The sequence below is a fragment of the Cereibacter johrii genome (assembly GCF_001720585.1).
Classification (GTDB): Bacteria; Pseudomonadota; Alphaproteobacteria; order Rhodobacterales; family Rhodobacteraceae; genus Cereibacter_A; species Cereibacter_A johrii.
Map to the genome: position 1 here is coordinate 1 of NZ_MABH01000111.1, position 54,608 is coordinate 54,608.

Genomic DNA, 54,608 nt, shown 5'->3' on the forward strand with positions numbered 1-54,608 from the left:
GAGCCTCCGCCCCTGGAGCTCGCCGCAGCGCCAGAGGCCGAGCGCGCCGAGGACCAGCGCGAGCTGCAAGAGCGCCGCGGCTGCAGCGCGGGCGTGTTCGGCCAGCGCGGGATCCGCCATCCAGAGCGCGATCTGCACGGCGAGCGTCGGCGGCCGGGTCGGGCCGAGGATCATCGCCATCTCGACGGCCGTCATGGAATAGGCCAGCACCGCATAGCAGGGCAGCCGGATCTGGGCATAGAGCGCGGGCAGGACGCCGAAGACCCAGCCCGCGGCGCGCCCGTAGCCCAGGGACTCCGCCAGCATCGTGCGTCGCGCGGCATCGGTCTGGGGCAGGGCCGCGAGCGACATGAGGAGGAGAAAGGGCACCTCCTTGGCGACAAGGCCCGCGATGAGCGCAAGCCCGGCCGGATCGTTCAGCGTGAGCAGATCCGGCGGCGACTGCCAGCCCGTGGCCCAGGGCGAAAGAGCGCGGGCGATCCAGCCCGACGGCGCGATGAGGAAGGCGAGCCCCAGCGCCACGGCCGCATGGGGCACCGCGAGGAGCGGCGAGAGGAGGCGCAGGAGCGCCTCGAACAGCCGGCCGCCGGGCAGGAGCGCGAGGATCAGGAGCGTCAGCGCAAGGGCGAGCGCCGTCGCGAGGCAGCCCGTGACGAGCGAGAGCCGCACCGAGGCGCCGAGCCCGGGCCAGGCGGCAAGCGCGCGGAAGGCCTCGAGATCGGGACCGCCCTCAAGATTGAAGGCGGGCGCGATCGTGCCGGCAAGCCCCGCCGCCACCGGCGCCAGCATCAGCGCGAGCGTGATCCGCGGCGCCTGCCGGAGAAGCCCGCCCGCGCGCTGGCTCACTGCGCGGTCCCGTAACGGCGGACCCAATCCTCGGCGATGCGCTCCATCCAGCTCGCGTGCGGCTCGAGGAGGGCCGGACCCAGCGCGTCGGGGGCAAGCGTGGCGGGGCCGAGATCGAGGGCTGCAAAGCGCGCGCGGTCCGGCTCGGGCAGGGCTTCCACATCGAGCACGGTCTGAAAGCCCAGCACCGCGGGATCCTGCGCGCGCGCCTGCACCTGCGGATCGAGCAGCAGGTTCGCGATCACCTTCGCCCCCGCGGCATGGGCCGCGTTGAAGGGGATCGCCACGAAGCTCGCATTGCCGATGGTGCCGCCCTCGAGGGTGAAGGTGCGCACCGTTTGCGGCAGCTCGCCCGCCGCGATGGCGGCCGAGGCGCGGCCGGGGTTGAAGGCGAAGGAGATGGCGATCTCGCCGTCGGCGAAGAGCTGGCCGAGCGCGGGCTCATTGGCCGGATAGGCGCGTCCGTCGCGCCAGAGATAGGGCTCGGCCCGATCGAGCCAGGTCCAGAGGGGCGCGGTGACGGTCTCGTAGGTGGCGGGATCGACCGGCTTCTGGAGGAGCGCGGGATCCTCGATCACGCCATAGAGCACCTGCTTGAGGAAGGTGGTTCCCAGATAGTCCGGCGGCTGCGGGAAGGTGAAGCGGCCGGGATTGACCTCGATCCAGGCAAGGAGCTGGGCGAGCGTCCGGGGCGGCGCGGGCAGCGCCGCGCTGTCATGCTCGAACACGAGCTGCGCCATGGCCCAGGGGCTTTCGAGCCCGCCCGTGGGTTCGGTGAAGTCGGTGACGACGGCGGGCTTGCCTGCCACATCGACATGGGTCCAGTTCGGCAGGCTCTCGGCGAAGGGCTCGGACAGCAGGCCCTGCGCCTTCATCGCCGCGAAATTCTCGCCGTTGATCCAGATGAGATCGACCGCCCCGCCCTCGGTGCGGCCGGCCTGCTTCTCGGCCAGCACGCGCGCCACGGCCTCGGTCGTGTCGGCGAGCTTCACCTGCTCGAGCGTGACACCGTGGCGGGCGTGGGCCTGCTCGCCCACCCAGGCGATGAAGGCGTTGATCTTCGGATCGCCGCCCCAGGCGTGCCAGTAGACGGTCTGGCCGTCCGCCTCGGCCAGCACCGCCTCCCACCCCGTCTCGGCCTCTGCCGCGGGCGTCAGCGCCGCGAGGCAGGCGAGTGCCGCTCCCATGATCCGTCCGAACATCCCGCTCTCCCTCTTGTGGCTCGCCCCCGGCTTAGCGTGAGGCGCGGGGCCGCCGCAATCGCCCCCGTTGCACGGGCCTGCCGCTTCGGCCACAGAGGGCGGACAGGAGGTGCCATGCTCGACGGTCTGATGCGACGCCTGATCGCCCCGCCGCTCGACCGTGCGGGGCGCATCCTCGCCCGCCGGGGCTGGAGCGCGGATGCCGTGACGCTGGCGGGCCTTGCGCTCGGGCTTCTCGCGGCGGGGCTGGTGGCGGCCGGAGCGCCGACCCTCTGGGCGATCCTGCCGCTTCTCGCGGGCCGGATCGCCGACGGGCTCGACGGTGCCATCGCGCGGGCGGGGCGCAAGACCGACTTCGGCGGCTATCTCGACATCACATGCGATTTCCTGTTCTACGCGGCCTTCCCGCTCGCCTTCGTGCTGCGCGGGCCCGAGGCCGGGGCGGCCGGCGCCTTCCTGCTCGCCTCCTTCTATGTGAACGGGGCGAGCTTTCTGGGCTTTGCCGTGCTGGCCGCGAAGCGCGGGATGGAGACGAAGGCCCGCGGCGAGAAGTCGCTCTACTTCACGGCGGGGCTTCTGGAAGGCAGCGAGACGATCCTGTTCTTCCTCTTCCTCTGCCTCTTTCCGGGGCTTTTCGCGCCTGCCGCCTGGATTTTCGGCGCCCTCTGCTTCGTGACCGCTGCGAGCCGCGTCCTGCTCGCCCGCAGGCTCTTTCGCGACTGACCGCCTGTCCCGGCACATCATGGCCCGAGCTTCCTCCGCTTCAAGGGAGAGGAACGGCGGCCCGGCCATTTTTTCCGCCGCCCTTGCGGGGGCGGGGGCTCGCCACTAAGACTCGGGTAACAGCTGGACGATAATCCTTGCAAACGTCACGGGACAGCAGGCGCACATGAAAGACCCTATCGATCTCTACATGAACACGCTCGTGCCGATGGTGGTCGAACAGACCAGCCGGGGCGAACGGGCCTATGACATCTACAGCCGGATGCTGAAGGAGCGGATCATCTTCCTCTCTGGGCCGGTGCACGACGGCATGTCGTCGCTGATCTGCGCGCAGCTGCTGTTCCTCGAGGCCGAGAACCCCTCGAAGGAAATCGCGATGTACATCAACTCGCCCGGCGGCGTTGTGACCTCGGGCCTGTCGATCTACGACACGATGCAGTACATCCGGCCGAAGGTCTCGACGCTGGTTATCGGGCAGGCGGCCTCGATGGGCTCGCTCCTGCTGACCGCGGGCGAAAAGGGGATGCGCTTCTCGCTTCCGAACAGCCGCGTCATGGTCCACCAGCCCTCGGGCGGCTACCAGGGCCAGGCCACCGACATCATGATTCACGCGCGCGAGACGGAAAAGCTCAAGCGCCGGCTGAACGAGATCTACGTCCGGCACACCGGGCAGGACCTCGAAACCGTGGAAGCCGCTCTCGAGCGGGACAATTTCATGTCGGCCGAGGATGCCAAGGCCTGGGGCCTGATCGACGAAATCCTCGAGAGCCGCAACCGGCCGGACGACACGACGAAGTGACGAACGACCCTCCGCCGGGTGCACCGGCGGAGGGCGATTTGGCGTTGTGAAGGTCCGGGGCTTGTCCTAGACTTTCGCTTCAAGCCGGCAGGGCAGGCCCCAAGCCGCACGGCAGAGGACGACGATGGCGAACAATACTGGCAGCGACAGCAAGAACACTCTCTACTGCTCTTTCTGCGGCAAGAGCCAGCATGAGGTGCGCAAGCTGATCGCAGGGCCGACCGTGTTCATCTGCGATGAGTGCGTCGAGCTCTGCATGGACATCATCCGCGAAGAGACGAAATCGACCGGCCTCAAGTCGGCTGACGGCGTTCCGACCCCGCGCGAGATCTGCAAGGTGCTTGATGATTACGTCATCGGGCAGATGCATGCCAAGCGCGTGCTGTCGGTTGCGGTCCACAATCACTACAAGCGGCTCAATCACAGCTCCAAGACCGACATCGAGCTCTCGAAGTCGAACATCCTGCTGATCGGGCCCACGGGCTGCGGCAAGACGCTGCTCGCGCAGACGCTGGCCCGCATCCTCGACGTGCCGTTCACCATGGCGGATGCGACCACGCTGACCGAAGCCGGCTATGTCGGCGAGGATGTCGAGAACATCATCCTGAAGCTGCTGCAGGCCTCGGAATACAATGTCGAGCGGGCGCAGCGCGGCATCGTCTATATCGACGAGGTCGACAAGATCACCCGCAAGTCGGACAATCCCTCGATCACGCGCGACGTGTCGGGCGAGGGGGTGCAGCAGGCGCTCCTGAAGATCATGGAAGGCACCGTGGCGAGCGTTCCCCCGCAGGGCGGCCGCAAGCATCCGCAGCAGGAATTCCTGCAGGTGGACACGACGAACATCCTGTTCATCTGCGGCGGCGCCTCTGCGGGGCTCGAGAAGATCATCGCGCAGCGCGGCAAGGGCTCGGGCATCGGCTTCGGCGCCGAGGTCAAGGATCCGGATGCCCGCGGCGTGGGCGAACTCTTCAAGGAGCTCGAGCCCGAGGATCTGCTGAAGTTCGGCCTGATCCCCGAGTTCGTGGGCCGTCTGCCGGTCATCGCGACGCTGACCGACCTCGACGAGGCGGCGCTGGTCACCATCCTGACCGAGCCGAAGAATGCGCTCGTCAAGCAGTACCAGCGGCTGTTCGAGATCGAGGGCGTGAAGCTCACCTTCACCGCCGATGCGCTGACCGCGATCGCCAAGCGCGCGATCAAGCGCAAGACGGGGGCCCGCGGTCTTCGCTCGATCATGGAAGACATCCTGCTCGACACGATGTTCGAGCTTCCGGGCCTCGAGGGCGTGGAAGAGGTCGTGGTGAACGAGGAAGCGGTGAATTCCGGGGCCAAGCCGCTCCTGATCTACACCGAGGTGACGAAGAAGAAGGACGCGACCGCCAGCTGACGGCCGCCTCCGCGCGTGGATGTGAAGGCGGGCCGGGCGCCCGCCTTCTTCTTTTCTGCCGTTCCCGCTGGACCTCGGCGGCGGCATTTGCCATATCGGGGCAACAGCTTTCGGAGGCTCGCGGATGTCCATTCTCAAGCGTGCGATCACCTGGTGGACCGGCCAGTCGCTCGGCACCCAGCTCTTCACCTGGCGCAACGGCGTGAAGGTCGGCGAGGACGAGCAGGGCAATCTCTTCTACACCTCGAAGGATGGCAAGCGGCGCTGGGTGATCTACAACGGCGAGATCGAGGCGAGCCGGATCGGGGCCGACTGGCACGGCTGGCTCCACAACACCTGGGACGAGCCGCCGACCTCGAAGCCGCTCGCCCACAAGCCCTGGGAGAAGCCCCATGTGGAGAACCTCACGGGGACTTCGGCCGCCTATGCCCCTCCCGGATCGATCCGTCGCACCGAGCCCGTGGCCCGGCGTGACTACGAGGCGTGGCAGCCCGAATAATGGCTGAGAACCGGTCCGAACTCCTCGCCGGCGCCGCCGTGCTGGCGGCCGCCATCGGCTTCGTCGTCTATGCAGGGCAGGTGGCCGGCATCACGCGCGACAGCGGCTCCTATCCGCTGAAGGCCAGCTTCCGGTCGGTCGACGGCATCTCCGTGGGCACGGACGTGCGGCTCGCCGGCGTGAAGGTGGGCTCCGTCACGGGGCTGGCGCTCAATCCGCAGACCTACTTCGCCGACGCCACCATCTCGGTGAAGCAGGGCATCGAGCTGCCCACCGATTCCGCGATCCTCATCTCGTCCGAGGGGCTTCTGGGCGGCAACTATGTCGAGCTGGTGCCCGGCGGCGCGCTCGAGACCCTCGCCGCGGGTGAGGAGATCGAGGACACCCAGGGCTCCGTCAGCCTGATCTCGCTGCTGATGAAATTCGTGGGCTCGGGTGCCGAGGACACGATGAAAGGGTCCGGCGAATGAGGCTTCTGGCGGTGCTGCTGCTTCTGGCGGCGCCCGCCTGGGCGCAGGACCAGCGCACCGGGGAAGGAACCGGCGCCCTGCTGCGCTGGCTCGACAAGATGTCGGGCGAGACGGCCGACGTCGAACTGCAGCGCGGCCAGTCTGCCGTCAGCGGCCATCTGACCATCGAGCTCGACGAATGCCGCTTCCCGGCCGGAGATCCGGCCTCGGATGCCTATGCCCATCTGACGATCCGCGATTCGCGCGCGACCGAGCCCGTGTTCGACGGCTGGATGATCGCCTCGAGCCCCGCCCTCTCGGCGCTCGACCATCCGCGCTACGATGTCTGGCTCCTGCGCTGCGCCACCGAGGCGGGATCGGCCCAGTAGCCTTCGGGCGTGAAGCTCGCGTTGCCCTCGAGCGCCTCGGTGAGCCTCTGGTGATACTCCGAGCGCCGGATCTCGATGGCCCCCAGCGAGGCGAGGTGCGGCGTCAGGAACTGCGTGTCGAAGAGCGTGAAGCCGCCCGCCCGCAGCCGGTCGATCAGGAAGGCCAGCGCCACCTTCGAGGCATCCGTGCGGCGCGAGAACATGCTCTCGCCGAAGAAGGCCCGCCCGAGCGTCACCCCGTAGACGCCGCCCACCAGCGTCTCGCCCTCGCGCACCTCGAGCGAATGGGCGTGACCCAGCGCATGGAGCTCGACATAGAGGCGGAAGATGGTGGGGTTGATCCAGGTCTCCTCGCGGTCCGCGCAAGCCTCGACGGTGGCGGCGAAATCCTCGTTCACGCCCACGCGCCAGTCCATCCGGCGGATGCGGCGGGCGAGGCTGCGCGAGATGTGGAATTCGTCGAGCGGGAAGATGCCGCGGTGCCGAGGGTCGATCCAGTGAATCTCGGGATCGTCGCGGGATTCGGCCATCGGGAAGATGCCGAGCGCATAGGCCCGCAGGAGCAGGCGGGGCGTCAGCGCGGGCGGCTTCATGCGCCGCCCGCGGGATGTGTCAGCCGAACTGGGCGGCGAGCCATTTTTCCAGCCAGTGGATATTGTAGTCGCCGTTCTGGATGTCGGGCTCGGCCAGAAGCGCGTGGAAGAGCGGCACCGTCGTGTCGATCCCGTCCACGATCAGCTCGCCCAGGGCGCGGTGCAGCCGGGCCAGCGCCTCGGGCCGGTCGCGGCCGTGCACGATCAGCTTGCCGATCAGGCTGTCGTAGTAGGGCGGGATGGAATAGCCGCCATAGAGCGCCGAATCCATCCGCACCCCGAGGCCGCCCGGCGCGTGGAAGACCCGCACCTTGCCGGGGCAGGGCGAGAAGTTCGGCAGCTTCTCGGCGTTGATGCGCACCTCGATGGCGTGCCCGTTGATCTCCAGCGCTTCCTGGTTGAAGCTCATCGGCAGGCCCGCCGCGACCCGGATCTGCTCGCGCACGAGATCGACCCCGAAGATCGCCTCGGTCACCGGATGCTCGACCTGCAGGCGGGTGTTCATCTCGATGAAGTAGAACTGGCCGTCCTCATACAGGAATTCGATCGTGCCCGCGCCGATGTAGTTGATCCGCGCCACCGCATCGGCGCAGATCTTGCCGATCTCCGCGCGCATCTCGGGGGTGATGACCGGGCCCGGGGCTTCCTCGAACACCTTCTGGTGCCGCCGCTGCAGCGAGCAGTCGCGCTCGCCCAGATGGACCGCGCGGCCCTTGCCGTCACCGAAGACCTGGATCTCGATGTGCCGCGGCTTCTGGAGATATTTCTCCATATAGACTTCGTCGTTGCCGAAGGCGGCCTTGGCTTCCGAACGCGCGGTGCGGAAGGCGATCTCGAGCTCCTGCTCGTTCCGCGCGACCTTCATGCCGCGCCCGCCGCCGCCCGCCGTGGCCTTGATGATGACCGGGAAGCCGATGGCTCTGGCCGTGGCGATGGCCGCCTCGTAGTCCGGCACACCGCCGTCCGATCCCGGCACGCAGGGCACGCCCAGGGCCTTCATCGTGTCCTTGGCGGTGATCTTGTCGCCCATGATGCGGATATGGTCCGCGGTGGGGCCGATGAACTCGATCCCGTGGTCCTGCAGCGCCTGGGCGAAGGCCGCATTCTCGGAGAGGAAGCCGTAGCCCGGATGGACGGCCTCGGCCCCGGTGATCTCGCAGGCCGAGATGATAGAGGCCTTGTTGAGATAGCTGTCGGTCGAGGAGGCCGGGCCGATGCAGACGCTTTCATCGGCCATGCGCACATGCATGGCATCGGCGTCCGCGGTCGAATGGACGGCGACCGACTTGATCCCCATCTCCTGGCAGGCGCGGATCACGCGCAAGGCGATCTCGCCGCGGTTGGCGATCAGGATCTTCTCGAACATCGGCGCCTCACTCGATGATCATGAGGGGCGCGCCGTACTCGACCGCCGTGCCGTCCGAGACGAGGACCCGCTTCACCGTGCCCGCACGCGGGGCGGGGATGTGGTTCATGGTCTTCATCGCCTCGATGATGAGGAGCGTCTGCCCCTCGGTCACGGTGGCGCCCACGGTGACGAAGGGCGAGGCGCCCGGCTCGGGGGCGATGTAGGCGGTGCCCACCATCGGCGAGGTGACGGCGCCCGGATGCTGGGCGGGATCCTCGACCGCGGCCGGGGCGGCGGCAGGGGCGCCGCCGGCGGCCGGCATCGCCGCGGGGGCGGCGGCCATCATCGGCGCCGCAACCTGGGTCGTCACGATGTTGGCCTGCTTGACCACGCGGACCTCGAGGCTGTCGTCCTCGCCATATTCCCGTTTGACCGAGAGTTCCGTCAGCTCGTTGCTGTTCAGCAGCTCGGCAAGGGCCTGGATGAAGGCGACATCGGCCTCGGTGTTGTTCTTGCTCATGACGTCCTCGGGTTGGCTTTTCTGCCGGTTGGGGAGGGGCCGCGGGGCCCGGCCCGGCGCTCGGATTGGAGGGCTTATACGCAAAGGGCGCGGTGGAGAAAAGCGCCAGTTCGTCGCGAGAAGATCCGTCTCTGCCACTTTTTCAGGCGAAAGTGGCGCTTGTCCGCGCAGGGGGCGCCGCCCGCCTCCCGTCCGATTATTTATCGTTTGGTAAAAAAACGCACCCGTGTCAGCCTGACCTAATAAACAACAGCCCAGGGAGGGCCCGACCTTGTCCATGAGCCAGCTTGCGCCCGGCGTGGTGCCGGGGCGTCTGCCAGCGGATGCCTATGCGCGCAACTTCTCCGATGTGGAGCCGCCGCTCGACGGCCACGAGGCGAAGGTGGCGGCGGACCGCTGCTACTTCTGCCACGACGCGCCCTGCGTCACCGCCTGTCCGACGGCGATCGACATTCCGCTCTTCATCCGCCAGATCGCGACGGGCACGCCCGAAGCCGCCGCGCGCACCATCTTCAACCAGAACATCCTGGGCGGCATGTGCGCGCGGGTCTGCCCGACCGAGCAGCTCTGCGAGGAGGTCTGCGTGCGCGAGACGGCCGAGGGCAAGCCGGTCGAGATCGCGCGCCTGCAGCGCCATGCGACCGACACGCTCATGTCGCGCAACGTCCATCCGTTCGAGCGCGCCGAGCCCACGGGCAAGCGGGTGGCCGTGGTGGGGGCGGGGCCTGCGGGCCTGTCGGCCGCGCACCGTCTGGCCATGCTGGGCCACGAGGTCACGATCTTCGATGCCCGGCCGAAGCCCGGCGGCCTCAACGAATACGGCATCGCGAGCTACAAGACCCCCGGCAACTTCGCGCAGGCAGAGGTCGACTGGCTTCTGATGATCGGCGGGATCACGCTGAAGACCGGGCAGGCGCTCGGGCGCGACATCACCCTCGAGGGGCTTCGGGCCGAGTTCGACGCGGTCTTCCTCGGCATGGGGCTTTCGGGGGTGAACGCCTTGCGCGCCGAGGGCGAGGATCGCGAGCATGTCCATCCGGCGGTGGACTTCATCGCAGCACTCCGTCAGGCCGAGGATCTGGCCTCGCTGCCCATCGGGCGCGACGTGGTGGTGATCGGCGGCGGCATGACGGCCATCGATGCGGGCGTGCAGGCCAAGCTCCTCGGGGCCGAGAATGTGACCATCGTCTACCGCCGCGGGCAGGAGAAGATGAGCGCCTCGCGCCACGAGCAGGACCATGCCACGGCGAGCGGCGTGCGGCTGATCTGCAATGCGGCGCCGGTGAAGGTGCATGGCAACGGCGCGGTGCGCGAGGTCGAGTTCGCCTATACCGAGGATGGCCCGGGCGGGCTCAGGCTCCTGCCCGAGACCTTCCGGCTGAAGGCCGACCAGCTCTTCAAGGCCATCGGCCAGACGCTGGGCGAGGTGCCCGAAGGGATCGCGCTGGAGGGCGGCAAGATCGCGGTCGATGCGACGGGCCGCACGAGCCTTCCCGGCGTCTGGGCGGGCGGCGACTGCGCGGCGGGCGGCGAAGACCTGACCGTGACCGCGGTCGCGCAGGGGCGGGATGCCGCCTGCGACATCCATGCCGAGCTCTGCCCGTCATGAGCGCGCCTTGCACGCTTCCCTCCTTCGAGCTAGGCAGACGCCCGGTCAGTTGCGGAGAGGCGGATGGACGGCATCGTGGAAACGATCGTGGACTTCATCCGCGACAACAGCGCCTGGGCGCTCTGGATCGCGATGATCTTCGCGGCCGCCGAGACGACGGCCTTCCTGTCGATCCTCATTCCCTCGACGGCGATCCTCTTCGGCGTGGGCGCGCTGGTCTCGACCGGCGGGCTGAACTTCACGCCGATCTGGATCGGCGCGAGCATCGGCGCGATCATGGGATCGTTCTTCTCCTACTGGCTCGGCTGGCGCTTCGGAGCCCGCGCGCTCGAGATGCGGCCCCTGCGCGACCACCGGGCGCTGGTGGCGCGCGGCACCGATGCCTTCGCGCGCTGGGGCTCGCTGGCGGTGCTGATCGGGCATTTCTTCGGCCCGCTGCGCGCCGTGGTCTTCGTAATGGCGGGTGTCTCGCGGCTTCCCTTCTGGAAGTTTGCGGCCGTCAACATCGTGGGCTGCATCGCCTGGGCCTGGGCCACGCCGAAATCCGGCGAGATCGGCGGCGACGTCCTGGGCTACCTCTGGAACCTCGTCACGGGCGGCTGACCCTTTCCGCCCCTTCCATGGCACCCGTTCAGGCCGCACCGCGGCCCGTTCCCCATTTCTGAGGAGCATCCCATGGCAAACCTCCGTTCCGACTTTCTCGGCATCAAGTCGCCGAACCCGTTCTGGCTCGCCTCGGCGCCGCCGACCGACAAGGAATACAACGTCCGCCGCGCCTTCGAGGCCGGCTGGGGCGGCGTCGTCTGGAAGACGCTGGGCTCCGAGGGCCCGCCCGTCGTCAACGTCAACGGCCCCCGCTACGGCGCGATCTACGGCGCCGACCGCCGGCTCCTCGGGCTGAACAACATCGAGCTCATCACCGACCGGCCGCTCGAGGTGAACCTGCGCGAGATCAAGTCGGTCAAGCGCGACTATCCCGACCGCGCCCTGGTGGTCTCGCTGATGGTGCCCTGCGACGAGGAGAGCTGGAAGGCGATCCTCGCCCATGTCGAGGATACCGGCGCCGATGGCGTCGAGCTGAACTTCGGCTGCCCGCACGGCATGGCCGAGCGCGGCATGGGCTCGGCCGTGGGGCAGGTGCCCGAATATATCGAGATGGTCACGCGCTGGGTGAAGCAGCACAGCCGGATGCCCTGCATCGTGAAGCTCACGCCGAACGTGACCGACATCCGCAAGCCGGCCGAAGCGGCCAAGCGCGGCGGCGCCGATGCGGTGAGCCTCATCAACACGATCAATTCGATCACGGGCGTGGACATCGACAGCTTCGCGCCGATGCCCACCATCGACGGCAAGGGCACCCATGGCGGCTATTGCGGTCCGGCGGTCAAGCCCATCGCGCTGAACATGGTGGCCGAAATCGCGCGCAACCCCGAGACCCACGGGCTGCCGATCTCGGGCATCGGCGGCGTCACCACCTGGCGGGATGCAGTCGAGTTCATGCTGCTCGGGGCGGGCAACGTGCAGGTCTGCACCGCGGCCATGACCTACGGCTTCCGCGTCGTGCAGGAGATGATCTCGGGCCTCTCGGACTATATGGACGCCAAGGGCTTCGCCTCGACCGCCGATCTGGTGGGCCGGGCGGTTCCGAACGTGACGGACTGGCAGTATCTGAACCTCAACTATGTCACCAAGGCGCAGATCGACCAGGAGCTCTGCATCAAGTGCGGCCGCTGCTATGCCGCCTGCGAGGACACCAGCCATCAGGCCATCGCCATGTCGAGCGACCGCACCTTCACGGTGAAGGACGAGGAATGCGTGGCCTGCAACCTCTGCGTCGATGTCTGCCCGGTGGAGGACTGCATCACGATGCGCGAGCTGCCGAAAGGGGCCATGGATCCGCGCACGGGCCGGACGGTGGGAGACTACGCCAACTGGCTGGGTCACCCGAACAACCCCTCGGTGCGCGAAGCCGCCGAGTGACCGGAGGGCTCCCCGCAAGGGGAGCCCGTTCCGCCCCGCCTCAGACGGCCAGCAGGCGGCGGAACAGGGTGTCGAGATAGAGCCCGGCCTCCGGATAGGGGTCGGGCTCGTCCGGCCCCAGCACCGTGCCCACCTGCATCTCGAAATCGGCATAATGCTGGGTCATGGCCCAGATCGAGAAGATCAGATGCACCGGGTGGAGCCGCGCGATCCGGCCCTCCTCCATCCAGCGGGTGAGGATCCGGGCCTTCTCCGCCACCAGATCCTTGAGCTCCGTCTCGATCACCCTGCGCATCCGCGGCGCGCCCTGCAGGATCTCGTTGGCGAACAGGCGGCTTTCGCGCGGGAAGTCGCGCGACAGCTCCAGCTTGCGGCGCACATAGAGCAGGATCTCGGTCACGGGATCGCCGTCCGGGTTCATCGCCTTCAGCGGATCGAGCCAGGTCTCGAGCAGCCGCGACAGGAGCGCGAGATGAATGGCCTCCTTCGAGGGGAAGTAATAGAGCAGGTTCGGTTTCGACAGGCCCGCCACCTCGGCGATCTGGTCGAGCGTGGCGCCGCGGAAGCCCTGGGCCGAGAAGACCTCGAGCGCGGCGTCGAGGATGGTTTCGGAATTGCGCCTCTGGATGCGCGTCCGGCGCGGCGGGCTCATCGGCGGGGTCCGGGGCAATCTGTCGGCATGGGGCGCTCCTTCGGCCGGATGCTAGTCCGTTCCTGACCGGATGGTCAAACCTTTGGCGGCGGGAGGGCGCGCCGCACCGCCTGCTGTGGCCGGGACGTGACGCGAGGCGCGGTCTGCTTGGGTGTCGCGGGCAGGACACCGGCTGTGGCCGGGCGGGCCGCGGAGGCTCAGAGGGCGCCCACGCCGCGCAGGATGATCTCCTTGACGCTGCGGGTGGCCGCGGCCCAATCCTCGTCCGAGAGCGGGCGCCCGCCGTTCAACGTCTCGATCTGGTGGCCGAAGTCGGCATAATGCTGGGTTGTGGCCCAGAGCATGTAGAGCAGGTGATGCGGATCGACCGGCTGCATCTGCCCGTTGGCGATCCAGCGCCGGATCGCCGCCGCCCGGCCCTCGGTCCAGTCGCGCAGCGTGGTTTCCAGATAGTCCTGGATCACCGGAGCGCCGTGCATCACCTCCGAGGCCCAGACCTTCGAGCCGAACGGATGGCGGCGCGAGATTTCCATCTTGGCGTCGATATAGGCACCGATGCCCTCCACCGGGCACTGTGCCTGATCGAGCGCCTCGGCGGCCTGCAGCCAGATCTCGAAGATCTCGCCCACGACGCGACGGTAGAGCGCCTCCTTCGTCGGGAAATAATAGTGCAGATTGGCCTTGGGCAGCCCCGCCATGTCGGCGATGAGCTGCATGGTCGCCCCGCCAAAACCCGCTTCCGCAAAGACTTTTTCAGCGGCCGCGAGGATGGTGCGTTCCGTCTCGCGGCGGGGTTCCTCGCGCTTGGAAGGGCGGGCTGCGTCCGGCATGGCGTCTCGAGAAATTTATTGACCGCTTGGTCAGGTTATGGTGCGCTTCGATCTGACCGGATGGTCGCACAAAGAGCAACAGAAGAGTCGGGGCGCAGGCGGAGCAACCTGCCGCGACCCCGGACAGGGAGATCGGAATGGCCGGAACGGCGGCGGCAGGCGAGAACCTGCGCATCGATGGCGAACGCCTGTGGGACAGCCTGATGCAGATGGCGAAGGTGGGCCCGGGCGTCGCAGGCGGCAACAACCGTCAGACCCTGACCGATGCCGATGCCGAGGGCCGCGCGCTGTTCGCCCGCTGGTGCGAGGAGGCGGGCTGCACCATGGCCGTGGATGCGATGGGCACCATGTTCGCCACCCGCGCGGGCGAGGATCCCGAGGCGCTGCCGGTCTATGTCGGCAGTCACCTCGACACCCAGCCCACGGGCGGGAAATATGACGGGGTGCTGGGGGTGCTGGGCGCGCTCGAGGTGGTGCGCAGCCTGAACGATCTCGGCATCCGCACGAAACATCCGATCGTCGTGACGAACTGGGCCAACGAGGAGGGCGCGCGCTTTGCCCCCGCCATGCTGGCCTCGGGCGTGTTCGCGGGCGTCCATTCGCTCGATTACGCCTATGGGCGCCGCGATCTGGAAGGCAAGAGCTACGGCGAGGAACTGACCCGCATCGGCTGGAAGGGCGAGGAGGAGGTGGGCGCGCGCCGGATGCACGCCTATTACGAGCTCCATATCGAGCAGGGACCGATCCTCGAGGCCGAGGGCAAGACCATCGGCGTGGTGACCCATTGCCAGGGCCTCTGGTGGCTCGAATTCACCCTGACGGGCAGGGAGGCCCATACCGGCTCGACGCCGATGGCGATGCGCACCAATGCGGGCCTCGCCATGGCGCGGATCTTCGAGATGGTGCAGGAGGTGGCGATGGCCGCCCAGCCCGGCGCCGTGGGCGGCGTGGGGCAGGTGACCTTCTCTCCCAATTCGCGCAACGTGCTGCCGGGGACGGTGGTCTTCACCGTCGACATCCGCTCGCCCGATCAGGCCAAGCTCGACGGGATGCGTGCGGCCATCGAGAGCCGCGCCGCGGCGATCTGCGCCGAGCTGGGCGTGGGCTGCGCGGTCGAGCCGGTGGGCCATTTCGATCCGGTGACCTTCGCGCCGGAGCTCGTGGCCAATGTGCGGGCGGCGGCGGAGCGGCTGGGGTTCAGCCACATGGACCTGATCTCGGGGGCGGGCCACGATGCCTGCTGGGCGGCGCGCGTGGCGCCCGCGACCATGGTCATGTGCCCCTGCGTGGGCGGGCTGTCGCACAACGAGGCCGAGGAGATCTCGCCCGACTGGGCCGCGGCCGGGACGGATGTGCTGTTTCACGCGGTGCTCGAGACGGCGGGCGTCGTGGCCTGAGGACCGGCCGGGGGGCTGTCTGCCCCCCCGGACCCCCCGAGGATATTTGCGCAGAGTGAAGGGACGGGCGGCGGGGATGGCGCCGGTCCCGCAGGCCGGGTCCGCGGAGGCCGCGGCGGAAGGAGAGGATCATGAGCACAGTCATCAGGAACGGAACGATCGTCACGGCCGATCTCACCTACAGGGCCGATGTGCGGATCGAGGGCGGGATCATCACCGAGATCGGAGCCGATCTCGCGGGCGACGAGGTGCTGGACGCGACCGGCTGCTATGTCATGCCGGGCGGGATCGATCCGCATACCCATCTCGAGATGCCCTTCATGGGCACCTATTCCTCGGACGATTTCGAGAGCGGCACCCGCGCGGCGCTGGCGGGCGGGACGACGATGGTGGTCGATTTCGCGCTGCCCGCCCCCGGACAGGGGCTGATGGATGCGCTGGCCATGTGGCACAACAAGTCGGGGCGCGCCAACTGCGACTATTCCTACCATATGGCGATCACCTGGTGGGGCGAGCAGGTCTTCGACGAGATGCAGGCGGTGGTGGAGCAGGGCATCACCTCCTTCAAGCATTTCATGGCCTACAAGGGCGCGCTGATGGTGAATGACGACGAGCTCTTCGCGAGCTTCCGTCGCTGTGCCGATCTCGGCGCGCTGGCCATGGTCCATGCCGAGAACGGCGATGTTGTGGCCGAACTGTCGGCGCGGCTGCTGGCCGAGGGGAACCGCGGGCCTGAGGCGCACGCCTATTCGCGGCCGCCGCAGGTCGAGGGCGAGGCCACCAACCGCGCGATCATGATCGCGGACATGGCGGGGGTGCCGCTCTATGTCGTCCATACCTCCTGCGAAGAGGCGCACGAGGCGATCCGGCGCGCGCGGATGCAGGGCAAGCGGGTCTGGGGCGAGCCGCTGATCCAGCATCTGACGCTGGACGAGAGCGAATATTTCCATCCCGACTGGGACCATGCCGCGCGCCGGGTGATGAGCCCGCCGTTCCGCAACAAGCAGCATCAGGACAGTCTCTGGGCCGGGCTGCAGTCGGGCTCGCTCTCGGTCGTGGCGACCGACCATTGCGCCTTCACCACCGAGCAGAAGCGCTTCGGCGTGGGCGACTTCACCAGGATCCCGAACGGCACCGGCGGGCTCGAGGACCGGATGCCGATGCTCTGGACGCAAGGGGTGAATACCGGGCGCCTCACGCCGAACGAATTCGTGGCGGTGACCTCGACCAATATTGCCAAGATCCTGAACTGCTATCCGAAGAAGGGGGCGGTTCTGGTGGGGGCGGATGCCGATCTCGTGGTCTGGGACCCGGAGAAGACCAAGGTGATCTCGGCGGGCTCGCAGCAGTCGGCGATCGATTACAACGTGTTCGAGGGCAAGGAGGTGAAGGGCCTGCCGCGCTTCACGCTCAGCCGCGGCAAGGTCGCGGTGGCGGATGGCGAGATCCGCACCGAGGAAGGCCACGGGCAGTTCGTGGCGCGCGAGCCGCGTCCGGCTGTCAACCGGGCCCTCTCGGCCTGGAAGGAGCTGACGGCGCCGCGCGCGATCGAGCGGTCCGGCATTCCGGCCACGGGGGTGTGATGGCGGAAGGTCTTGCGACGGGCCGGCCGGTAATCGAGGCCCGCGGCGTGGGATTGACCTTCGCCACCGCCGATGGGCCGGTCCATGCGCTGAAGGACGTGACCCTCAGGGTGATGAAGGGGGATTTCGTCTCCTTCATCGGCCCCTCCGGCTGCGGCAAGACCACCTTCCTGCGCGCGGTGGCCGCGCTCGAACATCCGACCGAGGGCGAGCTGCGCGTGAACGGCATGACGCCCGAGGAGGCGCGCCGCCGCCGCGCCTACGGCTATGTGTTTCAGGCCGCAGGGCTTTATCCCTGGCGCACCATTGCGGGGAACATCCGCCTGCCGCTCGAGATCATGGGCTTTGCCCGCGACGAGCAGGAGCGGCGTGTCCGGGACGTGCTGCAGCTGGTCGAGCTGGACGGGTTCGGCAAGAAATACCCCTGGCAGCTCTCGGGGGGGATGCAGCAGCGCGCCTCGATCGCGCGGGCCTTGGCCTTCGACGCGGACATCCTGTTGATGGACGAGCCCTTCGGCGCGCTCGACGAGATCGTGCGCGACCGGCTGAACGAGGCGCTCCTGAAGCTCTGGGCGCGGACCGGCAAGACCATCGGCTTCGTCACCCATTCCATCCCCGAGGCGGTCTATCTCTCGACGAAGATCGTGGTGATGTCGCCCCGCCCGGGCCGGATCACCGATGTGATCGAGAGCCCTCTGCCGCGGGAGCGCCCGCTCGACATCCGCGACAGCCGCGACTTCATCGAGATCGCCCACCGCGTCCGCGAGGGCCTGAGGGCGGGGCATTCCTATGACGAGTGAGGGTCAGGCCTGCGATCCGGGCGATGCGGCGTTCGGACCTGCCTTCAGGTTCTCCGCGCATCGTCAGGGAAATGAACGAGTTTTCCAGATGGCAGCGCCCGGCGGGGGATGCCGCCGGGCCGCTGCCCCCATGGGTGCCGTGGGGCAGTCCCGGGTCCCGTTGACGGGTGGAGGCGGTGCATGAGGTCGATCCTTCCCGTCCTCACCGTCGTCGCCGTGATCGTGGCGCTCTGGTATGGGGCGGCGGCGGCGATGAATGCGCAATGGGTGCGCGATCAGGCGGCGCGGGCGGGCACCGAGGTCAGCCTCGCCCAAATCCTGCCCCGGACCATGAGCCAGGAGCGGCCCGTGCTGCCTGCGCCGCATCAGGTGGCCAAGGGCCTCTGGGAGGGCGTGGCCGGCCAGAAGATCACCTCGAAGCGCAGCCTCGTCTATCACGGCTGGATCACACTCTCGGCGACGCTTCTGGGCTTCGGCATCGGCACCGGGCTCGGGATCCTGCTCGCCATCGGCATCATCCACAACCGCGCGATGGACCAGAGCGTCATGCCCTGGGCCATCGCGAGCCAGACCATCCCGATCCTCGCCATCGCGCCGATGATCATCGTGGTGCTGAATTCGATCGGCGTCTCGGGGCTTCTGCCCAAGGCGGTGATCTCGGCCTATCTCAGCTTCTTCCCGGTGGTGGTGGGCATGGTGAAGGGGCTGCGCAGCCCCGATGCGATGCAGCTCGACCTCCTGTCCACCTATAATGCGAGCCGCGCGCAGGCCTTCTGGAAGCTGCGGCTGCCGGCTTCGATGCCCTATCTCTTCGCCTCGCTGAAGGTGGGGATCGCGGCGAGCCTTGTCGGCGCCATCGTGGGCGAGCTTCCCACCGGCGCGGTGGCGGGTCTCGGGGCGCGGCTTCTGTCGGGGAGCTATTACGGGCAGACGATCCAGATCTGGTCCGCGCTGTTTGCGGCCGCCATCGTGGCGGCGGCGCTGGTCGGGATCGTGGGCGCGATCCAGACGCGGGTGCTGCGGCGGATGGGGATGGCGCGATGACGCTCGTGTTCCTCGCCCTCGTCACCTGGGTCGTGACGCTCGTGCTGAATGTGCGGATCTCGCGGTCGGCCTTCTCCGAGACCCGGATCGGGCGCCTCGTGGTGCCGGCGATCTTCGGGCTCACCGTGCTTCTGGTCTGGGAGCTGCTGGTGCGCGGGCTTCAGGTGCCCACGGTGATCCTGCCGCCGCCCTCGGCCATCGGAGCGCGGATCGCGGGCAGCCTGCCCGTCCTCTGGGGCGATTTCGTGCAGACCTTCGTGAAGGGCGCGCTTTCGGGCTGGCTCATCGGCTGCGCGGCGGCGGTGGCCACGGCCATCGCCATCGACCGCTCTCCCTTCCTGCAGCGGGGGCTGCTGCCGGTGGGCAATTTCGTGGCGGCGCTGCCCATCGTGGGGATCGCGCCGATCCTCGTCATGTGGTTCGGCTTCGACTGGCAGTCGAAGGCTGCGGTCGTGGTGGTCATGGTCTTCTTCCCCGTGCTCGTGAACACGGTCGAGGGGCTCGCGGCCACCGACCGGATGCAGCGCGACCTGATGAAGACCTATTCGGCGAGCTACGCCCAGACGCTCCTCAAGCTGCGGCTGCCCGCGGCCATGCCCTTCATCTTCAACGGGCTGAAGATCGCCACCACGCTCGCCCTGATCGGGGCCATCGTCGCCGAATTCTTCGGCAGCCCGATCCGCGGCATGGGCTTTCGCATCTCGGCCGAGGTCGGCCGCCTCGGACTCGACATGGTCTGGGCCGAGATAGCGGTTGCAGCACTGGCGGGCTCGGCCTTCTATGGGGTGGTCGCTCTGGTCGAACGAGGGCTGACCTTCTGGCACCCGTCCCAACGACGTCAACGATAGCCCCGAAGGGGCACAACACGGAGGTTTCGATGAAAGGACTGCTGACCGGAGCCGCGCTTTTCGCGCTCGCCGCCGGCACGGCTTCGGCCGAGGAGGTGACGCTCCAGCTGAAATGGGTGACGCAGGCCCAGTTCGCGGGCTACTACGTCGCGCTCGATCAGGGCTTCTACGAGGAGGAGGGGCTCGAGGTCACGATCAAGCCGGGCGGCCCCGATGTGGCGCCGGTGCAGGTGCTGCTGGGCGGCGGCGCCGACGTGATGGTCGACTGGCTGCCCTCGGCGCTCGCCGCGCGCGAGCAGGGGGCCGACATCGTCAACATCGCCCAGCCGTTCAAGAGCTCGGGCATGATGCTGACCTGTCTGAAGGAGTCGGGCGTGTCGGGGCCCGAGGACTTCAAGGGCAAGACGCTCGGCGTCTGGTTCGGCGGCAACGAATATCCCTTCCTCAACTGGATGTCGAAGCTGGGCCTGCCCACCGACGGCTCGCCCGAAGGCGTGACGGTGCTCAAGCAGGGCTTCAACGTCGATCCGCTTCTGCAGAAGCAGGCGGCCTGCATCTCGACCATGACCTACAACGAATATTGGCAGGTTATCGACGCGGGCCTCTCGCCGGACGACCTCGTGACCTTCAAATACGAGGATCAGGGCGTGGCGACCCTCGAGGACGGTCTCTATGTGATGGCCGACAAGCTGAAGGATCCGGCCTTCGTCGAGACCATGGCCAAGTTCGTGCGGGCCTCGATGAAGGGCTGGAAATGGGCCGAGGAGAACCCCGACGACGCGGCCATGATCGTGCTCGACAATGACGACACGGGCGCGCAGACCGAGAGCCACCAGAAGCGGATGATGGGCGAGGTGGCGAAGCTGACCGCGGGCTCGGACGGCACGCTCGACGAGGCGGATTACAAGCGCACCGTGGCGACCCTGATGGGCGGCGGCTCGGACCCGGTGATCTCGAAGGAACCCGAGGGCGCCTGGACCCACGAGGTCACCGACAAGGCGCTGCAATAAGCTTCGGCAGGGGCGCGCTGCGGTGCGCCCCTCGCTTTGCCGCCTTACGGCAGGAGCTTGCCGGGATTGAGGATGCCCTTGGGATCGAGCGCCTCTTTCATCGCCCGCATGGTGGCCAGCGCCGGGCCGTGCTGGGCCTCCATCTTGCCGATCTTGCCCATGCCGATCCCGTGTTCGCCCGACACGACCCCGCCCAGCCGCAGGGCCAGATCCGACAGGAGGTCGGTGAACTCCTTCACCCGCTTCATCTCTCCCGCATCCTCGGGGTCGACGAGGATGCCGCAATGGAAGTTGCCGTCGCCCACATGGCCCACGATGGCCTGCACGAGGCCGCGGGCGCGGCCCTCTTCCTGCGCGACCGCGACCGCCTCGGCCAGCGCCGAGATCGGCACGCAGACATCGGTCGAGACCGTCCGCGCCCCCGGCCGCAGCCGCCGCGTCGCATGGTGGGCATTGTGGCGCATCGACCAGAGCGCGCGGCGCTCCTCGGGCTTCTGCGACCAGCGGAACGCCTGCCCGCCGTGATCGGCCGCGATCTCGCCGAAGAGGGCGGCCGTCTCGGTCACGCCGCTCTCGCTGCCGTGGAACTCGACGAAGAGATGCGGCTCCTCGGGCAGCCCCGCATCGGCATGGAGGTTGAAGCCGCGCACCATCATCGCATCGACCAGTTCGATCCGGGCTATGGGCAGGCCCATCTGGATCGTGGCGATGACGGTTGCGACCGCCTCGGCCACCGAGGGAAAGCGGCAGATCGCGGCCGACTGCGCCTCGGGCTGGCCGAACAGGCGCAGCGTGAGCTCGGTGATGATGCCGAGTGTGCCCTCCGAGCCCACAAAGAGGTGGGTGAGATCGTAGCCCGTGGCGGATTTGCGCGCCCGGCTGCCGGTGCGGAACACGGTGCCGTCGGCCTGCACCACCTCGAGCGCCAGCACCGCCTCGCGCATCGTGCCGTAGCGGACGGCGGTCGTGCCCGAAGCGCGGGTCGCGGCCATGCCGCCCAGCGTGGCATTGGCGCCCGGATCGATCGGGAAGAAGAGGCCCGTGTCGCGCAGATGGGCGTTCAGCGCCTCGCGCGTGACGCCGGGCTGCACCACCGCGTCGAGATCCTCGGCATGGACGGCCAGCACCCGGTCCATGCCCGTCAGGTCGAGCGCGATGCCGCCGCGGATCGCCAGATGGTGGCCCTCGAGCGAGGAGCGCGCGCCCTGCGCCACCACCGGCGTGCCCGCGGCATGGCAGAGCGCGAGGAGGCGAGAGACCTCTTGGGTCGAGGCGGGGCGCGCCACCGCATCGGGCAGGGCTGCCGGATACCAGGCCTCGTTCTCGGCATGTTGCGCGCGCGCGGCCTCGGAGGTCACGAGCCGCTCGCCCAGAAGATCGCGGAGCGCAGGGATCGGATCGCGCGGGGCGGGGCCGGGCAGGGTCATGGGCTTCTCCAAAGGGCGGTCTCGTCCCCGCACCAGACCCGAGCCCGCAGGCCGGGTCAACGGGGGCCGTCGCCCCGTGGAGGGTGTCTCCCGCGCGGGGGCCCTGCCAGACCGGCCTCATTTCACGCTTCGTGAAATGCAAGGCCTCGCGAGACAGATCCGTTGCGAAGGGACACCCACTCTCCCGATCCCGCTTCGTGATCCGCGACGAGCTCCGGCCGGGCCGGGCGGGCCCCGCGCCCTTGCCCTTGCCTGCGCGAGAGGGGATGCTGGAGGCCAGCGACAGGAGGCCGCAGAGATGAGCGACACCCCCACCGGCAGGCGCTTCCGCTCACAGGCGTGGTTCGACAATCCCGACAATCCCGGGATGACCGCGCTCTATGTCGAGCGCTACCAGAACCAGGGCTACACGCGGCGCGAGCTGCAGGGCGACCGGCCGATCATCGGCATCGCCCAGTCGGGCTCGGATCTCGCGCCCTGCAACAAGATCCATCTCTTCCTTGCCGAGCGGGTGAAGGCGGGCATCCGCGATGCGGGCGGAGTGCCGATGGAATTTCCCGTCCATCCGATCCAGGAGACAGGGCGCAGGCCCACCGCCGCGCTCGACCGCAACCTCGCCTATCTCGGCCTCGTCGAGGTGCTGCACGGCTATCCGATCGACGGGGTGGTGCTGACCACCGGCTGCGACAAGACCACGCCCGCGCAGCTGATGGCGGCCGCGACGGTGGACCTTCCGGCCATCGTGCTCTCGGGCGGGCCCATGCTCGACGGCTGGTGGGAGGGCAAGCTCGCAGGCTCGGGCACGATCATCTGGGAGAGCCGGCGGCTCCTGGCCGAAGGCGAGATCGACTATCCGGAATTCATGGAGCGCGCCTGCGCCTCGGCCCCCTCGCTCGGCCATTGCAACACGATGGGCACCGCCTCGACGCTCAACGCGCTGGCCGAGGCGCTCGGCATGTCGCTGCCCGGATGCTCGGCCATCCCCGCGCCGTTCCGCGAGCGGATGAACATGGCCTATGCCACGGGCCGGCGCATCGTCGAGATGGTGCTGGCCGACCTGAAGCCCTCGGACATCCTCACGCGGCAGGCCTTCGAGAATGCGATCCGGGTCAATTCGGCCATCGGCGGCTCGACCAATGCGCCGCCGCACCTGCAGGCCATCGCGCGCCATGCGGGTGTCGAGCTCGCGGTCGAGGACTGGCAGACGGTGGGGTTCGACCTGCCGCTGCTGGTGAACATGCAGCCCGCCGGAGAATATCTGGGCGAGAGTTTCTTCCGGGCGGGCGGCGTGCCTGCCGTCATGGGCGAGCTGCTCGCGGCGGGGCTTCTCCATGCGGAGGCGCTGACCGTCACGGGAGAGAGCATCGGCCACAATCTCGCGGGCGAGCGCAGCCGCGACCGGCGGGTGATCCGGTCGGTCGAGGATCCCTTGCGCGAGAAGGCGGGGTTCCTCGTGCTGCGGGGCAATCTCTTCGACTCGGCCCTGATGAAGACCTCGGTCATCTCGGCCGAGTTCCGGCACCGCTTCCTCGCCCGGCCGGGGCGGGAGGGCATCCACGAGGCCCGCGCCGTGGTCTTCGAGGGACCGGAAGATTATCACGCGCGCATCAACGACCCCGACCTCGGGATCGACGAGACGACGATCCTCTTCATCCGCGGCGTGGGCTGCGTGGGCTATCCGGGCTCGGCCGAGGTGGTGAACATGCAGCCGCCGGACGGGCTACTGCGCGAGGGGGTGACGCATCTGCCGACGGTGGGCGACGGGCGGCAATCGGGCACCTCCGAGAGCCCTTCGATCCTCAACGCCTCGCCCGAGGCGGCGGTGGGCGGCGGGCTTGCGCTCCTGCGGACCGGCGACCGGGTGCGGCTCGATCTGAACGCCTGCCGGCTCGACGCGCTGGTGGACGAGGCCGAATGGGAGGCGCGCCGCGCCGCCTGGACGCCGCCCGTCCTGCACCACCAGACCCCCTGGCAGGAGATCTACCGCCGGCTCGTGGGGCAGCTCGCCGATGGCGGCTGTCTGGAGCTCGCCACCACCTATCACCGGGTGGCACGCGAACTGCCGCGGGACAATCATTAGAAAGTTGGGGGCGGCGTTTCCGGACGCCGCCCCGGCATCGCCTCAGGCGACCGGCGTCAGCAGCGGCTCGCCCTTCAGGAAGGCCGTGATGTTGGCGCGCTGCAACTCGCCCATCGCGCGGCGGGTCTCGACCGTGCCCGACCCCTGATGCGGCTGCAGGATCACGTTCGTGAGCGCGTGGAAGCGCGGGTCGACCGCGGGCTCGTTGCGGAAGACGTCGAGCGCGGCCCCGATCCGCCCGGCTTCGAGGGCGGCCAGAAGCGCCGTCTCGTCCACGGTCGAGCCGCGCGAGATGTTCACCAGCACCGCATTCTGCGGCATGCAGGCGATGACCTCGGCCGAAACGTAATTCTCGGTGGCGGGCCCTCCGACCAGCGCCACCACCAGCCAGTCGACCTCGGCCGCGAGTCCTTCGGGGGTGGCGTGGAAGGTCCAGCCCGCGGGCACGTCCTTGGCGCTGCGCGAATGGTAGTGGATCTCCATGCCGAAGGCCACGAGCCGGTCGGCGATGGCGCGCCCGATCCGGCCGAGCCCCATGATGCCCGCGCGCCCGCCCGAGAACTTGCGGTTCAGCGGGAAATCTTCGGCCGACCAGCGGCCCTCGCGGACGAAGCGGTCGCCCTCGGGGATGCGGCGGCAGAGGGCCAGCATCATCGCGAGCGCCGTGTCGGCCACGTCGTCGGTCAGCACGTCGGGCGTGTTCGTCACCCTGATGCCGCGGGCGCGGGCGGCCTCGATGTCGATGGCATCGAAGCCCACGCCGAAGTTCGCGATGACGCCGAGCGCGGGCAGAAGATCCATCGCCTCGCCGCCGAAGGGCGCGCCGCCCTTGTAGGCCACCGCCACCGCCTCGGCGCGGAGCGCAGGGTCGAGGCCGGCCAGATCGGCGAGCTGCGGAACGGTCGTGACCGTGAAGCTGGCCTCCATCGCCTGCCTGTCCCAGTCGGGGTAGGAGCCCACCGCGATCACCCGTTGCCGTTCCATCCTGTCTCCTTTCATCCGCGGCGGCCTGCCCGAGGCCGCAGGGCCAAGGCTTGCATATCACAGCGCCTGCGGCCAGCCTTTGCGGCTGTTCCGCGTCCGCGGAACGTAGATTATTGATAATATCCGCGATCAGGGCTTGTTCTCTATCCGATATTGATCTTTGGTAGGCCCCAAGCTTGGGGAGGAGAGGACCATGGCTGGTCGGCTGGAGGGCAAGCGCGCGCTGGTGACGGCGGCGGGGCAGGGGATCGGGCGCGCCTCGGCGCTGGCCATGGCGCGCGAGGGCGCGCGGGTGCTGGCCACCGACGTGAATGCGGCGGCGCTCGAACAGCTTGCGGCCGAGGGGCTCGAGTTGCGGCCCCTCGACGTGCGCGATCCGGCCTCGATTGCGGCCGCGGTCGCGGCGGCAGGACCGCTCGACGTGCTTTTCAACTGCGCGGGCTTCGTGGCCTCGGGCACGATCCTCGACTGCGACGAGGAGGACTGGGCCTTCTCCGTCGGGCTCAACCTCACCGGCATGTACCGGATGTGCCGCGCCTTCCTGCCGGGCATGATCGCGGGCGGCGGCGGGTCGATCGTCAACATGGCCTCGGTCGTGTCGGGCGCCATCGCGGCGCCCAACCGCTTCGTCTACGGCACCACCAAGGCGGGCGTCGTGGGCCTCACCAAATCCATCGCCGCCGATTTCATCGGGCAGGGCATCCGCTGCAATGCGATCTGCCCCGGCACCGTCGAGAGCCCCTCGCTCGAGGGTCGGCTCCGCGCCACCGGCGACTACGAGGCCGCGCGCCGCGCCTTCGTCGCCCGCCAGCCCATCGGCCGCATCGGCCGCCCGGAGGAGATCGCGGCGCTCGTCGTCTATCTCGCTTCGGATGAATCCGCCTATACCACCGGGGTCGCCCATGTCATCGACGGGGGCTGGTCCAATATCTGAGGAGACACCATGAAACTGCTGCGCCATGGGCCCGCCGGGGCCGAACGACCCGGCCTCGTCTGGACCGACGGCACCCTCCGCGACCTGTCGGGCGTGGTGCCGGACATCGCCGGCGAGGTGCTGACGGACGAGGGGCTGGCCAGGCTCCGCGACCTGGACGGGACGAGCCTGCCGGTCGTGGCCGAGGGCACGCGGCTTGGGCCCTGTGTCGCGGGCACGACCAAATTCGTCTGCATCGGCCTGAACTATTCGGACCATGCCGCCGAGACCGGCGCGCAGGTCCCGCCCGAGCCGATCATCTTCATGAAGGCCAATTCGGCGATCTGCGGCCCGAACGATCCGATCATCATCCCCCGCGGCTCGGTCAAGACCGACTGGGAGGTGGAGCTGGCCATCATCATCGGCAAGAAGGCGAAATATGTCTCCGAGGCCGAGGCGTTCGACCATGTGGCGGGCTATGCGGTGGCCAACGACGTCTCCGAACGGTCCTTCCAGGCCGAGCGGTCGGGCCAGTGGACGAAGGGCAAGAGCTGCGACAACTTCGGCCAGCTCGGCCCCTGGCTTGTGACGCGCGACGAGGTGGCGGACCCGCAGAACCTGCCGCTGTGGCTGTCGGTCAACGGCGAGAAGATGCAGAACGGCACGACGGGCACCATGGTCTATGGCGTTGCCTATCTGGTCAGCTATCTCTCGCAGTTCATGACGCTCCATCCGGGCGACGTGATCTCGACCGGAACGCCTCCGGGCGTGGGGCTCGGCATGAAGCCGCCGCGCTTCCTGAAGCCGGGCGACGTGGTCGAGCTCGGCGTCGAGGGCCTGGGCCAGCAGCGCCAGGAGGTCGTGGCCGACGCCTGACGGGGCTCGGGGCCGGGCCCCTGCGGCCCGGTCCTCTCCGGGGCCGCTCGCTTGACCGGCGGGCGTGGCTCCGATGAAAACCTCTGTCCTTCCCCCGGATCTTGCAGGATGATCCTGTAAACTGCGGAGGGGCGGACCATGCCGATGACGGCGCTGACGGGCAGCCGGGTGCGCGAGCGGCGATTGCAACTCGGGCTGAGGCAGACCGATCTGGCGCGGTCGGCCGGGATATCGGCCTCCTATCTCAACCTGATCGAGCACAACCGCCGCCGGATCGGCGACGAGGTTCTGGCGCGGCTCGCGCGGGCGCTGAAGGTCGAGGCGCAGACGCTCTCGGCCGGGGCGGAGGGCGTGCTGGTCGAGGATCTGCGCGCGGCCGCCGCCTCGGCGGGCGACGAGCAGCCCGAGCTCGACCGGGTCGAGGATTTCGTGGGCCGCTTTCCGGGCTGGGCGCGGATGCTGGCCGCGCAGCACCGCCGGATGGGGCTGCTCGAGCGGACGGTGACGGCGCTCAACGACCGGCTGACCCATGACACGCACCTGAGCCAGGCGCTGCACGAGGTTCTCTCGGCGGTGAGCGCCGTGCGCTCGACCGCGGCGATCCTGGCCGAGACCGAGGATATCGAGCCCGACTGGCGCGCGCGCTTTCATGCCAACATCCATGCCGACAGCGAGCGGCTGGCCGTGGGGGCCGAGGCGCTGGTGGCCTATCTCGACGCCGCCTCCGAGGATGAGGAACAGGGGGTCGTGGCGCCGCAGGAGGAGGTGGAGGGCTGGCTTGCCGCGCGCGACTGGCATCTGGCCGAGCTGGAGGAGCCGGGCGGGCGGGCGCGGCTCGAGGCCGAGATCGAGGGGCTGGCCTCGGCCGCCGGACGGGCGATGGCGCGCGACTGGGTGCTGCGGGCCGAGGCGGATGCGCGGGCCATGCCGCTCGATCCGTTCCGCGCCGCGCTCCGCGCCGAGGGCGATCCGGTGCTGGTCGCGCGCCGCTTCGGGGTCGGGGTGCTCGCGGCCTTCCGGCGGATCGCCACGCTGCCCGGCGCCATTGCGGGCCTCGTGATCTGCGACGGCTCGGGCACGCTCGTGTTCCGCAAGCCGCCCGAGGGCTTCCTGCTGCCGCGCTTCGGGGCGGCCTGTCCGCTCTGGCCGCTCTTCGAGGCGCTGGCCCATCCGATGCGCCCCGTCGAGGCGGTGGTCGAGCCCGCCGCCCGCACCCGTCGCCGCTTTCGCGCCCGCGCCTTCTGCGAGCCGCACCATCCGCAGGGCTTCGCCGGACCGGAACTGCGCGAGGCGGGGATGCTGATCGAGCCCGCCGTGCCCGATCCCGCGCTCGTGCCGCGCGCGGTCGGCACCTCCTGCCGGATCTGCCCGCGCGCGGGCTGCCCCGCCCGGCGCGAGCCCTCGATCCTGCTCGAAGGCTCCTGAGGGGCCGCGCGCCCGGCGAAGGGCCGGCTTCCCCCTTCGGAGAGGCCGCCCGCCCCCCGGACGGGCGTCCCTTGCCCCTCCTCGCGCTTTGACAGCACCGGTTTTTCGGCTGATAGTTGCCGACGGGGCAGGGGAGGCCCCGGTGCAGGTTCCGGGGGGATGGTTCATGACGGCGCATGTGCTGCTGATCGAGGACGAGCCGAACATCGCCGAGGCGATCCGCTTCATCCTCATGCGCGACGGGCTGAAGGTCTCGACCCATGCGGGCGGAGCGGATGCGATCGAGGTGGTGCGCACGTCGCAGCCGGACCTGCTGATCCTCGATCTGATGCTGCCGGGCATGAGCGGCTTCGACATCCTCTCGGCGCTGCGCGCCGATCCCCAGACCGAGGATCTGCCGGTCCTGATGCTGAGCGCCAAGGGGCAGGTCCGAGACCGCGCGGCGGCCAAGAAGGCGGGAGTGGATGCCTTCATGTCGAAGCCCTTCTCGAATGCCGAGATGCTGGCTTCGGTCCGGGCGCTGGTGCCGCGATGAGCCGGCGTCGCTCGCCGCTCTTTCTCGCGCGGCGATCCTACCGGAGGCGGCGGCTCCGCGATGCCGCGCGGCTCCTGCCGATCTTCGGCGCGTTCCTCTTCCTCCTGCCGATCCTGTGGGAGCCGGCCGCGACCGACCGGCGCGACACCGCTCCCGACGGGGTCTATCTCTTCGCGGTCTGGGCGCTCCTGATCCTCGCGGCCGCCGGCATGTCCCGGGGCCTGAAGGCCGAGGCGCTCGAGGATGGGGCCGAGGCGGGCGATCCGCCGGAGGGCAGGGCGGGCTGATGCCGTTCGATCTCCTCGTCCTCTCGTGCCTCTGCTACGTCATCCTGCTCTTCCTCGTGGCCTTCCTTGTCGAGCGCCGGGCGGTGGGCGAGGCGCTGCCCTGGCTGCGGTCGCCGCTCGTCTATACGCTCTCGCTCTCGATCTACTGCACCGCCTGGACCTTCTACGGCGCGGTGGGATATGCGGCGCGCTCGGGCCTCGAATATCTCACGATCTATCTCGGCCCGACGCTCGTCTTCGTCGGCTGGTGGTGGGTGCTGCGCAAGCTGGTGCGGATCGGGCGGCAGCAGCGCGTGACCTCGATTGCGGACCTGATCTCCTCGCGCTATGGCAAGTCGAACCTGCTCGGCGTGCTCGTCACGCTGCTCTGCGTGGTGGCCGCCACGCCCTATATCGCGCTCCAGCTCCAGTCCGTCACGCTGAGCTTCAGCGTCTTCGCCAGCGGCCCGCACGAGGGCTGGCAGATGCCCGACCGTGACAGCACCGCGATCTGGGTCGCGGGGGGGCTTGCGCTCTTCACCATCCTCTTCGGCACGCGGAAGCTCGATGCCAACGAGCAGCATACGGGCATCGTCACCGCCATCGCCGTCGAGGGGATCGTGAAGCTCGTGGCGCTGGTGGCGGTGGGCAGCTATGTCGTCTGGGGGGTGGCCGACGGGCCCGCCGACGTGATCGCCCGCATCGACCGCTCGGCCATCGCCGACTGGGAGCTCGCCCCCTCGCGCTGGGCGGGCCTCACCTTCCTGTCGGCCGCAGCCGTGGTCTGCCTGCCGCGCATGTTCCAGGTGCTGGTGGTCGAGACCGGGGACGAGCGCCACCTCGCCACGGCGAGCTGGGCCTTCCCGCTCTACATGTTCCTGATGAGCCTCTTCGTGGTGCCGATCGCGGTCGTGGGGCTCGAGCTTCTGCCCGAGGGCGCCAATCCCGACCTCTTCGTGCTCACCGTGCCGCTCGACCGCGGGCAGGGCGGGCTGGCCATGCTGGCCTTCCTCGGCGGCTTCTCCTCGGCCACGGCGATGGTGATCGTGGCCGCGGTGGCGCTGGCCACGATGGTGTCGAACCATATCGTCATGCCGCTCTGGCTGTCGCTGCGCCCGACGCCGGCCGTCAGCGGCGACGTGCGCCGCCTCGTGCTGCTCGCCCGGCGGATCTCCATCGCGGGCGTTCTGGGGCTGGGCTACGGCTATTACCGCTTCTCGGGCGGCTCGGGCGCGCTGGCCGCCATCGGCCTCATCTCCTTCGTGGGCGTGGCCCAGATCCTGCCCGCGATGCTGGGCGGCATCTTCTGGCGCGGCGCCACCCGCACGGGCGCGCTCTGGGGCCTCGGCCTCGGCTTCGGGGGCTGGGTCTATACGCTGTTCCTCCCCTCCTTCGGCCCCGACGCGATCTTCTCGGCCCGCCTCCTCGCCGAGGGACCGTTCGGGATCGGCTGGCTCCGTCCGCAGGCGCTGTTCGGGGTCGAGGGGATGGATCCGCTGATCCATTCGATGTTCTGGTCGCTCATCCTGAACGGCACCGTCTTCTGCGGCGCCTCGCTCGTGACCTTTCCGGGCCCGCTCGAGCGGTTGCAGGGCGCGGCCTTCGTCAATGTGTTCGAGACCGGCAACCGCGGCCCGCAGGGATGGGCGCAGGGCAAGGCGGAATCCGAGGAGCTTCTGGTGATGGCGCAGCGCATCCTCGGCGAGGAGCCGGCGCTGGCGCTCTTCCAGTCCGAGGCGCGCGCGCAGGGAAAGGAGGGCTATCTGCCCGACCCGGTCCCCGGCTTCGTCGAGCGGCTCGAGCGGCGGCTTGCGGGCTCGGTCGGCGCGGCCACAGCCCATGCGATGCTGGCCCAGCTGGCCGGGCGCGCCGCCGTCTCGGTCGAGGATCTGATGGCGGTGGCGAACGAGACCGCGCAGATCATGGAATATTCCGCGCGCCTCGAGGCCCAGCAGGAGGAGCTGACCCGCACCGCGCGCCAGCTGCGCGAGGCCAACGAGAAGCTCACGCAGCTGTCGGTGCAGAAGGACGCCTTCCTCAGCCAGATCAGCCACGAGCTGCGCACCCCCATGACCTCGATCCGCGCCTTCTCCGAGATCCTGATGGAGGGCGACCTGCCGCCCGAGATGGCCGCGCGCCACGCCCGCATCATCCACGACGAGGCCATCCGGCTCACCCGGCTGCTCGACGATCTGCTCGACCTCTCGGTGCTCGAGAACGGATCGGTGCAGCTCAACCTCGGGCTCGCCAATCTCCAGCAGATGATCGATCGCGCCCTGCGGTCGGCCGCGCACACCCGCCCCGAGCGCGGCTTCACCATCCATCGCGATCCCACGGCCGAGAACATCTTCCTGTTCACCGACGGCGACCGGCTGGCGCAGGTCTTCATCAATCTGATCTCGAACGCGCGCAAATACTGCGATGCGGACTATCCCGAGCTGCGGATCTCGGTGCGCCAGAAGGGCGGCCGCGTGACGGTCGACTTCATCGACAACGGCTCGGGGATCTCGAAGGAGAGCCAGGAGCTGATCTTCGAGAAGTTCGCCCGGCTTTCGGACCAGACCCGGGCCGGAGGGGCGGGCCTCGGCCTCGCGATCTGCCGCGAGGTGATGGCCAACCTCGGCGGCACCATCACCTATCTGCCGGGGCAGGGGGGCGCGGCCTTCCGCGTGACCCTGCCCTTGCGGCTGCAGCGCGCCGCCTGAGCGCGGGCACCGGCGCCTCCCGGGCGCCTTGGGACCGGCGGCCTGAAGGCCGCTTCCGGCTCCTGCCCCCACCGGAGCCCTGTGCGCCTTTCCCGGCAAAGAGCGGCCCCTCTGCCGGAGCACCGTCAAGAGATCGCAGCCTGTCCGATGTCAGGCGGAGGACCGAGGACCCGGGTTCGGAAACCCAATCCGCAGGCACGCCATGGCGCAGGCACCGGCGGTCGCTGGCGGCGGATGGACCTCGCCGGGACCGCGGCCTCCAGTCCCGGCGACGCGGCCTTCCGCCATCAACTGTTTCTCAATCCTGCCATGTCAGAAGGGCAGGGCAGCGGCATGTGGGAAGCGACGGTGACGGAGAGCGTGCTCAGGCGCAAGATCGAGGCGAGGGCCCGGCCGGCGGTGCCCCAGGTCACCGGCGCCGAGCGGGGCCTGCGGCTGGCGCTGGCCCGCGCCGGGCGCGACGCCTTCGCCCTCGCCCTCGACGTGCCGCGGCTCGATTGCCTGCGCCGCTCTCTCACCGAACTCCTCGAGATGCCCGAGGATCTGTCGTTCTATGCGGTGCTCGAAGGGCCGGGCGAGGGGCTCGGGCTCATCGCCCTGTCCCCGCCGCTGCTCGCCGGGCTGGTCGAGGTCCAGACCGTGGGCCGGGTCAGGCCGCAGCCCGCCGCCACCCGCAAGCCCAGCCGCACCGACGCGGCCATGGTGCAGGATTTCATCGACCGCGCCCTGGCCGAACTCGACCTCCTCCTGATCGAGGACGAGGATCGGGTCTGGGCCAGCGGCTTCCGCTATGCCTCGTTCCTCGACGATCCCCGGCCGCTGGGCCTCCTGCTCGAGGATTGTCCCTACCGCGTGCTGGTGGCCGAGGTGGACCTGGCCCTCGGCGCCAAGAGCGGGCAGCTTCTCCTCGCCGTGCCGGCCGACGGCCGCGGAGAGCTGCCCCATCACGGCGGGCAGGACGAGGCTCCTCCGCCGCTCTCCGATTTCGGCGCGGCCATGGCCGAGCAGGTGATGGCGGTGGATTGCCGGCTCGAGGCGGTTCTCGGCCGCATCACCCTGCCGCTCGCCCATGTCCTCGACTGGCAGCCGGGCGATACGGTGCCGCTGCCGCAGGCCACGCTCGACCATATCCTCTTCGTGGGGCTCGACGGCCATCCGGTCGCCGAGGGCCGGCTCGGCCAGCATCGCGGGATGCGCGCCGTGCGCCTTGCGCCCCTGGCGGAGGCGGCCGAGCCGCCGCCCGCCCTGCCCGAGTTCGAGCCCGATGAGGATCTGTCCTTCGCCATGACGGGCACGGACGAGTGAAGCGCACGCCTTCTCCCTGCCTCCCGGGCCGCCGGGCGGATCAGAGCGGGAGCGAGGCCCTGGGGGGCTCTCTCCGGATCGCGGCCGGCAGGAGGCTGCGCGGCTTTCAGGCCGCGATGTCGGCCAGCGCCTCGCGGCACCGCACCCCGAGGGCGTCTGTCAGCCGCGCTCCCGCGCGAGACGGTCGATCTCGTGGCGCAGCCCTTCGAGCTGGTAGCCATGCCGGGCGGGCAGGCCGATCAGCTCGTCCGTCGGCATCCGACCGGCGTTGGCCAGCGCCCAGACCACCGAGGAGCGGTTGCCCGAGGCGCAGTAGGCCAGCACCGGGCCGCCGGCCTGATCGATCGCCTCGCGCTGGCGCTCGACATTCTCGAGCGTGACGGCGCCGCCGATCACCGGATTTGCGATGAAGGTGAAGCCCTCGGCCTCCGCCGCCCGGCGCATCTCCTCGGTCTGGAGATGGGGCGGGATCTCGCCATCCGGCCGGTTGTCGATGATCGTGGTGAAGCCTGCGGTGCGGAGCGCCGGAAGCTCCTCCTGCGAGATCTGAGGCGAGACGGCGTAGCGGTCGGTCAGGGGGCGAAAGCTCATGGGGTCCTCGTGCTGCAGCGCGGCTGAGGGCGACCTTATCGCCCCCCGCCGCAGGAGGAAAGGCCGCAGGCCTCCCCTTCACGGCGCGGCGAGCCCCTCCGGCAGCCGGCGCAATGCGGTGCGGCGCCAGCCCTGCGGAGGCCAAGCCCCCTCACCGCCATCCTGCGGTCCCGTCGCCCGTGCGGTCATCTGCGCCCCCGCTCGGAACCCCCCGGGACTGCCGGGGGCGGTGCCCTCGGCGAAGGGCTTAAATCATTGACCTGCATCAAGGAGGGGCTGCAGGCCTTCGCCTAACCTTCGGCAACCAGAGGAGGTGGCCCATGATCGACATTCCCCGTCGCAAGGCCCAGCTCGAGGCGCGGCTGGCCGACCTCGGGGCCCGTCTCGAAGGGATCGAGGCAGAGCTCGACTCGCACAATTCGCGCGACTGGGAAGAGCTTGCCACCGAACGCGAGACCGAGGAGGTGCTGGAAAGCATGGGAACCTCGGGTCAGCAGGAAATCCGCGCGATCACGGCGGCGCTCGCCCGGATCGCCGCGGACGAATATGGCTACTGCGTCAGATGCGGGGCCGAAATCGGCGAAGCGCGGCTCGATGTGCTGCCCTACACGCCCTTCTGCCGCAAGTGCGCCGGGTGACCGGCGGAGGAGGATCCATGTCGTTCGAACCTAAACCCGAGACTGCCCGCAGCCTCCCGCAAGAGGAAGAGGCCGCGCCGCTGGAGAGCCTCGCCCATCTTCTCGCCGAAATGCAGGGGCTTGCTTTGGTGATGCCCGCCGTCGACAGGACCGATGCCGAGATCGAGGCCGACTTCGACAACATGCCGGTGTGATCCGGCCGGGGCTCGCTGTCACACAGGCATCGGCCTGCGGTCATCGCCCGGAGAGGCCGCAACGTCAGGCACTCGCGGCTCCGGGCCGGGTTCGAGGACGGCACCCGTGAAGCGTCCTCGCTCGGGGAAGGTGCCCTGCGGCCTGCGCAAGAGGGCTCAGCCGAGCAGGATGCCCAGCACCACGCACATGAGCCCCAGCGCCGACACGCCGAGCGCCGCCACATTCAGCACGACCACGCGCTGCAGGCGCTCGCGCATCGCCGCGTCGTCGAGCCCGGACCGCCGCGCCTGAAGCGCGAGCCAGAAGCACCAGACAAGCCCGCCCACACCGGCGAGCGAGATCAGGGCTCCGATCCAGATCATCCATTCCATGCGCGTCTCCCGCTGACCTGCGCGCGGCCTAGCCCGCCTGCGCGGCCCTGGCAAGGGCGCTCTCCGCCTTCAGCCGCTTGATCCGGCCCCCCGGCCCGCGATAGGAGGGGCGCCAACGAGACCGAGAGGCAGAGACATGAGCGACCCGCTGGATTCCTACAACGTCACCGCCGACGAGCTGCGCCAGTTCATCGAGCGCTACGAGCAGCTCGAGGCCGAGAAGAAGGACGTGACCGAGCAGCAGAAAGAGCTGATGGCGGAAGCCAAGGGCCGCGGCTACGACACGAAGGTGATGAAGAAGGTCGTGGCCCTGCGCAAGCGCAAGCCCGACGACATCGCCGAGGAAGAGACGATCCTCGAACTCTACAAATCCGCCCTCGGGATGGGCTGAGGCCGCGGGACTTGGGCTGAGGCCCCGGACGGCCGCGGGACGCCGCCTCGGATCCGCCCCGCGCGGCGAGGCGGCCCCTCTCCGCCGCAGGCCCCTGTCCAAGGCCCGCACGGCGAGGCGGGCCATCTCCGCTGCGGGTCCCTGTCCGGGGCCTGCATGCCGATCCGGAGCGCCGGCTTTCTGGACAGCAAAACCGCATTCCGCTAAGGGGCAGGGATGCTGGACCCCCATCGGACCGATCTGCCTGCCGCACGGGCGGGGCTGCGTCTGCCGCGCCCCGACGGCTGGTCGCTGGGCGCGATCGCCATCGCGGCGCTCGTCCTCATGCCGATCGTCTCGGTGATCTGGATCGCCTTCCACCCGGTCGAGAACATCTGGCCGCATCTGCTCTCGTCGGTGCTGCCGCGTTACCTGACGAACACGCTCGTGCTGATGGGGGGCGTTGCGGCGCTGACCGCCATGGTGGGGACGGGGGCGGCCTGGCTCGTGACCATGTACCGCTTTCCGGGGGCGCGGATCCTCGATCATGCGCTGCTGTTTCCGCTCGCGATCCCGGCCTATATCGGCGCCTATGCGCTGGCGGATTTCCTCGATTATTCCGGCGCCCTGCAGACGGCTCTGCGCGGTTTCATGGGCTGGCAATCGGCGCGCGACTACTGGTTCCCCGAGGTCCGCTCGCGCGGGGCGGCGATCCTCGTGCTGTCCTCGGCGCTCTATCCTTATGTCTATCTGCTGGCGCGCGCGGCCTTTCGCGAGCAGTCGGGCGCTTCCTACGAGGTGGCGCGGGCGCTGGGCAAGGGGCCGTGGGGGCTCTTCCTGCGGGTGGGCCTGCCGCTCGCCCGTCCCGCCATCGCGGCGGGGGTGGCGCTTGCGATGATGGAGACGGTGGCCGACTTCGGCACGGTCGAGCATTTCGGGGTCCAGACGCTGACGACCGGCATCTTTTCGGTCTGGTTGACAGCCGGCAACGCCGGCGGTGCGGCGCAGATCTCGGGCGTGGTGCTGGTGCTGATCTTCCTTCTCGTCGCCCTCGAGCGGGTGGGGCGGCGGAACGCACGCTTCCACCGCATGTCGCGCGGCGCGCGCCCTATCCAGCCCCTGACGCTCACCCGGGGGCGCGGCTGGATCGCCTGCGGCTTCTGTCTCCTGCCGGTCGTCACGGGCTTCCTGCTGCCGGTCGCGGTGATGCTGAACCACGCGCTGCGCAAGCCCGACGCCTGGACCTCGCCGGGCCTTCTGAAGGCGCTCGGCAACACGCTGACCGTGGGCGGGAGTGCCGCGATCCTGACGGTGGGGGCCGCGCTCTTTCTCGTCTACGGGGTGCGGCTTGCCGGCCGGGGCCTGCCGCGGCTCGTGCTGCCGCTCACGCTTCTGGGCTATGCCGCGCCGGGGGCGGTGCTGGCCTTGGGGCTTCTGATCCCGCTGGCGGCCCTCGACCACCGGATCGCGGATGCGATGGCGGCGCTGACCGGGCACGATCCGGGGCTCCTGCTGACGGGCACGGCGGCGGCGCTGGTGCTGGCCTATATGGTGCGCTTCTTCGGCGTGGCGCAGGGCGCGGTGGATTCGGCCTTCGGGCGGATCTCGCCCAGCCTGCCGATGGCGGCGCGGTCGCTCGGGCGCAGGCCGGGCTCGGTGCTGGCCTCGGTCTATCTGCCGCTGATGCGCGGCTCGGTCGCGACCGCGTTGCTCGTGGTCTTCGTCGACTGCGTGAAGGAGCTGCCCGCGACGCTGCTCCTGCGGCCCTTCAACTACAACACGCTCGCCACCCGCGCCCACGAACAGGCGAGCCTCGAGCGGCTGGGCGAGGCGGCGCCGGCGGCGCTTCTCGTCATGCTGGTGGGGCTTGCGGCGGTGGCGCTGCTGGCACGGGCCAACCGGGCGCGGTGAGGCAGGTGCCGCCGTCCCGGCCGGCGGGAAGGACGGTTCGTCCTCATGCCCGATATGCAGAGTCCGCGTGGCTCAATCGCAGCGGTGGCGCGTGACCGATTTCAGCACGAGGCGCGTGGCCTCGGGCGGAATGGCGGCGAGGGCCGCCTCTTCGGTCGGGAATTCGAGCGGGCTGCCATCGGGATAATGCCGGTCGAATTCGAGCTTGTCCTGGGCGGTGACCCAGGCGAGGACGTAGGATGTCCTGAGGTCTTCCTGTTCCATGCTGCACTCCTCCGCACAGGCATTCGACCCCTCCCGCGATCGAGGGTCAAGGAGCCGGAGGTGCGACCTTTGCGCAAGGGGAAGGCCGCCCGGACCGAAGCCCGGGCGGGCGCGTGTCAGCCGGCGAGCCAGGCGTTGAAACGCTCGTTCAGCTCGGTGTCGTGATCGACCCAGAACTCGTAGTCCGAAGCGAGCGCATTCGTCATGTTCTCGGGGCTCGTGGGCAGGTGCGGCGCCATCTCGGTCTTGCCGTCCATGAAGGTGCCGACGAGCGGCGCCGAGGATTTGCGCGGCGGGCCGTAGCTGATCCATTCCGCGGCCTTGGCCAGCGGCTCGGCGCTGGTCGAGAAGGCCACGAAATCCTTGGCGAGCTCGAGGTTCGGCGCGCCCTTCGGGATCACCCAGCCTTCGACCTCGTAGACCTGCCCGTCCCAGACGATCTCGAACGGCTTGTTCTCGGTGATGGCGGCGTTGAAGATCCGGCCGTTGTAGGCGATGGTCATGGCCACCTCGCCATCCGCCAGCAGCTGCGGCGGCTGGGCGCCGGCTTCCCACCAGACGATCTGGCTCTTGATCGAATCGAGTTTCTTGAAGGCGCGCTCCACGCCTTCGTCGGTGCGCAGCATGTCATAGACCTCGGCCGCCGGCACGCCATCGGCGAGGAGCGCCATTTCGAGGTTCACCTTGGCCGACTTGCGCATCCCGCGCTTGCCCGGGAACTTCTCCAGATCGAAGAAATCGGCGAGCTTGGCGGGGGCCGCCCCATCGGCGAACTTCGAGGCGTCATAGGCCAGCACGGTCGAGAAGACGTCCGTCGCCACGAAGCAATCGGCGAGCGAGCCGGGCAGGAAATCCTCTTCGGCGGGGGTGCCGTCGGGCCCGGCCGGCAGGATGGCCGGATCGATCTCCTCGAGCAGTCCCTCATCGCAGAGCCGGACGGCATCGGCATATTCGACGCTGGCCACGTCGGTGGTGACATTGCCCGATTCGACCTGCGCCTTGATCGGCGTGGCCGGGTTGTCGGTGTCGACAGACACCACGCCCACGCCGGTCTTCGCCGTGAACGGCTTGTGGTAGGCCTCGATCTGGCTGGTCGTATAGGCCCCGCCCCAGCCGAGGACGGCAATCTGGTCCGCCGCAGCGGGCAGGGCGAAGCCTGCCAGGGCCGTGGACAGAAGGATGATGCGCCTCACTGAATTCTCCCCTGTTGATCTCATGCGGGTTCCGTCCCGCAGACATGGCCCCGTCCGGTCCGGACGGAGCAGGACGAGGCTACGGGGGCGACTTCCGGGAAGTCAATTGCTTCGGGCGCAGGCCCGCGCCATCGGTGCGTGACCATCGCGAGAAGTTCGGGCGAAGCGCGGCTGGGCGGCGCGGGCCGTGCCCCGGCAGGGCCGCCGCAAAAATCGGCGTGGGCTAGCCGGGTTTGCCCAAGGGCCGTGCGGTTTCTGGCTGGTCCGTGGAGGACCCCGACGCGAGGGAGCCGGTCGGTGCGCGGGGCCGCCGCGACCCCGGTCCGGCAAGCGCCTTGCGAGGCTACGGTATGGATCGATCTCGCAGCGGCTGCCCCTTGGCCTCGGATCCGCGAGACGTGGGCCTCGGGTCCGCTCGCGGGCTGCGACGAAGCACCGCGGTCCGGCGCCGGGCGGCCGTGGCCGCATCCCACGGGCAGCGGCGCGGGGACGGCCGGGGGCCCATCTTCTCGCGGCACTGTTTCAGGAATGGAAGATTCCCGTTTCCAATCCGGGGGCTAACGAGGCCGAGTCGACGGTCATTTTACCGCGCTGACATCGAATTTTCTATCGGCGGGATCAATTAGCAAAAACGGATCAACCTGAGATGTAAAAAGGGATAGGGAATAAATCTCGTTAGCAGGCGGACCTGTCTAATTGGGCTAGGGGCTGCTTGTTGACAGAAAATAAGCACATTCTTAAGAATGGGGTGAAATTCGAAAGTAAGTGGACGACGCCCCGAAAGACGCTGCACCTCGACACAAGAACAGCATCGAGAGGGCTTGAACAGTGAAGCAGATGCCGCGGTGGCATCACGACCGGTTATTGCGCCGGGCGTGCCCGATCGGAGTTTCGTAAATGGACGGAAGCCTTATTCCGGTCGATGTGACCGGTCGTGATTCTTTTGCGCCTCGTTTCCGCCGCCGGAAGGTCATTCTCGTTACGGGAGGAGCCGGATTTGTGGGCTCTCATCTCTGCGAGCGGCTGATTGCCGAGGGCCATTCGGTCGTCTGTCTCGACAATCTCCTGACCGGCCGCAAACAGAATGTGGCAGGGCTGCTCGACCATCCCCAGTTCCGCTTCCTCGAACAGGACATCCTGAGCCGGATCGACTGGCAGGGGCCGCTGGACGAGATCTACAACCTCGCCTGTGCGGCCTCTCCGCCGCTTTACCAGCGGGACCCGATCCATACGTTCCGCACCTGCACCGAGGGTGTGCTGAACCTGCTGGCGCTGGCGCGCGCCACGGGGGCGCGCATCCTGCAGGCCTCGACCTCCGAGGTCTATGGCGATCCCGAGATCTCGCCCCAGCACGAGGGCTACCGCGGCTGCGTCAATACGGTGGGTCCGCGGGCCTGCTACGACGAGGGCAAGCGCGCGGCCGAGACCTTGTTCTGGGAGTTCGGGGCCCATCAGGGCCTCGAGGTGCGGATCGCGCGGATCTTCAACACCTACGGGCCGCGGATGAGCCCCGAGGATGGCCGGGTCGTGTCGAACTTCATCGTTCAGGCGCTGACCCGCAGCGACATCACCCTCTATGGCGACGGGATGCAGACCCGCTCCTTCTGCTATGTGGACGATCTCGTGGCCGGGCTGATGGCGCTGATGGCGTCGGAGGTGAGCGAGCCGGTCAATCTCGGCAATCCGGGCGAGTTCACGATGCGCGAGCTGGCCGAGATGGTGCTGGCCCAGACCGGCTCTCCCTCGCGGCTGGTCCATCGGCCGCTGCCGGTCGACGATCCGCGCCAGCGCCGGCCCGACATCTCGCAGGCGGCGCGGCTTCTCGGCTGGGCGCCGACGGTGCCGCTGGCCGAAGGCATCGCCCGGACCATCCGGCATTTCGCGGGCGAGCCTCAGGTCGCCCGGGCGCGCGAGGCTCTGCTGGACCATGCCTGACACGATCCTGGTGACGGGTGGCGCGGGCTTCATCGGCTCGCACACCTGCAAGGCGCTGCGGCGCGCGGGCTATCGCCCGGTGAGCTTCGACAATCTCTCGACTGGCCATGCCGATGCCGTGCGCTTCGGCCCGCTGGTGCAGGGAGACGTGCGCGACCCGCGGGCCGTCGAGGCCGCGCTGCGCGCCCACGATGCCCGGGCGGTGATCCATTTCGCGGCTTCGGCCTATGTGGGCGAGTCCATGGCGGACCCGGCGAAATATTACGACAACAATGTGGGCGGCATGATCGGCCTCGTGCAGGGCTGCCGCGCCGCGGGCGTCTCGCGCATCGTCTTCTCCTCGAGCTGCGCGACCTACGGGACGCCCGACCGGCTGCCGATCCGCGAGACGACGCCGCAGCGGCCGATCAATCCCTATGGCCGCACCAAGCTGATCGGCGAGGAGATCCTGCGCGATCTCGCTGTCGAGGGGATGCGCCATGTGGCCTTGCGCTACTTCAACGCGGCCGGCGCCGACCCGGAGGGCGAGCTCGGCGAACGGCACGATCCCGAGACGCACCTTCTGCCGCTCGCGCTGCGCGCGGCCTCGGGGCAGGACGGGCCGCTCGCGATCTTCGGCACCGACTATCCGACGCCCGACGGCACCTGCATCCGCGACTATATCCATGTGGCGGATCTGGCCCGGGCCCATGTGCTGGCGCTGGGTCGGCTGATGGCGGGCGGCGAGAGCCTTGCCGTGAACCTCGGCACGGGCCGCGGCCAGTCGGTGCGCGAGATCGTGGCCGCGATCGAGCGGATCACGGGGCGCGCGGTGCCGGTCCGGCTCGAGGCGCGGCGCCCGGGCGATCCGGCAGAGCTGGTGGCCGACCCCGCGCTGGCGGCGGCCGAACTCGGCTTCCGCACCCGGATCTCCGACATCGCATCCATCGTGCGCCATGCCGCGCCCCGGTTCGGACTGGAGCCCGCCCGTGTCGAAGCGGCATGATGCGCGGCGCGCCCGCGCCCGGCTGAAACGGCAGGCCCGCCGGAGGGTCGCAGCGACCGCCGCCCCCTTCAGCGCGCCGCTGATGACCGGACGGCAACGGGCGCGCTATGCGGCGGTGACGGCTCTCTGGGCGGCGGGCCTCGTCTTCTTCTGGTCCTGGTGGCTCGATCCTGCCCATTTCATCGGCTGGGGCGGGTTCCTCCTCGTCACCATCCCGCTCCTGTGGCTGAGCGCGCTGCAGCTCTATTTCGTCGTGATCCTGTTCCAGTCGCAACGCTCCGCCGCGCCCGATCCGGTGCCCGGCCGCTGGCGCGTGGCCATGATCGTGACCAAGACCCCTTCCGAGCCGTTCGAGGTGGTCCGCCGCACGCTCGAGGCGATGCTGGCGCAGGATTATCCCCACGACACCTGGCTTGCCGACGAGGATCCCTCGCCCGAGACCGCCGCCTGGTGCGCGGCGCATGGGGTGAGGATCTCGTGCCGGAAGGGCCGCGCGGACTATCACCGGCCGGTCTGGCCGCGGCGCACGCGCTGCAAGGAGGGCAACCTCGCCTTCTTCTACGACCACTGGGGCTACCGGGACTATGATATCGTCTCGCAGCTCGACGCGGACCACATGCCCCAGCCGGGCTACCTGCGCGAGATCCTGCGCCCCTTCGCCGATCCGAAGGTGGGCTATGTCAGCGCCCCCAGCATCTGCGCGGCCAATGCCCCCGAAAGCTGGGCTGCCCGCACGCGGCTGCACACCGAGGCGGCCTTCCACGGCGCCTTCCAGACCGGCTATGCCGGGGCGCTGACGCCCATGTGCATCGGCTCGCATTATGCGGTGCGGACGCGGGCGCTCCGCGAGGTGGGCGGCCTCGGGCCGGAACTCGCCGAGGATCATTCGACCTCGATGCTGCTGGCCGCGGGCGGCTGGCGCGGCGTTCATGCCATCGACGCGATTGCCTATGGCGACGGGCCCGCCAATGTGGCCGACCTTGCCACGCAGGAATTCCAGTGGTCGCGCAGCCTGCTCACGCTGCTTTTGTCGCACACGCCGCGCTATCTGGGCCGGCTGCCGGGGCGGCTGAAGTTCCTCTTCATCGTCTGCCAGCTCTGGTACCCGCTCTTCGCGCTGGTCATGCTGATGATGTATGTGGCGCCGGCGCTGGCGCTCCTCTTCGACATGCGCTTCGCCGATGTCACCTATCCGGGCTTCATCTTCCATGCGCTGCCTGCGGTGACGGCCCTCACAGCCTTCGCCTGGCTCCTGCGGCACGACGGCTTCTGCCGGCCCATCGATGCGCCCGTCTTCTCGTGGGAGAAGGCGCTGTTTCTGGCGCTGCAATGGCCGTGGGTGCTCTGGGGCTGCGCCATGGCGGTGCGCGACCGCGTGACCGGACGTTTCGTCGATTTCCGCATCACGCCGAAGGGCTCGGCGGCAAGCCGCCGCATCCCGCCCAAGATCGTCGCGATCTATGTGGCGCTGGCCACGGGCTGCGTGCTGCCGGTGTTTCTGGCCGACGAGCTGGCCGAGGCGCGGGGCTTCCTCTTGCTCACGCTGCTGAACGCCGTTCTCTACGGCAGCCTCGTCCTTGTGATGGTCTGGCACCATCTGCGGCAGATCGGCGCCTTCTGGCGCGATCAGCTGGGGGATCTCGCGCTGCAGGGCACGGCGGTGGCGGCCCTCTTCGCGCTGGTGATCGCGGGCGGGCTCAGCCGGGGAACGGAGAGCCTTGCGGCGCTGGCCTTCGGGCTCGAGCCGCTGCGGATCACGCGGGCGGAATATGTCGTGTCGGGCGCGGGCAGCGGGACGGTGCCGCAGGTGCGGTTCCGCTTCGCGCCGGACTGGAACAGCGGCCCCCTCTTCGGGGGGCAGGGGTAGGAGGAAGACGAGCATGAAGCGGACGGGAAGGCAGATCCTGCGCAGTGCGGCCCTCGGGGCGGCGATCGGCCTCTGCGGCGCTGTCTCGGGGGCGCTGGCGGCGCCGCCCGGCGACCTGCCGTACGGCGCCTACGATCCGGGCGGCGACTATCGCGACGATGGCGATCTGGTGATCGAGCATCTCTTCCTTCCGTGGGAAGACGTCTATCTGCCCTCGCTGGTCGATGCCGACGGCTATGCGCGCGCCCGCAACCGCGCGCTGATCGTGACCCTCGAGCCCTGGACCTGGACGCGCTCGGAACGCAACACGGCCGAGGCCCTGCGCGAGGGCATCCGCCGCGGCGCCTATGACGCCAACATGAAGGCGGTGTGCGACGTGCTGGCGACGCTCCGGAGCCCGGTCACGCTGCGCTGGGCCCATGAGATGGAGAACAGCGACGGCCAGTTCATCTGGTCGGGCTGGGATCCCGAGGATTACATCTCGGCCTTCCGGCACATGACCGACATCTGCCGCGCCTCGGCGCCGAACGTGCGCGTCATGTGGTCGCCCGCCGGCGAGGAGGGGCTCGAGGCCTATTATCCGGGCGACGACTATGTGGATCTGGTGGGGATCTCGGTCTTCGGCCTGCAGGCGAACGACCGGTTCGAGGTGGGCCGCGACCGCAGCTACACCGAGGTGCTGGGCCCGCGGTATCAGCGCGCCGCGCAGTTCGGCAAGCCGGTCGTCGTGGCCGAGCTCGGCATGTCGGGCAGCGCCGATTATGTCGCGTCGTGGGACCAAGCCCTGCGCCAGCCCGAGGGCAGCTACCCGAACCTCGTGGGCGTCGTCTATTACGATCAGAAGGAGGTTTATGCCTGGCCGCACGGTTTCGGCCTGCCGGACTGGAGGCTCGAGTTCCGGGTCACGGACTAGCCGCAGCTGCGACATCCTGACCGTCCGATTGTATCCATTCGAGACGACCCGCCCGAAAGAGGCCATCTTCAGGCCCATCTGCGGGCGTGATCGGCGCCCAGAACTGCCGGTAGTGATAAGATACCGGCACGATGATCCTCGGTTGTGAAGGTTGAAATTTCCTCAACCTGACCGATTTCCTTCGTGTCAAGCGAAGGAGATCCGATCATGGTGCCTGCTCGCAGACTCTTCGCCGGACTGGGCGTGACGCTGCTCCTGTCCGTGCCGCAGATCACGGAAGCCTCGAACGACACCGCCCGCGCCTCGGCGAGCCGCGGCACGGTCCACACCCAGAGCGCCGGCACCTTCAACTGGCTGGCGCCGCCCGCGGTGACGCGGGCCTCCGTCCGAAGCGAGGGCGTCCGCACCCGGCGCCAGATCGGCAACGGCTCCTGGATCTGCTCTCCCGCAGGCTTCGGCCGCGGGTCCCGCTGCTACGCCAACTGAGGCGCGCGCCCCGGCACCGGCTCCGCCTTCCCTGATCCTTCCCTGACCGCCGCCGGATTACGTTGCGTCCTGCTCGCTTTACACGGGACCGGCGGCTGATAACCTCGCGTCCGGGGACAGGAGGGGAGGCAGGATGGATTTCGCGCTGAGCGAGGAGCAGCAGGCGATCTTCGACATGGCGCGCGCATTCGGGGCCGAGGAGATCGCCCCCCATGCGCGGGCATGGGAAGAGGCGGGGGCGATCCCCCGCACGCTCTGGCCCAAGGTGGCAGAGCTGGGCCTGGGCGGGGTCTATGTCTCGGAAGATCATGGAGGATCCGGGCTCGGGCGGCTCGATGCGACGCTCGTCTTCGAGGCGCTCGCCATGGCCTGCCCGTCGGTTGCGGCGTTCCTGTCGATCCACAATATGTGCGCGGGCATGATCGACCGCTACGGCTCGGAGGCGCTGAAGGCGCGCTGGCTGCCGGGCATCTGCTCGCTCACCACGCTCGTCTCCTACTGCCTGACCGAGCCCGGAGCCGGATCGGATGCGGCGGCGCTGCGCACCCGCGCCGAAGTCGCCCCCGAAGGCTACCGGCTGAGCGGGACCAAGGCCTTCATCTCCGGCGGCGGCTATTCGGACGCCTATCTCACCATGTGCCGCACCGGCGGCGCGGGGCCGAAGGGCATCTCGACGCTCCTCGTGCCGGCGGGAACCGCGGGTCTCAGCTTCGGCGGGCTCGAGGACAAGATGGGCTGGCGCGCGCAGGAGACGCGGCAGGTGCAGTTCGACGCATGCCTCGTGCCGGCGGATCTTCTGGTCGGCGAGGAGGGCCGGGGCTTTGCCTATGCGATGGCAGGGCTCGACGGCGGGCGGCTCAATATCGCGGCCACCGCATTGGGCGGCGCGCAGGCAGCCTTCGACGCGACCCGCGCCTATATGGCGGAACGACGCGCCTTCGGACAGCGGCTCGACGGGTTTCAGGCGCTCCAGTTCCGGCTGGCCGAGATGGAGGTGAAGCTCCAGCAGGCGCGGATCTTCCTGCGCCAGGCGGCCTGGAAGCTGGATCAGGGCGCCCCCGACGCCACCAAGTTCTGCGCCATGGCGAAACTCGCCGTGACGGATTCGGCCTTCGAGGTGGCCAACCAGTGCCTCCAGCTGCATGGGGGCTACGGCTACCTTGCCGATTACGGCATCGAGAAGATCGTGCGCGACCTGCGCGTGCACCAAATTCTCGAAGGCACCAACGAGATCATGCGGGTGATCGTGGCCCGCGCCCTGGGGGCCGCATGAGCGACGTGCTGATCCGCAAGGTGAACCGCGCAGGCCGCATCACGCTGAGCCGGCCTGCCGCGCTCAATGCGCTGACCTGTGCGATGGTGCAGGAGATCGATGCGGCCCTCCGGGGCTGGATCGGCGATCCCGGGGTCGAGCTGGTGGTCATCGATGCCGAGGGGCCGCGCGCCTTCTGCGCGGGCGGCGACATCGCCGAGCTTCATGGCCGCGGCGCGGCGGGCGATCATGCCTTCGGTCAGGATTTCTGGCGCGTCGAATATCGGATGAACGCCCGGATCGCCGCCTATCCGAAGCCGATCGTGAGCCTCATGCAGGGCTTCACCATGGGCGGCGGCGTGGGCCTCGGCTGTCACGCGCGCCACCGGATCGTGGGCGAGACGAGCCAGATCGCCATGCCGGAATGCGCCATCGGCCTCGTGCCGGACGTGGGGGGCACGCATCTTCTGGCGCGCGCGCCGGGCCGGATCGGGGTCTGGCTCGGCCTGACAGGCGCGCGGATGGGACCGGGCGACGCGATCCTCGCAGGCTTCGCCGACCGGTTCGTGCCCGAGGCGGACTGGCCCGGCCTGATCGCCGCGCTCGAGGGCGGAGATCTCACCCTTCCCGATCGTGCGGCGCCCGAGGGGCGCTTGCCCGCGCTTCAGGGCGAGATCGACCGGCTCTTTGCGGGCACGCTTCCGGAGATCCTCGCCCGGCTCGAGGCCACGGACACGCCGCTTGCCGCCGAGGCTCTGAAGGCCCTGCGCCGCAGCTCGCCCTTGGCGCTGGCCGCCACGCTGGAGATCCTGCGGCGGCTCGGACCCTCGGCCGGCATTCGCGAGGCGCTGGATCTGGAATATCGTTTCACCTACCGCGCGCAGGGGCAGGCCGACTTCCTCGAAGGGATCCGCGCGGCGATCATCGACAAGGACCGCAAGCCCCGCTGGCGGCACGCAGGCCCGGAGGCGGTGCGGCCGGAGGAGGTGGCGTCCGTGCTGGCGCCGCTCGGGCCGCAGGCGCTCACATTCGAGGAGGAGAGCAAATGAAAATCGCATTCATCGGGTTGGGCAACAGGGGCGGGCCGATGGCGCGCAACCTCGCCGCGGCCGGCCGCGAGGTGAAGGGCTTCGATCCGGCCGCCCCCGCGCCCGAGGGCGTGCAGGCGGCGACCTCCGCCACGGAGGCCGTGGCCGGCGCCGAGGTCGTGGTCACGATGCTGCCCAACGGCGCGATCCTGCGCCAGGTGGCGCAGGAGATCGTGCCCGCCATGGCGGCCGGGGCCGTGCTCTGCGACTGCTCGACCGTCGATGTGGAAAGCGCGCGGGCGGTGGCGGCGGAGGCCCAGGCGGCCGGCCTCGGCGCGCTCGATGCGCCGGTCTCGGGCGGGGTCGGCGGGGCGGCGGCGGGCACCCTGACCTTCATGGTCGGCGGCAGCGACGCGGCCTTCGCGACCGTCCGGCCGCTCTTCGAGATCATGGGGCAGAAGGCCGTCCATTGCGGCGGCCCGGGCGCAGGGCAGGCGGCCAAGATCTGCAACAACATGATCCTCGGCGTCACCATGATCGCCACCTGCGAGGCCTTCGCCCTGGCCGACAAGCTGGGCCTTGACCGGCAGAAGATGTTCGACGTGGTCTCGACCTCTTCGGGCTACAGCTGGTCGATGAACGCCTATTGCCCGGCGCCGGGGGTGGGGCCGACCAGCCCCGCCGACAATGGCTACAAGCCCGGTTTCGCCGCCGAGCTCATGCTCAAGGACCTGCGGCTGTCGCAGCAGGCGGCCGAGGATGCGGATGCCGACACGCCGATGGGACGGCTCGCAGCCCAGCTCTACGAGACCTTCGTGGAAGCGGAGGGCGGGCGCGGGCGCGACTTCTCGGCGATGCTGCCGCGGTTCGAGACCCGCGGCCGGAGCTAGCGGCGCCTCATGGGGCGCGCGCGCCGGGGGAACCGCCGCGCGCGCCTGCCTGCCTTTTCGTCCAATTGCAGCGAAATACTTTCGGATTTCGCTGACGATAGGGAACCCGGCCGCCATCCTGGCATTGTCGGCAAAAGGCAGGTGGTCCCATGATTCTCGTTCTTGCTCCGTCTACCATCTTCAATCGCAGAACCCTGAAGGCGCGCCGCTTCCCCGGCCGCTTCGCGGCCCCGCAGCGGCCTCTGCCGCGGCGGCTGCTGTTCTCCTCGGCCTTCTGGCGCATGGCGGCAGAGTCGGCGATGCTGCGCAACGGCACGGCGGTGGCGCCGATCCCGGCTGCGGTTCTGGTGGCGCCCGATCTGGTGACCGCATCGCTCGCCCTGTCGCCGATCCTCTTGTTCCTGATGCTGTTCGCGGAAGGCAATCTGGTGCCCGTGCGGGCGCGGAGCGGCGACGAGGACCAGGTGGCCCGGGTGCTCGATCTCCTGCGGCTGCGCGGCCGGACGGTGCTGACGAAGATCGCGGCCGGGCGGGGCATCCTCGCCGGGCGGCTCACGCTGGTGGTGGAGCAATCCTCGCTGGCGCGCCTGCCGCCGATCACGCTGATCTCGGTGCAGGGCGGGCCGGACGGGCGGGTTCTGGACCTGACGGCCGAGGAACAGCACATGATCCGCGAGACCCTCTTCGCCGAGGGCCTGGGGGAAGCGGCGCTTCTGCGCGTCAATCTCGTCGAGAAGAAGCCGATGCGGGAAGTGTCCCTCGAAGCCTCCAGCGTGTCGGCGCACGCGCGGCTCGCGGCCATGGCGAAGGCTGTGGCGCGGGCCTGACCCCTGCTCCTGCGGACCATCTCGGGCGCCCTCGACGGGCGCCTTTTTCGTCGAGCGGTCGTCGCATTGGGAGAAAAGGTTTTTCGCCGAAGCCCGTTCGAGCGATACCGGCTGCCTGCCGGTCATCGCCCAATGTCCCGCTTGTCCGCCCTTTGCAGGGCAGATGGCGGTGGGCCTCCTGGCGGGCGCCTTGTCAGCGCGCGAGGCTGATAACCTTGCCGAAGGGCGGCTTCGGCGCCTCGTCCTGAGGCACCGCCCAGATCACCGGCACCTTGGGCGCGGGGCCGCAGGGTCCGTCGAGATCGGTCAGCATCACGATCACCGAAGGGTCGAGCTCCAGCGCGCTGCGGATCACCGGGCCGAAGTCGGTCCCGCCGCCGCGGGCGAAGGTCACCCGCTGGATCTCGCTCTCCCAGGCCATGCCCTGCATCCTTGTGTGGCCGGTCACCACCGTGTCGAACGCCAGCACATGAACCTCGGCGCCGGTGCGGCGCCCGATGCCCGCCACCTGCGCGGCAAAGAGCGACAGCCGCGCATCGTCGATGGAGGTGGAGGTGTCGAGCGCCACGGCTACGCGCGCCCGCGCGCGGTCGGCGCGGCGGGCGGGCTGGAAGGCCGGTTGAAAGTGCCCTTCGGCGCGCGCGGCACTGTCGGCGGCGAGCCAGCGTCGGGCGGGCACGCCCCAGTCCGGTCGGGGCACCTGCGTCACCGCCTTCGAGATCAGCCGGCGCAGCAGTCTCTCCCAGTGCGGCAGCCCCGTTTGCGGCAGGTCGAGCAGCTTGTGGGACAGCGTGCCGATGCCCCGCCCGGCGGAGCGGCCCGCCTCCATGGCGCGGGTGATCCGGTCCTGCCAGTCGGCCGCATCGGGAGAGACATCCTCCTCGCCCTCGACCGGGCCGGGGCAGGGTTCGAGATCCCCGCTGAATCCCTTCTGCCTGGCGAACTGCTTGGCAGCCTCTGCGGGATCGGGGCGCTTGCTCTCGGACGTGTCCGAACCGCGCCCCTTGCCGTCGCCGCCGCCCTTGCCCTTGCCGGGGCGCGAGGCATCCGTCCCGAGCCGGATGTAGAGCGCCTCGGCGTCCCACTGGCTGGTCCTTGTCTCGTCGGGCAGGGCCGCCTTCAGCAGGTCGGGAAGCAGCACCGCCGGGCGGGGGATGCAATGGCCCGCCTCGACCAGGGTCTGGTTCAGGATCGCATCGCAGGCGATGTTGAACAGCTCGTCGTCGTAGCGGTCGCCGAAGCGCGAGCGCATTTCCTGCGCGCGCGGCCCGTGGCGCAGCGCCAGATGCAGCACCTGATGCGCGGCGAGGCCCACCTGCTCGTGCGGCGCCAGCGCCTCGAAGCCCGGGCCGTAGAAGATCGACCGCCCGTCCGTCCAGGCGGCCTGATCGCGGTCGTCGCTGTCGCGGTGGGCGCACCAGAGAGACAGCGCGCCGAGCGCCGGATCCTCTTCCGAGAGGCGTCGCAGGGCCGCTCCGGCGCGGCGGGAATGGCGGGGCGTCATTCGAGGCCCATCGCCTGCCGTTCGCTCGCATAGGCGGCATAGGCCGGATGGCCGAGGAAGTCCTCGGCAAGGCCCTGCTCCAGCCCGCGGCGGATGGCCATCTCGAACCCGTGGGTGCAGAGCTCGGCCAGCGGCATCCGGGCGAAACTCGCGTCGCTGCGGTGCACGTCGAGCGTGCGGATCCCGGCCATGACGTCGATCACCGGCGCGGCCGTGGTGGGGCCGAGCGCGCCCACCAGCCCGTAGATCAGCGCATGAAGCCCGTGCATCGATTCCGGATAGAGCATGATCCGCTCGTGCGGGGCGGCGTTCAGCAGCCGCTCGACCGAGACCGAGGCCTCGATGTCGTCGGCCACCAGCATGAATTCGGCCGCGACGGCCTCACCCACCGTTCCGGCGACCATGATCCGGCGCAGGGCGCGGTTCTGCACGGCGCCCATGATCCGGCTCACGCGCTCCCAGCTGCGCGGAGTGGTGGAGATCATCAGCCCGCGGTCCAGGGCTTCGGCCGTGGTCTCGAGAAGGTCGGGCCGCATCCGGATGAAGGCCAGCACCGCGGGATGGAGCGTGCGCGGAACGGCATAGCTTTCCAGCCAGTCCGACGCGGTGGCGCGCACCTGCAGATGGATCAGCCGGTCCGAGAGGGCGGTGCCCATCTCGTAGGCCACCGCCCCGTCCTCGACCATGTTGCCGGCGGCGACGAGGAAGACATTGTCGGGCAGGATATGCGGGCCCACGCGCCGCTCGAGAAGCAGGCCGTAGACGGCCGGATGGAGGTGCGGCGGGGCCGCCGTCAGCTCGTCGAGGAACAGGAGGGACGGGCGGTCGGGATCGTCGGGCAGATCTTCCGGCCGATACCACTGGGTCTTCTTCGTCTCATGGTCGTAGTAGGGCAGGCCGCGCAGGTCCTGGCTCTCGATGGTGGTGAGTCGCAGATCGTAGAAGCGGGCGCCCTGCTCGGCTGCAAGCTGGCGGACGATCTCGGTCTTGCCGACGCCGGGGCGGCCGTGCAGCATCCAGGAGGTGGTGAGGGCTCCCGCGCGCTGTGCGGCCCAGCCCTCCCGCAGCACCTGCTGCGCCTGGCCGGCCGAGACATCCACGGTATTGACGGTCATAACTGTTCCTTTCACTTCCATCGCACAAGGACCGCCACGGCCCCCAAGGGGGCCGGTGGGGAAATCGGGTCTGCCCAACTTGGGCCGCACCGCGACTCGTCAAAGATTAGATGGGCCAAAAGGTTCCCAAGTCATGCGCGCTTTTGTCACATTGACGAATCCGGTAAACTATGAACGGAAAACCCCTCGCGCGGAGGGCGATCGCCTGCAAATGCGGCGTGTGAGACACGGTCGGGCAACTTCCTCCTCCGCCCATTGGCAGCGGGGCCCGGCGCACTAGGCTTGATGCGACATAGTTTACTGGCAGGACCTTTCAATTGACGATCAGGATAGGACGCGACACGACCACCTGGCTGTTTCTTCTCGGCGCGGTGCTCATCGCCCTTCTGGCGACCTCCGCCACCTACATCAGCATCCGGGCGGACCGCACCTTTCAGGCCATCGTCGAGGAGCGCGCGACCCGGCGCCACGCGGCGGATCTGCTCTCTGCGCTGCAGGACATCGAGATCGGCCAGCGCGGCTACCTCATCACGCTCGATCCTGCCTTTCTCGAACCCTATGGGGAGGCGTTGGCGCGGGTTCAGCCCGAACTGACGGCTCTGGAGAGGACCGAGGCCAGCGCCGGTATCGGCGGAGGCCATGAGCTGTCCGATCTCGTCCGCCGCAGGCTCGAGATCGCGGCCGAGACGATCACCCAGGCGCAGGCCGGGGCGGTGGAAGCCGGCCGGGCCATCGTGGCCCGGGGCGAGGGACGCGCGGCCATGGATCGGATCCGCGAGCTTCTCACCCAGATCATCGACGGCTCCGACGCCCGCAACGTCCAGGCCATCGACGTCCAGCACAGGCTGAACGAGCGCCTCCAGGTCCTGTCGGCGGTGGGCGGCGTCGCGGCGCTTCTGCTGATCGGGGCGGCGGTGCTGGTGCTCCGGCGCCAGATCGCCGCGCTGCGCCGCGCGGAGGAGGACATGCGGCGGCTGAACGCGACCCTCGAGGAGCGTGTCGAGCAGCGCACCGTCGATCTGATCGCGGCCAACCAGGAGGTGCAGCGCTTTGCCTATATCGTGACCCACGACCTGCGCGCGCCGCTGGTGAACATCATGGGCTTCACCAGCGAACTCGAGGCCGCGCTGAAGCCGCTGCAGGCCTATGTGCTGGCCGATGGCGCCCCGGTCAGCGAGAGCGACATCCGCGACGCGCGCACCGCCGCCGCCGAGGACCTGCCCGAGGCGCTCGAATTCATCCGCTCTTCCACGCGCAAGATGGATGGGCTCATCAACGCGATCCTGAAGATCTCGCGCGACGGGCGGCGCGAGCTGCGCCCGGTGCCCGTGGATCTCGAGGCGCTGGTGCGACAGTCGCTCGACAGCGTGCAGCACCAGATCGCCGAAACCGACGGCGAGGCCGACCTGTCGGTCAAGGTGAACCGCATCGTCTCCGACCGGCTGTCTCTCGAACAGGCGCTCGGGAACCTGCTCGACAATGCGGTGAAATATTCCAAGCCGGGACGTCCGCTGAAGCTTTCGGTGTCGGTCCGGCCCGAGGGGCGGCGGATGGTGGCCATCGAGGTGACCGACAACGGGCGGGGCATCCGGGCCGAGGATCACGGCCGTGTGTTCGATCTGTTCCGCCGGTCGGGGGCGCAGGACAAGCCCGGGGAAGGAATTGGCCTTGCGCATGTCCGCACGCTGATGCGAAATATCGGGGGCGAGATCACCCTGAGGTCGGTTGAGGGCGAGGGTGCGACCTTCACCCTGCATGTGCCGACGGATCTGCGCCGGGTTCTGGATGAGGTGAAGGCATGAAGGCGCTCGGGCGCGAAGTGACCATTGTGATGGTCGAGGATGACGAGGGCCACGCTCGCCTGATCGAGAAGAACATCCGCCGTGCCGGTGTGCACAACGAGGTGGTGCCCTTCGTCAATGGCGGGGACGCGCTCGATTATATCCTCGGGCCGGACCGCACTGGAAACGGGATGGCGGACCGCTATCTTCTCGTTCTTCTCGACCTGAACCTGCCGGACATGACCGGCATCGACATCCTCGAGAAGATCAAGACCAATCCGAACGTCAAGCACCTGCCGGTCGTGATCCTGACCACCACCGACGACGAGCGCGAGATCAAGCGATGCTACGATCTGGGAGCCAACGTCTACATCACGAAGCCCGTGGAATACGAGAGCTTCGCCAATGCCATTCGCCAGCTCGGCCTGTTCTTCTCGGTGATCCAGGTTCCATGAAGGACGCGCCGAAGCGGCCGCGGATCCTCTATGTCGACGATGACCCGGTTCTGGCGCGGCTGATCCAGAAGGCCCTGACGCGGGTCGACATGGAGGTGATCCACGCGCTCGATGCGGCAGAGGCCTACCGGCTGCTGGCGGCCGAGGAATTTCAGGCGGTGGTGCTCGACCACTATCTGCCCAGCGGCACCGGGCTCGAGATCCTCGGCCGGATGCGGGCAGAGGGCAGCAAGCTCGCGGCGATCTATGTCACCGGCTCGAGCGATGCCACCATCGCGGTGGCGGCGCTGAAAGCCGGCGCCGACGATTACGTCATCAAGAGCGCGACCGAGGATTTCCTGCCGCTGCTGCAACGCGCGATCCGGCAGTCGATCGCCAAGCTCGAGCTGGAGGAGGCCAAGGCGCGCGCCGATGCCGAGACCCGTGCCGCAAGGGCGCGGGCCGAGATGCTCCTGTCGGAGGTGCATCACCGGGTGGCCAACAGTCTCGCCATGGTCCAGTCGCTCCTGCGGCTGCAGGCGCAGGCCTCGGGCTCGGAGGAGGTGAAGACCGCGCTGGCCGAGGCTCAGGGCCGGATCGGGGCGGTCGCGGCCGTCCACCGCAGCCTCTATCTCGGCAACGAGGGCCGTGAGGTCGAGCTCGGCACCTATCTGCGCACGATGCTGGCGGATTTCACCGCGACGCTGCCTCCTGGGGTGAAGCTCGACGTCTCGACCGAGCCGGTGCAGGTCAGCGCCGACCGGGCGGTCTGCCTCGGCGTGGTCGTGTCGGAACTGGTGACCAATGCCGCCAAATATGCCTGGCCCTGCGGATCGGGAGGCAGCCTCACCGTCACCCTGACCGAGCCGGAGCAGGGCCGCGGCCGCCTTTCGGTGTCCGACGACGGGATCGGCTCGACGCCGCTCTCCGAGATCCGCGGCACGGGCCTCGGCCGCCGCCTGATGCGGGCGATGGTGGATCAGCTTGGCGGAACCGTCGAGCAGCCCGCGTCGGCCCAGGGCACCACGGTC

Annotated in this window: 54 protein-coding genes (1 of these 54 running past the window's edge); 39 read left to right on the forward strand and 15 right to left on the reverse strand. The window is 69.2% G+C overall.

The annotated features are described in order from the left end of the window. Positions 1 to 846: ABC transporter permease family protein (locus tag A9O63_RS08045; protein WP_459561997.1), on the reverse strand; the 846-nt coding region annotated here is incomplete at its 3' end. Next, positions 843 to 2,048 carry an ABC transporter substrate-binding protein gene (locus A9O63_RS08050; RefSeq protein WP_069331461.1) on the reverse strand — a complete coding sequence of 402 codons (1,206 nt, stop codon included), beginning with the start codon at positions 2,046 to 2,048 and terminating at the stop codon, positions 843 to 845. The genes A9O63_RS08045 and A9O63_RS08050, both read right to left, overlap by 4 nt. A 114-nt stretch (positions 2,049 to 2,162) precedes the next feature. Between A9O63_RS08050 and A9O63_RS08055 the strand changes: the two genes are divergently transcribed. From A9O63_RS08055 to A9O63_RS08080, 6 genes are all read left to right on the forward strand, one after another. Beyond that, positions 2,163 to 2,771: a CDP-alcohol phosphatidyltransferase family protein gene (locus A9O63_RS08055; RefSeq protein ID WP_069331462.1), complete on the forward strand. Its 609-nt coding sequence runs from the start codon at positions 2,163 to 2,165 to the stop codon at positions 2,769 to 2,771. Between the two features lie 166 nt (positions 2,772 to 2,937). After that, positions 2,938 to 3,570, forward strand: coding sequence for an ATP-dependent Clp protease proteolytic subunit (locus A9O63_RS08060; RefSeq protein WP_069331463.1), 633 nt, complete (start codon positions 2,938 to 2,940; stop codon positions 3,568 to 3,570). Positions 3,571 to 3,694: 124 nt separating this feature from the next. Beyond that, positions 3,695 to 4,960 carry an ATP-dependent Clp protease ATP-binding subunit ClpX gene (gene clpX / locus A9O63_RS08065; protein WP_069331464.1) on the forward strand — a complete coding sequence of 422 codons (1,266 nt, stop codon included), beginning with the start codon at positions 3,695 to 3,697 and terminating at the stop codon, positions 4,958 to 4,960. A gap of 124 nt (positions 4,961 to 5,084) precedes the next feature. Further along, on the forward strand, positions 5,085 to 5,459 hold the full coding sequence (locus A9O63_RS08070) for an NADH:ubiquinone oxidoreductase subunit NDUFA12 (RefSeq protein ID WP_069331465.1): 375 nt from the start codon (positions 5,085 to 5,087) through the stop codon (positions 5,457 to 5,459). Beyond that, on the forward strand, positions 5,459 to 5,929 hold the full coding sequence (gene mlaD, locus A9O63_RS08075; protein ID WP_069331466.1) for an outer membrane lipid asymmetry maintenance protein MlaD: 471 nt from the start codon (positions 5,459 to 5,461) through the stop codon (positions 5,927 to 5,929). Before A9O63_RS08070 ends, mlaD begins: the two co-directional genes overlap by 1 nt. Further along, a complete protein-coding gene (locus A9O63_RS08080; protein ID WP_069331467.1) occupies positions 5,926 to 6,297 on the forward strand; it encodes a DUF2155 domain-containing protein in 372 nt (123 codons plus the stop codon). The genes mlaD and A9O63_RS08080 overlap by 4 nt, the downstream gene beginning before the upstream one ends. Here the strand turns inward: A9O63_RS08080 and aat are convergent. Genes aat through accB form a run of 3 tightly spaced genes read right to left on the reverse strand, consistent with a single transcriptional unit; the run spans position 6,246 to position 8,758 of the window. After that, on the reverse strand, positions 6,246 to 6,890 hold the full coding sequence (gene aat, locus A9O63_RS08085; protein ID WP_069331468.1) for a leucyl/phenylalanyl-tRNA--protein transferase: 645 nt from the start codon (positions 6,888 to 6,890) through the stop codon (positions 6,246 to 6,248). The two genes, A9O63_RS08080 and aat, sit on opposite strands and share 52 nt — an antisense overlap. Positions 6,891 to 6,909: 19 nt before the next feature. Further along, positions 6,910 to 8,256 carry an acetyl-CoA carboxylase biotin carboxylase subunit gene (gene accC / locus A9O63_RS08090; protein WP_069331469.1) on the reverse strand — a complete coding sequence of 449 codons (1,347 nt, stop codon included), beginning with the start codon at positions 8,254 to 8,256 and terminating at the stop codon, positions 6,910 to 6,912. Positions 8,257 to 8,263: 7 nt separating this feature from the next. Then, positions 8,264 to 8,758, reverse strand: coding sequence for an acetyl-CoA carboxylase biotin carboxyl carrier protein (gene accB / locus A9O63_RS08095; protein WP_069331470.1), 495 nt, complete (start codon positions 8,756 to 8,758; stop codon positions 8,264 to 8,266). A 277-nt stretch (positions 8,759 to 9,035) separates the two neighbouring features. Between accB and A9O63_RS08100 the strand changes: the two genes are divergently transcribed. The 3 genes from A9O63_RS08100 (at position 9,036) to preA (ending at position 12,347) form a co-directional block, all read left to right on the forward strand. Then, positions 9,036 to 10,367 (forward strand): NAD(P)-dependent oxidoreductase, encoded by a 1,332-nt coding sequence (locus A9O63_RS08100; protein WP_069331471.1) that lies wholly within the window; start codon positions 9,036 to 9,038, stop codon positions 10,365 to 10,367. 63 nt (positions 10,368 to 10,430) lie between these two features. Continuing rightward, complete coding sequence (locus A9O63_RS08105) at positions 10,431 to 10,970, forward strand: DedA family protein (protein ID WP_069331472.1); 540 nt, start codon at positions 10,431 to 10,433, stop codon at positions 10,968 to 10,970. 72 nt (positions 10,971 to 11,042) lie between these two features. Then, on the forward strand, positions 11,043 to 12,347 hold the full coding sequence (gene preA / locus A9O63_RS08110) for an NAD-dependent dihydropyrimidine dehydrogenase subunit PreA (RefSeq protein ID WP_069331473.1): 1,305 nt from the start codon (positions 11,043 to 11,045) through the stop codon (positions 12,345 to 12,347). Between the two features lie 40 nt (positions 12,348 to 12,387). On the opposite strand, the gene A9O63_RS08115 is transcribed toward preA, so the two are convergent. Together A9O63_RS08115 and A9O63_RS08120 are read right to left on the reverse strand one after the other, a co-directional pair. Then, on the reverse strand, positions 12,388 to 12,999 hold the full coding sequence (locus A9O63_RS08115; RefSeq protein ID WP_002720331.1) for a TetR family transcriptional regulator C-terminal domain-containing protein: 612 nt from the start codon (positions 12,997 to 12,999) through the stop codon (positions 12,388 to 12,390). Between the two features lie 197 nt (positions 13,000 to 13,196). After that, positions 13,197 to 13,829, reverse strand: a complete 633-nt coding sequence (locus A9O63_RS08120; protein ID WP_069331474.1) for a TetR/AcrR family transcriptional regulator — start codon at positions 13,827 to 13,829, stop codon at positions 13,197 to 13,199. 137 nt (positions 13,830 to 13,966) lie between these two features. On the opposite strand from A9O63_RS08120, the gene A9O63_RS08125 reads away from it, so the two are divergent. The 6 genes from A9O63_RS08125 to A9O63_RS08150 all read left to right on the forward strand — a co-directional run bounded on the left by A9O63_RS08125 (position 13,967) and on the right by A9O63_RS08150 (position 20,511). After that, entirely contained in the window at positions 13,967 to 15,226 is a 1,260-nt protein-coding gene (locus A9O63_RS08125) for a Zn-dependent hydrolase (protein ID WP_069331475.1), read from the forward strand. 131 nt (positions 15,227 to 15,357) lie between these two features. Continuing rightward, positions 15,358 to 16,809 (forward strand): dihydropyrimidinase, encoded by a 1,452-nt coding sequence (gene hydA / locus A9O63_RS08130; protein ID WP_069331476.1) that lies wholly within the window; start codon positions 15,358 to 15,360, stop codon positions 16,807 to 16,809. Beyond that, a complete protein-coding gene (locus A9O63_RS08135; RefSeq protein WP_069331477.1) occupies positions 16,809 to 17,609 on the forward strand; it encodes an ABC transporter ATP-binding protein in 801 nt (266 codons plus the stop codon). Before hydA ends, A9O63_RS08135 begins: the two co-directional genes overlap by 1 nt. 180 nt (positions 17,610 to 17,789) lie before the next feature. Further along, on the forward strand, positions 17,790 to 18,653 hold the full coding sequence (locus A9O63_RS08140; RefSeq protein WP_069331478.1) for an ABC transporter permease: 864 nt from the start codon (positions 17,790 to 17,792) through the stop codon (positions 18,651 to 18,653). Further along, on the forward strand, positions 18,650 to 19,501 hold the full coding sequence (locus A9O63_RS08145) for an ABC transporter permease (RefSeq protein ID WP_069331479.1): 852 nt from the start codon (positions 18,650 to 18,652) through the stop codon (positions 19,499 to 19,501). The genes A9O63_RS08140 and A9O63_RS08145 overlap by 4 nt, the downstream gene beginning before the upstream one ends. A 29-nt stretch (positions 19,502 to 19,530) precedes the next feature. Continuing rightward, a complete protein-coding gene (locus tag A9O63_RS08150; protein WP_069331480.1) occupies positions 19,531 to 20,511 on the forward strand; it encodes an ABC transporter substrate-binding protein in 981 nt (326 codons plus the stop codon). Positions 20,512 to 20,555: 44 nt separating this feature from the next. Here A9O63_RS08150 and A9O63_RS08155 read toward each other — a convergent pair whose 3' ends face one another. Next, entirely contained in the window at positions 20,556 to 21,938 is a 1,383-nt protein-coding gene (locus A9O63_RS08155) for an FAD-binding oxidoreductase (protein ID WP_069331504.1), read from the reverse strand. Positions 21,939 to 22,236: 298 nt separating this feature from the next. Here A9O63_RS08155 and A9O63_RS08160 point away from each other — a divergent pair, with 298 nt between their 5' ends. Then, on the forward strand, positions 22,237 to 24,018 hold the full coding sequence (locus A9O63_RS08160) for an IlvD/Edd family dehydratase (RefSeq protein ID WP_069331481.1): 1,782 nt from the start codon (positions 22,237 to 22,239) through the stop codon (positions 24,016 to 24,018). Between the two features lie 42 nt (positions 24,019 to 24,060). Here A9O63_RS08160 and A9O63_RS08165 read toward each other — a convergent pair whose 3' ends face one another. After that, positions 24,061 to 25,002: a 2-hydroxyacid dehydrogenase gene (locus tag A9O63_RS08165; protein WP_069331482.1), complete on the reverse strand. Its 942-nt coding sequence runs from the start codon at positions 25,000 to 25,002 to the stop codon at positions 24,061 to 24,063. A 193-nt stretch (positions 25,003 to 25,195) separates the two neighbouring features. Here A9O63_RS08165 and A9O63_RS08170 point away from each other — a divergent pair, with 193 nt between their 5' ends. The 7 genes from A9O63_RS08170 (at position 25,196) to A9O63_RS08200 (ending at position 33,027) form a co-directional block, all read left to right on the forward strand. Next, positions 25,196 to 25,936, forward strand: a complete 741-nt coding sequence (locus tag A9O63_RS08170) for an SDR family oxidoreductase (RefSeq protein ID WP_069331483.1) — start codon at positions 25,196 to 25,198, stop codon at positions 25,934 to 25,936. Positions 25,937 to 25,945: 9 nt separating this feature from the next. Further along, complete coding sequence (locus A9O63_RS08175; protein ID WP_069331484.1) at positions 25,946 to 26,791, forward strand: fumarylacetoacetate hydrolase family protein; 846 nt, start codon at positions 25,946 to 25,948, stop codon at positions 26,789 to 26,791. Between the two features lie 138 nt (positions 26,792 to 26,929). Further along, complete coding sequence (locus tag A9O63_RS08180; protein ID WP_069331485.1) at positions 26,930 to 28,216, forward strand: helix-turn-helix transcriptional regulator; 1,287 nt, start codon at positions 26,930 to 26,932, stop codon at positions 28,214 to 28,216. A gap of 166 nt (positions 28,217 to 28,382) precedes the next feature. After that, positions 28,383 to 28,751 (forward strand): response regulator transcription factor, encoded by a 369-nt coding sequence (locus tag A9O63_RS08185; protein ID WP_069331486.1) that lies wholly within the window; start codon positions 28,383 to 28,385, stop codon positions 28,749 to 28,751. Then, a complete protein-coding gene (locus A9O63_RS08190) occupies positions 28,748 to 29,038 on the forward strand; it encodes a hypothetical protein (protein ID WP_069331487.1) in 291 nt (96 codons plus the stop codon). Before A9O63_RS08185 ends, A9O63_RS08190 begins: the two co-directional genes overlap by 4 nt. Next, entirely contained in the window at positions 29,038 to 31,722 is a 2,685-nt protein-coding gene (locus A9O63_RS08195; RefSeq protein WP_069331488.1) for a sodium:solute symporter family transporter, read from the forward strand. The genes A9O63_RS08190 and A9O63_RS08195 overlap by 1 nt, the downstream gene beginning before the upstream one ends. Positions 31,723 to 32,055: 333 nt before the next feature. Beyond that, positions 32,056 to 33,027 (forward strand): FliM/FliN family flagellar motor switch protein, encoded by a 972-nt coding sequence (locus tag A9O63_RS08200; protein WP_069331505.1) that lies wholly within the window; start codon positions 32,056 to 32,058, stop codon positions 33,025 to 33,027. 159 nt (positions 33,028 to 33,186) lie between these two features. On the opposite strand, the gene A9O63_RS08205 is transcribed toward A9O63_RS08200, so the two are convergent. Then, complete coding sequence (locus A9O63_RS08205; protein WP_009566234.1) at positions 33,187 to 33,618, reverse strand: protein tyrosine phosphatase family protein; 432 nt, start codon at positions 33,616 to 33,618, stop codon at positions 33,187 to 33,189. A 320-nt stretch (positions 33,619 to 33,938) separates the two neighbouring features. Between A9O63_RS08205 and A9O63_RS08210 the strand changes: the two genes are divergently transcribed. Both A9O63_RS08210 and A9O63_RS21915 read left to right on the forward strand, forming a co-directional pair. Then, complete coding sequence (locus A9O63_RS08210) at positions 33,939 to 34,256, forward strand: TraR/DksA family transcriptional regulator (RefSeq protein ID WP_009566233.1); 318 nt, start codon at positions 33,939 to 33,941, stop codon at positions 34,254 to 34,256. Positions 34,257 to 34,273: 17 nt separating this feature from the next. Then, a complete protein-coding gene (locus A9O63_RS21915; protein WP_084295705.1) occupies positions 34,274 to 34,450 on the forward strand; it encodes a hypothetical protein in 177 nt (58 codons plus the stop codon). A gap of 156 nt (positions 34,451 to 34,606) precedes the next feature. On the opposite strand, the gene A9O63_RS08215 is transcribed toward A9O63_RS21915, so the two are convergent. Beyond that, the gene (locus tag A9O63_RS08215; RefSeq protein ID WP_069331489.1) at positions 34,607 to 34,822 is read right to left on the reverse strand and encodes a hypothetical protein; all 216 of its coding nucleotides are present in this window, start codon (positions 34,820 to 34,822) and stop codon (positions 34,607 to 34,609) included. Between the two features lie 136 nt (positions 34,823 to 34,958). Between A9O63_RS08215 and A9O63_RS08220 the strand changes: the two genes are divergently transcribed. Together A9O63_RS08220 and A9O63_RS08225 are read left to right on the forward strand one after the other, a co-directional pair. Further along, the gene (locus tag A9O63_RS08220) at positions 34,959 to 35,213 is read left to right on the forward strand and encodes a DUF2312 domain-containing protein (RefSeq protein ID WP_002720309.1); all 255 of its coding nucleotides are present in this window, start codon (positions 34,959 to 34,961) and stop codon (positions 35,211 to 35,213) included. A 216-nt stretch (positions 35,214 to 35,429) separates the two neighbouring features. Continuing rightward, positions 35,430 to 37,103 (forward strand): ABC transporter permease, encoded by a 1,674-nt coding sequence (locus A9O63_RS08225; RefSeq protein ID WP_069331490.1) that lies wholly within the window; start codon positions 35,430 to 35,432, stop codon positions 37,101 to 37,103. A 72-nt stretch (positions 37,104 to 37,175) separates the two neighbouring features. Here A9O63_RS08225 and A9O63_RS08230 read toward each other — a convergent pair whose 3' ends face one another. Both A9O63_RS08230 and A9O63_RS08235 read right to left on the reverse strand, forming a co-directional pair. Beyond that, complete coding sequence (locus A9O63_RS08230; RefSeq protein ID WP_009566229.1) at positions 37,176 to 37,367, reverse strand: hypothetical protein; 192 nt, start codon at positions 37,365 to 37,367, stop codon at positions 37,176 to 37,178. A 116-nt stretch (positions 37,368 to 37,483) separates the two neighbouring features. Next, positions 37,484 to 38,584, reverse strand: a complete 1,101-nt coding sequence (locus A9O63_RS08235) for an ABC transporter substrate-binding protein (RefSeq protein ID WP_041669547.1) — start codon at positions 38,582 to 38,584, stop codon at positions 37,484 to 37,486. Between the two features lie 873 nt (positions 38,585 to 39,457). Between A9O63_RS08235 and A9O63_RS08240 the strand changes: the two genes are divergently transcribed. From A9O63_RS08240 to A9O63_RS08280, 9 genes are all read left to right on the forward strand, one after another. Then, positions 39,458 to 40,495, forward strand: a complete 1,038-nt coding sequence (locus A9O63_RS08240; RefSeq protein WP_069331491.1) for a UDP-glucuronic acid decarboxylase family protein — start codon at positions 39,458 to 39,460, stop codon at positions 40,493 to 40,495. Further along, positions 40,488 to 41,480: a UDP-glucose 4-epimerase GalE gene (gene galE / locus A9O63_RS08245; protein ID WP_069331492.1), complete on the forward strand. Its 993-nt coding sequence runs from the start codon at positions 40,488 to 40,490 to the stop codon at positions 41,478 to 41,480. The genes A9O63_RS08240 and galE overlap by 8 nt, the downstream gene beginning before the upstream one ends. Then, positions 41,464 to 43,347 (forward strand): glycosyltransferase family 2 protein, encoded by a 1,884-nt coding sequence (locus A9O63_RS08250; RefSeq protein WP_069331506.1) that lies wholly within the window; start codon positions 41,464 to 41,466, stop codon positions 43,345 to 43,347. Before galE ends, A9O63_RS08250 begins: the two co-directional genes overlap by 17 nt. A gap of 13 nt (positions 43,348 to 43,360) precedes the next feature. After that, positions 43,361 to 44,260 carry a glycoside hydrolase family 26 protein gene (locus A9O63_RS08255; protein WP_069331493.1) on the forward strand — a complete coding sequence of 300 codons (900 nt, stop codon included), beginning with the start codon at positions 43,361 to 43,363 and terminating at the stop codon, positions 44,258 to 44,260. Between the two features lie 207 nt (positions 44,261 to 44,467). Next, a complete protein-coding gene (locus tag A9O63_RS08260; RefSeq protein WP_069331494.1) occupies positions 44,468 to 44,746 on the forward strand; it encodes a hypothetical protein in 279 nt (92 codons plus the stop codon). A 133-nt stretch (positions 44,747 to 44,879) separates the two neighbouring features. Beyond that, on the forward strand, positions 44,880 to 46,019 hold the full coding sequence (locus A9O63_RS08265; protein WP_069331495.1) for an acyl-CoA dehydrogenase family protein: 1,140 nt from the start codon (positions 44,880 to 44,882) through the stop codon (positions 46,017 to 46,019). Continuing rightward, positions 46,016 to 47,047: an enoyl-CoA hydratase/isomerase family protein gene (locus A9O63_RS08270; protein ID WP_069331496.1), complete on the forward strand. Its 1,032-nt coding sequence runs from the start codon at positions 46,016 to 46,018 to the stop codon at positions 47,045 to 47,047. The genes A9O63_RS08265 and A9O63_RS08270 overlap by 4 nt, the downstream gene beginning before the upstream one ends. Continuing rightward, entirely contained in the window at positions 47,044 to 47,916 is an 873-nt protein-coding gene (gene mmsB / locus A9O63_RS08275; protein WP_069331497.1) for a 3-hydroxyisobutyrate dehydrogenase, read from the forward strand. The genes A9O63_RS08270 and mmsB overlap by 4 nt, the downstream gene beginning before the upstream one ends. 149 nt (positions 47,917 to 48,065) lie before the next feature. After that, positions 48,066 to 48,743: a hypothetical protein gene (locus A9O63_RS08280; protein ID WP_069331498.1), complete on the forward strand. Its 678-nt coding sequence runs from the start codon at positions 48,066 to 48,068 to the stop codon at positions 48,741 to 48,743. Between the two features lie 193 nt (positions 48,744 to 48,936). Here A9O63_RS08280 and A9O63_RS08285 read toward each other — a convergent pair whose 3' ends face one another. Together A9O63_RS08285 and A9O63_RS08290 are read right to left on the reverse strand one after the other, a co-directional pair. Next, a complete protein-coding gene (locus A9O63_RS08285) occupies positions 48,937 to 50,247 on the reverse strand; it encodes a vWA domain-containing protein (RefSeq protein WP_069331499.1) in 1,311 nt (436 codons plus the stop codon). Next, a complete protein-coding gene (locus A9O63_RS08290; protein ID WP_069331500.1) occupies positions 50,244 to 51,362 on the reverse strand; it encodes an ATP-binding protein in 1,119 nt (372 codons plus the stop codon). The genes A9O63_RS08285 and A9O63_RS08290 overlap by 4 nt, the downstream gene beginning before the upstream one ends. Positions 51,363 to 51,679: 317 nt before the next feature. Here A9O63_RS08290 and A9O63_RS08295 point away from each other — a divergent pair, with 317 nt between their 5' ends. The 3 genes in view from A9O63_RS08295 to A9O63_RS08305 are tightly spaced (each overlapping or abutting the next) and all read left to right on the forward strand, a layout consistent with a single transcriptional unit that may run on beyond the window. Then, positions 51,680 to 53,164 carry a sensor histidine kinase gene (locus A9O63_RS08295; protein WP_069331501.1) on the forward strand — a complete coding sequence of 495 codons (1,485 nt, stop codon included), beginning with the start codon at positions 51,680 to 51,682 and terminating at the stop codon, positions 53,162 to 53,164. Then, entirely contained in the window at positions 53,161 to 53,598 is a 438-nt protein-coding gene (locus A9O63_RS08300) for a response regulator (protein ID WP_002720292.1), read from the forward strand. Before A9O63_RS08295 ends, A9O63_RS08300 begins: the two co-directional genes overlap by 4 nt. After that, positions 53,595 to 54,608, forward strand: partial view of a sensor histidine kinase gene (locus A9O63_RS08305; protein WP_069331502.1) — the 5' portion only. 39 nt of this gene lie beyond the right edge of the window; the window shows 1,014 of its 1,053 coding nt (coding positions 1-1,014); the start codon lies at positions 53,595 to 53,597; its stop codon lies off the right edge, out of view. The genes A9O63_RS08300 and A9O63_RS08305 overlap by 4 nt, the downstream gene beginning before the upstream one ends.

Excerpts from the sequence above, each read along its gene's own strand:
- A9O63_RS08080 (WP_069331467.1), top strand. The coding sequence starts at position 5,926 with ATGAGGCTTCTGGCGGTGCTGCTGCTTCTGGCGGCGCCCGCCTGGGCG.
- A9O63_RS08050 (WP_069331461.1), bottom strand. The coding sequence starts at position 2,048 with ATGTTCGGACGGATCATGGGAGCGGCACTCGCCTGCCTCGCGGCGCTG.
- A9O63_RS08260 (WP_069331494.1), top strand. The coding sequence starts at position 44,468 with ATGGTGCCTGCTCGCAGACTCTTCGCCGGACTGGGCGTGACGCTGCTC.
- A9O63_RS08175 (WP_069331484.1), top strand. The coding sequence starts at position 25,946 with ATGAAACTGCTGCGCCATGGGCCCGCCGGGGCCGAACGACCCGGCCTC.
- clpX (WP_069331464.1), top strand. The coding sequence starts at position 3,695 with ATGGCGAACAATACTGGCAGCGACAGCAAGAACACTCTCTACTGCTCT.
- hydA (WP_069331476.1), top strand. The coding sequence starts at position 15,358 with ATGAGCACAGTCATCAGGAACGGAACGATCGTCACGGCCGATCTCACC.
- A9O63_RS08195 (WP_069331488.1), top strand. The coding sequence starts at position 29,038 with ATGCCGTTCGATCTCCTCGTCCTCTCGTGCCTCTGCTACGTCATCCTG.
- A9O63_RS08280 (WP_069331498.1), top strand. The coding sequence starts at position 48,066 with ATGATTCTCGTTCTTGCTCCGTCTACCATCTTCAATCGCAGAACCCTG.
- A9O63_RS08120 (WP_069331474.1), bottom strand. The coding sequence starts at position 13,829 with ATGCCGGACGCAGCCCGCCCTTCCAAGCGCGAGGAACCCCGCCGCGAG.
- A9O63_RS08230 (WP_009566229.1), bottom strand. The coding sequence starts at position 37,367 with ATGGAACAGGAAGACCTCAGGACATCCTACGTCCTCGCCTGGGTCACC.
- A9O63_RS08070 (WP_069331465.1), top strand. The coding sequence starts at position 5,085 with ATGTCCATTCTCAAGCGTGCGATCACCTGGTGGACCGGCCAGTCGCTC.
- A9O63_RS08105 (WP_069331472.1), top strand. The coding sequence starts at position 10,431 with ATGGACGGCATCGTGGAAACGATCGTGGACTTCATCCGCGACAACAGC.
- A9O63_RS08140 (WP_069331478.1), top strand. The coding sequence starts at position 17,790 with ATGAGGTCGATCCTTCCCGTCCTCACCGTCGTCGCCGTGATCGTGGCG.
- A9O63_RS08145 (WP_069331479.1), top strand. The coding sequence starts at position 18,650 with ATGACGCTCGTGTTCCTCGCCCTCGTCACCTGGGTCGTGACGCTCGTG.
- A9O63_RS08225 (WP_069331490.1), top strand. The coding sequence starts at position 35,430 with ATGCTGGACCCCCATCGGACCGATCTGCCTGCCGCACGGGCGGGGCTG.
- A9O63_RS08220 (WP_002720309.1), top strand. The coding sequence starts at position 34,959 with ATGAGCGACCCGCTGGATTCCTACAACGTCACCGCCGACGAGCTGCGC.
- accB (WP_069331470.1), bottom strand. The coding sequence starts at position 8,758 with ATGAGCAAGAACAACACCGAGGCCGATGTCGCCTTCATCCAGGCCCTT.
- A9O63_RS08180 (WP_069331485.1), top strand. The coding sequence starts at position 26,930 with ATGCCGATGACGGCGCTGACGGGCAGCCGGGTGCGCGAGCGGCGATTG.
- A9O63_RS08160 (WP_069331481.1), top strand. The coding sequence starts at position 22,237 with ATGAGCGACACCCCCACCGGCAGGCGCTTCCGCTCACAGGCGTGGTTC.
- A9O63_RS08125 (WP_069331475.1), top strand. The coding sequence starts at position 13,967 with ATGGCCGGAACGGCGGCGGCAGGCGAGAACCTGCGCATCGATGGCGAA.
- A9O63_RS08100 (WP_069331471.1), top strand. The coding sequence starts at position 9,036 with ATGAGCCAGCTTGCGCCCGGCGTGGTGCCGGGGCGTCTGCCAGCGGAT.
- preA (WP_069331473.1), top strand. The coding sequence starts at position 11,043 with ATGGCAAACCTCCGTTCCGACTTTCTCGGCATCAAGTCGCCGAACCCG.
- A9O63_RS08155 (WP_069331504.1), bottom strand. The coding sequence starts at position 21,938 with ATGACCCTGCCCGGCCCCGCCCCGCGCGATCCGATCCCTGCGCTCCGC.
- A9O63_RS08215 (WP_069331489.1), bottom strand. The coding sequence starts at position 34,822 with ATGGAATGGATGATCTGGATCGGAGCCCTGATCTCGCTCGCCGGTGTG.
- A9O63_RS08200 (WP_069331505.1), top strand. The coding sequence starts at position 32,056 with ATGTGGGAAGCGACGGTGACGGAGAGCGTGCTCAGGCGCAAGATCGAG.
- aat (WP_069331468.1), bottom strand. The coding sequence starts at position 6,890 with ATGAAGCCGCCCGCGCTGACGCCCCGCCTGCTCCTGCGGGCCTATGCG.
- A9O63_RS08210 (WP_009566233.1), top strand. The coding sequence starts at position 33,939 with ATGATCGACATTCCCCGTCGCAAGGCCCAGCTCGAGGCGCGGCTGGCC.
- mmsB (WP_069331497.1), top strand. The coding sequence starts at position 47,044 with ATGAAAATCGCATTCATCGGGTTGGGCAACAGGGGCGGGCCGATGGCG.
- A9O63_RS08240 (WP_069331491.1), top strand. The coding sequence starts at position 39,458 with ATGGACGGAAGCCTTATTCCGGTCGATGTGACCGGTCGTGATTCTTTT.
- A9O63_RS08055 (WP_069331462.1), top strand. The coding sequence starts at position 2,163 with ATGCTCGACGGTCTGATGCGACGCCTGATCGCCCCGCCGCTCGACCGT.
- A9O63_RS08170 (WP_069331483.1), top strand. The coding sequence starts at position 25,196 with ATGGCTGGTCGGCTGGAGGGCAAGCGCGCGCTGGTGACGGCGGCGGGG.
- A9O63_RS08265 (WP_069331495.1), top strand. The coding sequence starts at position 44,880 with ATGGATTTCGCGCTGAGCGAGGAGCAGCAGGCGATCTTCGACATGGCG.
- A9O63_RS08185 (WP_069331486.1), top strand. The coding sequence starts at position 28,383 with ATGACGGCGCATGTGCTGCTGATCGAGGACGAGCCGAACATCGCCGAG.
- A9O63_RS21915 (WP_084295705.1), top strand. The coding sequence starts at position 34,274 with ATGTCGTTCGAACCTAAACCCGAGACTGCCCGCAGCCTCCCGCAAGAG.
- accC (WP_069331469.1), bottom strand. The coding sequence starts at position 8,256 with ATGTTCGAGAAGATCCTGATCGCCAACCGCGGCGAGATCGCCTTGCGC.
- A9O63_RS08150 (WP_069331480.1), top strand. The coding sequence starts at position 19,531 with ATGAAAGGACTGCTGACCGGAGCCGCGCTTTTCGCGCTCGCCGCCGGC.
- A9O63_RS08300 (WP_002720292.1), top strand. The coding sequence starts at position 53,161 with ATGAAGGCGCTCGGGCGCGAAGTGACCATTGTGATGGTCGAGGATGAC.
- A9O63_RS08285 (WP_069331499.1), bottom strand. The coding sequence starts at position 50,247 with ATGACGCCCCGCCATTCCCGCCGCGCCGGAGCGGCCCTGCGACGCCTC.
- A9O63_RS08115 (WP_002720331.1), bottom strand. The coding sequence starts at position 12,999 with ATGAGCCCGCCGCGCCGGACGCGCATCCAGAGGCGCAATTCCGAAACC.
- mlaD (WP_069331466.1), top strand. The coding sequence starts at position 5,459 with ATGGCTGAGAACCGGTCCGAACTCCTCGCCGGCGCCGCCGTGCTGGCG.
- A9O63_RS08135 (WP_069331477.1), top strand. The coding sequence starts at position 16,809 with ATGGCGGAAGGTCTTGCGACGGGCCGGCCGGTAATCGAGGCCCGCGGC.
- A9O63_RS08270 (WP_069331496.1), top strand. The coding sequence starts at position 46,016 with ATGAGCGACGTGCTGATCCGCAAGGTGAACCGCGCAGGCCGCATCACG.
- A9O63_RS08205 (WP_009566234.1), bottom strand. The coding sequence starts at position 33,618 with ATGAGCTTTCGCCCCCTGACCGACCGCTACGCCGTCTCGCCTCAGATC.
- A9O63_RS08165 (WP_069331482.1), bottom strand. The coding sequence starts at position 25,002 with ATGGAACGGCAACGGGTGATCGCGGTGGGCTCCTACCCCGACTGGGAC.
- A9O63_RS08060 (WP_069331463.1), top strand. The coding sequence starts at position 2,938 with ATGAAAGACCCTATCGATCTCTACATGAACACGCTCGTGCCGATGGTG.
- A9O63_RS08235 (WP_041669547.1), bottom strand. The coding sequence starts at position 38,584 with ATGAGATCAACAGGGGAGAATTCAGTGAGGCGCATCATCCTTCTGTCC.
- A9O63_RS08190 (WP_069331487.1), top strand. The coding sequence starts at position 28,748 with ATGAGCCGGCGTCGCTCGCCGCTCTTTCTCGCGCGGCGATCCTACCGG.
- galE (WP_069331492.1), top strand. The coding sequence starts at position 40,488 with ATGCCTGACACGATCCTGGTGACGGGTGGCGCGGGCTTCATCGGCTCG.
- A9O63_RS08290 (WP_069331500.1), bottom strand. The coding sequence starts at position 51,362 with ATGACCGTCAATACCGTGGATGTCTCGGCCGGCCAGGCGCAGCAGGTG.
- A9O63_RS08255 (WP_069331493.1), top strand. The coding sequence starts at position 43,361 with ATGAAGCGGACGGGAAGGCAGATCCTGCGCAGTGCGGCCCTCGGGGCG.